Raw genomic sequence first — 55,766 nt, forward strand, 5'->3', positions numbered from 1 at the left:
CGACGAGGCCCAGTAGGTCGCGACGATGACGATCGTCTAGCCCTCACCGAACGGGCCGGGGGCGCCCGGCACCAGCGCGATGATGGCCGCGAGCCCGAGCAGCGGCGCGAGCGCGGGGCCGATCGCGACGTCGAGCAGCAGCAGCGTCCCGCCCGCGGCGAGCACGACGAGCGCGAGCGCCGCAGCCGCGATCGCCGCGAGCCGGGTGGCAGCGCTCGCCGCCGCGGCGCGCTCGAGCAGCGGCGCGGCGAGCAGTCCGAGCGCGGCGCCGGCGAGGGCTCCGGCGCTGCCGAGCGCGAGCGCGACCGCCGATCCCTCGGCGAGCGCGACGCCCGCGAGCGCCGCGAAGCCGGCGCCGAAGCCGATCCAGGCGAGCGCGTGCGCGATCGCGCTGCGCGTGCGCCCGGCGGGCATCAGGCTCGGCCGGGGCGGTCGTCCTCGCCGCGCTTGCGCTCGGCGGCGCCCGGCACCGCGGGGTCGGCGAGGCCCGGGTCGGCGCCGCCCAGCCGCTCGAAGCGCGCCTCGAGCGCGTCGTCCTCGGCCGTCGGCAGCGCATCCGGCCGCCGCACCTCGACGCGCTCGGCGACCGTCGCGGTCGTGCGCTTCGCCAGGGCGCGGTCGACGATGATGGCGACGAGCGCGCCGAGCCCGCCGCCGAGCACGAACCCGGCGACGATCATGAGCCCGATCACGGGCGTCGTGTCGACCGGCACGCCGTTCTCGTTGACCGCTTGCGGCATCGACGCGGCGATGAGCCCCGCGGCGACGGCCCCGACGAGCGCGCCGGCCGCCGCGAAGGCGCCGTACTTCGGGGAGCGCCGCACCGTCACGTCGAGCTGCTCGGTCGTGCCTTCCGGGTCGCCGGCGGCGTCGCCCTGCGGCGTCCGATCGTGCGTCGCGTCCATGGCAACCAGCATCCCACGCGCCGCGCACCGCACGAGTACGGTGCGAGAGGGGCCCGCGGGCCGGGAGCACGGCCGCGCGCCCCGCGACGACAGGAGCCGACGAGTGACCGACGCGCAGCCGACCGCGAGCACGCCCGCCGGAGCGAGCGCCGAGCAGCACGACTGGAGCCTCCTCGACGCCGCCGCCGCGGCCCGCGAGCTCGAGGTCGACGCCGACGCCGGGCTCACGGCCGGGCAGGCCGCCGAGCGGCGCGCGCGCTTCGGCCCGAACGAGCTCGACGCGGTCCCGCCCGAGCCGGCGTGGCGGCGACTGCTGCGCCAGTTCGCCGACCCGCTCATCTACCTGCTGCTCGGCGCGATCGTCATCTCGGTCGTCGCGTGGGTGTTCGAGGGAGCGCACGGGCTGCCGATCGACGCGATCGTCATCGCGCTCATCGTCGTCGCGAACGCGATCCTCGGCTTCGTGCAGGAGGCGAGGGCGGCGGATGCCGTGGCGGCCCTGCAGGACATGACGGCCGTCACGGCCACGGTCGTGCGCGACGGGCGGACGGAGCGCGTGCCCGCAGCGGACCTCGTGCCGGGCGACGTGCTCGCGCTCGCGGAGGGCGACTCGGTCGGCGCCGACGCACGGCTGCTGAGCGCGTCGTCGCTGCAGGTCGCCGAGGCGTCGCTCACCGGCGAATCGGTGCCGGTGACGAAGTCGCCCGCGGCGCTCCCCGAGCCCGTGCCGCTCGGCGACCGCCGCAACATGGTGTTCAAGGGCACCGCCGTCACGCAAGGCGTCGGCCGCGCCGTCGTGACGGCGACCGGCATGGCGACCGAGATGGGCCGCATCGCGACGATGCTCGCCGAGACGGAGCAGGAGCCGACGCCGCTGCAGCGCGAGATCGCGGCCGTCGGGCGCACGCTCGGGATCGCCGTGGTCGTCATCGCGGTCGTGGTGATGGCGGCCATCGGCCTGACGAGCGGCATCGGCTCGCTGCAGGAGGCCGTCGACGTGCTGCTCGTGGGCGTCTCGCTCGCCGTCGCGGCCGTGCCGGAGGGGCTGCCCGCGATCCTCTCGCTCGTGCTCTCGATCGGCGTGCAGGCGATGAGCAGGCAGGGGGCGATCGTGAAGAGCCTCTCGTCGGTCGAGACGCTCGGCTCCGCATCCGTCATCTGCTCCGACAAGACCGGCACGCTCACGCGCAACGAGATGACGATGCTCACGGTGCACACCGGCTCGGGCGTCGCCGACATCACGGGCGTCGGCTACGCGCCCGAGGGCGAGGTGCTCGTCGACGGCAGCCCGCTGCTCGACGCCGATCCCGCGCTCGGCATCCGCGCGGAGGACATCGTCGTGCTCTCGGGCGGCACGCTCGCCTCGGATGCCGAGGTGCGGCAGGACGAGGACGGCGGCTGGGTCGTCGTGGGCGACCCGACCGAGGCGGCGTTCGTCGTCGCCGAGCGCAAGGCGGGCCTGTCGGGGCGCCGCGAGCAGCGCTTCTCGCGCATCGGCGAGGTGCCGTTCACCTCCGAGCGCAAGATGATGTCGGTCGTCGTCGCCGACGCCGAGCACCCGGTCGAGGGCGGTGAGGGCCAGCCGGTGCTCATCGCGAAGGGCGCGCCCGACGTGCTGCTCGAGCACAGCTCGCGCGTGCGGGTCGGCATGGCCGTGCGGCCGCTCACCGACGACGACCGCGCGCGGGTGCGGGAGGCGGTCGAGTCGATGTCGGCGCAAGCGCTCCGCACCCTCGCCGTCGCGTACCGTCCGCTCAGGGCCGAGGAGCACGCATCCGTCACCGCCGCCGGCGGCTTCGACTCCGACGCCGGCCTCGCGCTCGAGGAGGACCTCATCTTCGTCGGCACGGTCGGCATCATCGACCCGCCCCGCTCGGAGGCCGCCGCGGCGGTCGGGGCGGCGCGCGGGGCGGGCATCCGGGTCGTCATGATCACGGGCGATCACCCCGCGACGGCGCTCCGCATCGCGCACGAGCTCGGCATCGCGGGTCGCGGTGATCGCGCGATCGCGGGCGCCGAGCTCGACGGATTGGACGAGGATGCGCTGCGCGCGGCCGTGCGGGACGTCTCGGTCTTCGCGCGCGTCGCGCCCGAGCACAAGCTGCGCATCATCGGGGCGCTCCAGGCCGACGGGCACATCGTCTCGATGACCGGCGACGGCGTGAACGACGCGCCGGCGCTCAAGCGGGCCGACATCGGCGTCGCGATGGGCATCACGGGCACGGAGGTCTCGAAGGAGGCCGCCGCGATGATCCTCACCGACGACAACTTCGCGACCATCGTCGCCGCGGTGCGGCAAGGGCGGGTGATCTTCGGGAACATCCGGAAGTTCCTGCGCTACCTGCTCTCGTCGAACATGGGCGAGGTGCTCACGATGCTGCTGGGCGTGCTGCTCGCGGGCTTCCTCGGGCTCACCGGCCACGGCGAGGCGATGGTCGTGCCGCTGCTCGCGACCCAGATCCTCTGGATCAACCTCATCACCGACTCGGGGCCCGCGCTCGCGATGGGCGTCGACGCCGAGACCGAGGACGTCATGGCGCGGCGGCCGCGGCGGCTCGACGAGCGCGTGATCGACGCGCGGATGTGGGGCGGCATCCTCTCGATCGGCGCCGTCATGGCGGTCGTCACGCTGCTCGCGATCGACATGCACCTGCCGGGCGGTCTCATCGAGGGCTCGGAGGACGTCGCGACCGCGCGCACCGCCGCCTTCACGACGCTCGTGCTCGCGCAGCTGTGCAACGCGCTCAACTCGCGCTCGGAGCACGCCTCGGCGTTCCACCGGCTCTTCACGAACCGGTGGCTGTGGGCCGCGATCGCGTTCGGGGTCGTGACGCAGGTGCTCGTCGTGCACGTGCCGCTCCTGCAGGCAGGGTTCGGCACCGCGCCGCTCTCGCTCGAGCAGTGGCTCACGTGCCTCGCGCTCGCGTCGTGCGTGCTGTGGTTCGACGAGCTGCGGAAGCTCCTCATCCGCTCGCGCGGGCGTCGCAGAGGGGCTCCGACTCCTCGGTAGTGTCTGGCGTGGGGCGCATCGCCCCTTACGTCGACCCATGCACAACGAGGTGAACCATGTCCAACGCGACCGCTGAGCAGCGATCGGGGGCGCCGCTCGCGCGCGCCATGCGGCCCATCAACAACGTCGTCGAGCGGTGGATCCCGTCGGCGCTCGTCTTCGCGATCGTGCTGACGCTCGTCGTCGCGCTGCTCGCGCTGACGGTGACGCAGACGAATCCCGTCGACCTCGTCAAGAGCTGGGGCGACGGCCTCTCGGGGCTGCTCGCCTTCATGACGCAGATGGCGCTCATCCTGCTGCTCGGCCACATGCTCGCCAACACCCGGCCCGTGCGGAAGCTGCTGTCGAAGCTCGCCTCGCTGCCGCAGACGCCAGTGCAGGCCTACCTGTTCGTCTTCGTGATCGCCTCGGTCGCATCCCTCATCACCTGGGGCCTCGGCCTCGTGGTCGGCGGACTGCTCGCGCGCGAGGTCGCGGCCTCCGGCAGGGAGCGCGGTCTGCGGCTGCACTTCCCGATGCTCGTCGCGGCCGGCTTCTCGGGCTTCGTCGTGTGGCACATGGGCTACTCGGGCTCGGGCCCCCTCACGGCGGCGACGCCCGACTCCTTCATCGCTGAGCACCTCGGCGGCGAGGTCGTGCCCATCACCGAGACGACCTTCGCGCTGCCGAACCTGATCGGCGCGGTCGCGACGATCGTCGTCGTGGCCGTCGCGCTCGCGCTCATCGCGCCGCGCGGCAAGGACCGCATCGTCGAGCTCGAGATAGACCTGCGCGAGCAGCTCGTCGAGACCGAGGAGGAGGTCGTCACGCCCGCCGACCGGATCGACGCGAGCCGCATCGTCACGCTGCTCGTCGGCGCCGCGCTCGTCTTCTACCTCGTCGTGCACTTCGTGCAGGGCGGCACGCTCACGCTCGACATCGTGAACTGGTCGTTCCTCGCGCTCATCTTCCTGCTCGTGAAGAACCCGTTCGAGATCATCCGGCTGACGAAGGAGGCCGCCTCGAACGTCGGCGAGATCCTGCTGCAGTTCCCGCTCTATGCGGGCATCCTCGGCATGATGACCGGCTCCGGCCTCATCCAGGTGTTCTCCGACTGGTTCGTCGCCATCTCGACGCCGACGACCTTCGGCGTGCTCGCCCTGCTCTCGGCCGGCCTCGTGAACTTCTTCGTGCCCTCGGGCGGCGGGCAGTTCGCGGTGCAGGCGCCGATCCTGCTCGACGCCGCCGAGCGCATCGGCGTCGACCCGGCGATCCCGATCATGGCCGTCGCGTACGGCGACCAGTGGACGAACATGATCCAGCCGTTCTGGGCGCTGCCCCTGCTCGCGATCGCGGGGCTCAAGATGCGCGACATCCTCGGCTACACGACCGTGACGCTCATCGCCTCCGGGCTCGTCTTCGCGGCGATCCTGCTCATCTGGTCGCTGTGACCGAGCGCCGCTGGCGCTCGCCCACCGCGGGCGTCAGCGGCGCTGCCGCAGGAGCGAGTTGAGCGTCAGCGACGTCTTCGACAGCGCGGACGTCGAGAGCGACGAGCTCGTGAGCGACGAGCCGCGGCGCCGGACGCGCTCGGCGTCGGCGAGGTCGAGCCGGCCCACGAGCGCCTGCACCTCCGGATCGACGCTCGACTCGACGCCGCGCTGGGCGCGGGCGGCGGCCATCTCGGCGGCGCGCTTGACCTGCGCGGCGGCCTGCTTCGCCGCTTGCGGGCTCTGCGACGCCTGCCGCTCGAGCCGCTCCCCCACGCGGCCGCGCAGCTCCTCGATGCGCGCGAGCCGATCGGCGCCGGGCGCCTGCTGCCGCTGGGGCTGCGCGGCGGGGCGCTGCTGCCCCGCCTGCTGCCCCGGCGCCTGCTGTGGCCGCTGCTGCGCGGGCGCCTGCTGCGCCGGGCGCTGCTGCTGGGGCGACTGCCACTGCGAGTTCGCGTAGACGTTGGGCTGCTGCCCCGACCGGCGGGCGCGCTCCGCCTCGACCTCGCGCGCGGCGGCGTCGATGCGCTCGCGCCACGACTGCGGCACGCGATCCTGCAGGTGCTGCGCCTGGGCGCTGACCTGCGTGCGGCGCTGGTCGACCTCGCGGCGCACCTGCTGGGCGCCGGTGCGCACCTGCTCCTGCGCGCGCTTGCTCGCGCTGCGCGCGAGCCCCATGAGCGCGTTCCACCCGCCGCGCAGCAGCAGGAAGCCGATGAAGGTCGCGCCGGCCGCGAGCAGCAGCGGCCCACCGGCCTGCTCGAGCGCGCCGTCGACGCCCGTGATGAGCGACACCTGCGCGACCCAGCCGATCCACTGGATGAGCGCCGGCACGCCGTTGAAGAGCAGCACGATGCCGACGATGAGCAGGACGATCGGGCCGATGAACCCCTGCGGACGGACGACCTGTGCCATGGGGCAAGTATGGCGCTGGCGCTAGCTGCCGGGTAGGCGCAGCACCGGCAGCCAGGCCGAGACGTCGGCGCGCACGCCCGAGGCGTGCACGGCGCCGCGAGCCACTGCATCCGCCCACGACTCCGCGCCGGTCGCGAGGGCGAGCCAGGTCGCGGGGTCGGTCTCGACGACGTTGGGCGGCGTGCCGCGCGTGTGGCCCGGCCCCTCGACGGCTTGCACCGCGCCGAAGGGCGGCACCCGCACCTCGACGCTCTTGCCCGGCGCGCGCTCGGCGAGGCACTGCAGCGAGTAGCGCACCGCGAGCGCGCGGTCCTGGCGGCTCGCCTCGGGCGCGAGGGCGGCGCGCACGGCGTCCATGCCGTCGAGGTCGGGGATGCGCTTGGGCATGCCGCCAGGCTACGCGGCGGCGCCGACGCGGGCCGGTCAGGCCGCCGCGGGCACCGCGGCCCGGCGCGGCCGGGTCGCGCGCAGCCACGCGAGCCCGAGCAGCACGAGCAGCGTCACGTCGACGACGTCGCCGCCGTAGTACATGAGCTGCGACGCGACGTGCGCGTCGGCCGCCTCGACGCCCGCGGGCGGCGCTCCGTAGACGCGCTTCGCGATGATCGAGTGCACGGCCATGAAGGCGAGCAGCACGGCCGCTCGCACGCCGATCGCCGCGCGGTGCGGGTCGGGGTCGACGCCCACGAGCGCGGCGGTGAGCAGGTAGCCCGCGAGCAGCAGGTGGAGGTGCACGATGCCGTGCACGAGGGCGGATGCGTGCATGAGGCCGTAGAGGTCGCTCGCGTAGAGCGCCCAGAGGCCGCCCGCGTTGAGCACCGCCGCCGACACCGGGTGGGTGAGGACGCGCAGCGGCGCGCTGCGCAGCACGCGCGTCAGGCGGCGCGCCGCGGTGACGGGCAGCGCGCGCAGCAGGAGCGTGACGGGCGCGCCGAGCACGAGCAGGAGCGGCGCGAGCATGCCGAGGAGGAGGTGCGCGAGCATGTGGCCCGTGAGGCTCGAGTGGGCGGCGACCGCGATCGGGCCGAGCGTCGCCGCGACCGCGCAGAGCGCCCCGAGCATCCAGCTCGTCGTGCGCAGCGCGGGCCACGGACCACGGCGCCGAGCCGAGCGGAGCGCCCGCAGGTAGCCGCCGACGGCGACGAGCAGCGCCGCGACGATGAGCGCGTCGAGCAGCGCCCACGACGCATCCGCCGCGAGCGGCACCGCACCGCTGTGACCGCCGTGGCCCGGCACGCTCAGCGCTCCGCGCGCCCTCGCGAGCGCCACAGCACGATGAGCCCGATCGCGAGCACGACGACCGCCGAGCCGATCCAGGCGATGTCGTAGGGCAGCAGGTCGACGTCGTAGCGCACCTGGTGGATGCCGAGCAGCTTGTGGTTGACGACCGCGTCGAGCAGCTGGAACCCGCCGAGGCCGGCGAGCACCGCGCCCGTCCAGCGCGACCAGCGCACCGGCGCTCGCCGCCGCGCGTCGACGAGCAGGAAGAGCCCCGCGACCGTCATCCCCCACGCGGCCGCGTGGAAGAAGCCGTCGGCGGCGATCGCCATCTCGGTCGTGCCGAGGTCGTAGAAGTGGTGCCACTGCAGCACGAGGTGGAACAGGAACAGGTCGACGACCGAGGCGGCGATGCCGGCGCCGAACAGCACGCCCGAGAGCACGAGCCGCCGGATCGGCGCTGCTCCGGCGTCGCTCGCGCCGACGTCGCTCGCGCCGGCGCCGCCGAGGCTGCTCGTGCTCGTCATCGCGCTCCCCCTCCGGGCACGGCGAGCGCCGCGGCCCTGCGTGGGGCCATTGTCGAGGCGGCGGCTGGGAGCGGCATCCGCGAGCGCGGATTCAGGGCGGATGCGTCACGGCACGCGGGCGGACCGCGCGCCCCGCTCCTAGAATGGGCGCGTGCGGATCCTCGTCCTTGGCAGCGGCGCGCGCGAGCACGCCATCATCACGGCGCTCCTCGCGGAGGGCGGCCACGAGATCACGGCCGCGCCCGGCAACGCCGGCATCGCCGCGGAGGTCGAGACCGTGCGGCTCGACATCAAGAGCCCGGAGCTCGTCGCGGAGCTCGCGGTCGACGGCGGCTTCGAGCTCGTCGTGATCGGCCCCGAGGCGCCGCTCGTCGCGGGCGTCGCCGACGAGCTCGAGCGCGTGGGCGTGCCCGTCTTCGGCCCCACGAAGGCCGCCGCCCGCATCGAGGGCTCGAAGTCCTTCGCCAAGGAGGTCATGGCGCGCGCCGGGGTGCCGACGGGCACCGACACCACCGCCTCGACGCTCGACGACGTGCGCGCCGCGCTCGACGCATCCGCACCCCCGTGGGTGCTGAAGGCCGACGGCCTCGCCGCGGGCAAGGGCGTCATCGTCACCGACGACCGCGCCGCCGCCGAGGCGCACGCCGAGGCGTTCCTGCCCGACGGGCCGCTGCTCATCGAGGAATACCTCGCCGGCCCGGAGGTGAGCCTGTTCGTGCTCACCGACGGCACCGACGTCGTGCCGCTCGCGCCCGCGCAGGACTTCAAGCGGCTCGGCGACGGCGACTCGGGCCCCAACACCGGCGGCATGGGCGCCTACTCGCCGCTGCCGTGGCTCGCCGAGCGATTCGGCAGCGAGCAGGCGTTCGTCGACGAGGTCGTCGAGACCGTCGCGCTGCCGACGATCCGGACGATGGCCGAGGCGGGCACGCCCTTCCGCGGGCTGCTCTACTGCGGCCTCATCGTCACCGACGCGGGCGTCAAGGTGATCGAGTTCAACGCGCGCTTCGGCGACCCCGAGACGCAAGTCGTGCTGCCGCGCATCGAGTCGGGGTTCGCGGATGCGCTCCTCGCGGCCGCGAACGGGAGCCTGGCCTCCGCCGCGCCGCTCGAGTGGCGCGACTCGGCCGCCGTCGCCGTCGTGCTCGCGAGCGAGGGCTACCCGGGCGACCCCATCACGGGCCGGCCGATCCACGGGGTCGACGAGGCGGAGCGGCTCGAGGGCGTGCGGGTGCTGCACGCCGCGACCGGCGCCGGTGAGCAGGGCCTCACCGCGACCGGCGGCCGTGTGCTCAACGTCGTCGGCACGGGCGCGACGCTCGCCGAGGCGCGAGAGCGCGCGTATGCGGGGCTCGCCGCGATCTCGCTCGAGGGCGGTCAGGCGCGCACCGACATCGGCGCGAAGGCATGACGCACGCCGTCGAGCTCCCCGGCTGGCACCTCGCCTACAGCGGCAAGGTGCGCGACCTCTACGTGCCCGAGGGCGCGACGCTCGCCGAGGCGCCCGAGATGCTCATGGTGGCCTCCGACCGCGTGTCGGCGTTCGACCGCGTGCTCGAGCCGGCGATCCCGGGCAAGGGCGCGCTGCTCACCGCGCTCACCCGCTGGTGGACCGACCGGCTCGGCCTGCCGACGCAGCTCGCCGACGGCGCCGACGACCGCACGCCCGAGGCGGTGCGGGGGCGGGCGATGCTCGTGCGCACGCTCGACATGCTCCCGGTCGAGTGCGTCGTGCGCGGTCGCGTGACCGGTTCGGGGCTCAAGGAGTACCAGCGGGTGGGGTCGATCTCGGGCGTGGCGCTGCCCGAGGCCCTCCGCGACGGCGACGCCCTGCCCGAGCCGATCTACACGCCCGCCTGGAAGGCGCCGCAGGGCGAGCACGACGAGAACGTCTCGTTCGAGCGCACGGTCGAGCTCGTCGGCGCGGCTGACGCGGACGCGATCCGCGACATGAGCCTGAGCGTCTACGCCATGGGCGCCGCGATCGCCGAGGAGGCGGGGCTCGTGCTCGCCGACACCAAGTTCGAGTTCGGCCGCGACCGGCTGACGGGCGAGCTCGTGCTCGCCGACGAGGTGCTCACGCCCGACTCGTCTCGCTACTGGGACGCCGAGGCGCTCGCCGAGGGCCGCGTCGAGTCGTTCGACAAGCAGATCGTGCGCGACTGGCTCGCGGCGAGCTGGGACGGGCAGGGCGAGCCGCCGCGACTGCCCGACGACGTCGTCGAGCGCACGTCGGCCCGCTACCGCGAGCTCTACGACCGCTTGACCGCCTCCGCCGGCTGAGCCGCTGCGCGCCGCCGTCCGCGCCGGCTCAGCGCGTCGCGGGGCTCACACCTCCGGCGCCCGCCACGTGTCGCAGCTGCCGACGCCCTCGTTGAAGCCCGTCGCGAGCCAGCGCTGGCGCTGCTCGCTCGAGCCGTGCGTCCAGGTCTCGGGGTTCACGCCGCCGCCGCTCATCGACTGCAGGCGGTCGTCGCCGATCGTCGACGCGGCGTTCATCGCGTCGTTCATCTCCTGCTGCGTCGGCGCGATGAGCACGGGGTCACCGCCGTCGTCGTCGCGCGTCTGCGAGGCGCCGTTGATCCACGCGCCGGCGTAGCAGTCGGCCTGCAGCTCCGACCGCACGCCGCTCGACTGCGGCCCCGAGTCGCCCTGCTCGACCCGCTGCAGGTCGCCGGTGAGGTGCTGGATGTGGTGGCCCCACTCGTGGCCGAGCACGTAGAGCTGCGCGAGCGAGCCGCCCGAGGCGCCGAACTGGTCGCGCATCTGCTGGAAGAACGTGGTGTCGATGTAGATGCGCTCATCCGCCGGGCAGTAGAACGGGCCGACCGCGCTCGTCGCGGCGCCGCAGCCGGTCTGCACCTGCCGGTCGAAGAGCTGCACGCTCGGGTCGCGGTACTCGAGGTTGTTCGCCGCGAAGGTCGTCTCCCAGAACTGCGACATCGAGTCGGCGCCGCCCTCCATGCGGCACGTGACGTTGGCGAGGTCGTTCGCGGCCTCGCCCGTGCACCCCGTGACCTCCTCGCCCTGCGACTGCGCGCCCGGCGAGATCGGCTGCTGCGGCGCGAGCCCGGTGAGGTCGATGCCGAAGAACATCGACACGAGCACGAGGATGACGGTCACGAGACCGCCGCCGCCGACCGCGATCGCGCCGCCGCGACCGCCACCGCCGCCGCCCCGGCTCACGGTCGAGGTGTCGAAGTTCGCGTTGCCCCTGAACGTCATGGCGGCACCATAGCCGCGCTGACCCGACGATCGGCCGGGAATCCGCCCGTCTGACCGGCGCACGCGCCGCATCCGTAGAATGGGGTGACCCCAACCCGCCGCGAGCTAGGGAGACCCATGGCCGTCATCGTCGTCGACGTCATGCCGAAGGCCGAGATCCTCGATCCGCAGGGCAAGGCGGTCAGCCGCGCGCTCGCGCGGCTCGGGCACGGCGAGATCGGCGACGTGCGCCTCGGCAAGCGCTTCGAGCTCACCGTCGAGGGCGAGGTGACGGATGCCCTGCTCGAGCAGGTGCGGAAGATCGCCGACGACGTGCTCGCGAACACCGTGATCGAGGATGTCGTGGGCGTGCGGGTGCAGGATGAGGCCGACCGATGAGGGTCGGCGTCATCACCTTCCCCGGCACGCTCGACGACCGGGACGCGCAGCGGGCCGTGCGGCTCGCGGGCCACGAGCCCGTCGCGCTGTGGCACGGCGAGCACGACCTGCACGGCGTCGACGCGCTCGTGCTGCCCGGCGGCTTCTCGTACGGCGATTACCTCCGCTGCGGCGCGATCGCCGCGCGCTCGCCGATCATGACCGAGGTCGTCGAGGCGGCCGAGCGCGGCATGCCCGTGCTCGGCATCTGCAACGGCTTCCAGATGCTCACCGAGGCGCGGCTGCTGCCCGGCGGCCTCGTGCGCAACGCCACCGGCCTGTTCGTGCGCCGCGACCAGCGGCTGCGCGTCGAGCGCACGACGACCGCGTGGACGAACCGCTTCGAGGTCGACCAGGAGATCGTCATCCCGCTCAAGAACGGCGAGGGCCGCTTCGTCGCGACGCCCGACGAGATCGAGCGCATCGAGGGCGAGGGGCTCGTCGTCTTCCGCTACCTCGGCGACGACCCGAACGGCTCGATCGACGCGATCGCGGGCATCGCGAACGCGGCGGGCAACGTCATGGGGCTCATGCCGCACCCGGAGCACGCGGTCGAGCTCGGCTTCGGCCCGACGACGACGCGCATGAAGGCGGGCATCGACGGGCTCGAGATCTTCAAGTCGGCGCTCGAGGCCGTCGCCGCCTAGCGACCGTCCTCAGACGACACCGCTCCAGAACGGGCGGTAGGCTGTCTACATGATGGATGCGTCGACCGGCACCGCGACCGGCCTCACCCCGAAGCGGCTCTACCGCTTCCTCGCGATCGCCGAGGCCGTCACCTGGACCGCGCTCATCGTCGCGATGGTCGCGAAGTACGGCTTCGAGAACGACGCGCTCCTGCCCATCGCGGGCGGCACGCACGGCTTCGTCTTCCTCTCCTACGCCGCGATGCAGCTCGTCGTCGGCCACAACCAGCGCTGGCGCCTCGGCACCGTCGCGCTCGGCGTGCTGACCGCCGTCATCCCCTACGCGACGATCCCGTGGGAGCGGCGCCTGGTGCGCCGGGGCGCGCTCGAGGGCGGCTGGCGCACCGAGCCGACCGGCGAGCCGGGCGACGACCGCTGGATCGACCGCGCCTTCCGCTGGGGCATCACCCACCCCGTGCTGCTCGGCGCCATCGCGCTCGCGCTCATCGCGATCGTCTTCGCCGCGCTGCTCACCGCGGGCCCGCCGACGCAGTGGTTCGACTGAGCGACTGACCGGCGCCCAGCGCGAACGGGCGCCGACGACGACGCGCGAGCCGACGCATCCGACCGCTCGGTAGGATCGAGGGACCGCCGAGCCACCTCCTAGGAGAGTCGTGACCGCTTCCACTCCGCGCGACACCGTCGAGCGCGCCGCCGCCACCCCGGAGCGCGAGCAGCCGTTCGCGGCCCTGGGCCTCAAGCCCGACGAGTACGAGCGCATCCGCGAGATCCTCGGCCGCCGGCCGACGAGCGCCGAGCTCGCGATGTACTCGGTGATGTGGAGCGAGCACTGCTCCTACAAGTCCTCGAAGAAGCACCTGCGCACGTTCGGGCAGAAGGTCACGCCCGAGATGCAGGAGCGCCTCATGGTCGGCATGGGCCAGAACGCGGGCGTCATCGACGTCGGCGAGGGCTGGGCCGTCACCTTCAAGATCGAGTCGCACAACCACCCCTCGTTCGTCGAGCCGTTCCAGGGCGCGGCGACGGGCGTCGGCGGCATCGTGCGCGACATCATCTCGATGGGCGCGCGGCCCGTCGCGGTCATGGATGCGCTGCGCTTCGGCGACATCGGCCACCCCGACACCGCGCGCGTCGTGCACGGCGTCGTGGGCGGCATCTCGTTCTACGGCAACTGCCTCGGGCTGCCGAACATCGGCGGCGAGACGGTCTTCGACGCGGTCTACCAGGGCAACCCGCTCGTGAACGCGCTCGCCGTCGGCGTGCTGCGGCACGAGGACCTGCACCTCGCGAACGCGACCGGCGCGGGCAACAAGGTCGTGCTCTTCGGCGCCCGCACGGGCGGCGACGGCATCGGCGGCGCGTCGATCCTCGCCTCGGAGTCGTTCGACGAGGAGGGCCCCGCCAAGCGGCCCGCCGTGCAGGTCGGCGACCCGTTCGCCGAGAAGGTGCTCATCGAGTGCTGCCTCGAGCTTTACGCCGCGGGCGTCGTCGAGGGCATCCAGGACCTCGGCGCGGCGGGCATCTCGTGCGCGACGAGCGAGCTCGCCGCGAACGGCGACTCGGGCATGCGCGTCGAGCTCGACCACGTGCTGCTCCGCGACCCGACGCTCACGGCCGAGGAGATCCTCATGTCGGAGTCGCAGGAGCGCATGATGGCGATCGTCGCGCCCGAGAAGCTCGACGAGTTCCTCGCCATCACCGGCAAGTGGGACGTCGAGACGAGCGTGCTGGGCGAGGTCACCGGCGACGGCCGGCTCGTCATCACGCACTCCGGCGACGTGATCGTCGACGTCGACCCCAAGACCGTCGCGATCGACTCCCCCGTCTACGACCGCCCGATGGCGCGCCCCGAGTGGCAGGACGCGCTGCAGGCCGACTCGGCCGCCTCGCTCCCCCGCGCCGCGGGCGAGGAGCTCGGCGAGCAGCTGCGCGCGCTCATCGGCTCGCCGAGCCTCGGCGACCCGTCCTGGATCACCGACCAGTACGACGACTACGTGCTCGGCAACACGGCGCTCTCGAAGCCCGACGACGCGGGCATGGTGCGCATCGACGAGGAGTCGGGGCTCGGCTTCGCCGTCGCGGTCGACGCGAACGGCCGCTACTGCCAGCTCGACCCGCGCGAGGGCGCGAAGGCCGCGCTCGCCGAGGCCTACCGCAACGTCGCCGTCACCGGCGCGACGCCCGTGGGCGTGAGCGATTGCCTCAACTTCGGCAACCCCGAGATCCCCGCGGTCATGTGGCAGTTCGCCGAGGCCGTCGACGGCCTGGCCGACGGATGCGTCGAGCTCGGCATCCCGGTCACGGGCGGCAACGTGTCGTTCTACAACCAGACAGGTGAGACGCAGATCCACCCGACCCCGGTCGTCGGCGTGCTCGGCGTGATCGACGACGTCGACCGCCGCCTGCCCTCCGGCTGGCAGGACGACGGCCAGGCGATCTTCCTGCTCGGCACGACGCGCGACGAGCTCGACGGCTCGGCGTGGGCGGGCACGATCCACGGCCACCTCGGCGGCCTCCCGCCGCGCGTCGACCTCGACGCCGAGCGCCAGCTCGCGGGCCTCATGCAGGGCGTCGCCTTCGACGGCCTCGCGACCGCCGCGCACGACCTCTCGGAGGGCGGCCTCGGCGCCGCCGTCGTCGAGGGCGCGCTGCGCTTCGGCATCGGCGCGCGCATCTGGCTCTCGGGCCTCATGGAGCGCGACGGGATCGACGAGACGGCGGCGCTCTTCTCCGAGACCGGCGCTCGCGCGATCGTCGCCGTCGCTCGCGAGGACGAGGTGAAGTTCACGGGCATGTGCGAGGCGCGCGGGGTGCCGGTGCTGCGCATCGGCGTGACCGACGTCGAGAGCCGCGCGATCGAGATCCAGGACATCGCGACGATCCCGCTCGACGAGCTGAGCGCCGCCAACCGGGCGCCGCTCGCCCGCTTCGCCTGAGTCGCGGGGCTCGCGCGGTGCGGCAGCGCCCGCGCGAGCCTATGCTCCAACCATGGAGCTCACCGTCCCCGCCATCAACATCTGGGCCGTGCTGCTCGCGACGGTCGCTGCGATGGTCGTCGGCTTCGTCTACTACCAGCCGAAGGTGCTCGGCAACGCGTGGATGAAGGCCGTCGGCCACACCTCCGAGAGCGTCGCGAGCGGGCCGAAGCCGTGGGTGTACCCGATGCTCATCGTCTGCGCCTTCGTCACCGCGTGGGTGCTCGCCGGCGCCGCCTGGATCTCGCAGGAGTTCTACGGCGGCAGCTTCCTGCTCAACGCGCTCGTCACCGGCTGGATCCTCTTCGTCGGCTTCACCGCTGCGCGCGTGCTCGTGCACGACGCGTTCGACCCGCGCGGCCTCAAGGTCGCTGGCTTCACCATCCTCAACGAGCTGCTCGTCATCACCGCGATGGCGCTCGTCATCGGCGTCTGGCCCCCGGCAGCATGAGCGGCCTCTCCCTGACCTTGGAGCGGTCGATCGACGCGTCGACGGATGCGGTGTGGCGCGTGCTCACCGACCTCGAGGGCACCGCGGCGGTGCTGTCGGGTGTGACGCGCGTGGAGCGGCTCGCCGGCGCCGGCTACTCGATCGGCACGCGGTGGCGCGAGACGCGCACGATGCTCGGCCGGGAGGCGACGGAGGAGATGGAGGTCGTCGGCATCGTGCCCGGCCGCTCGACGACGATCGCCGCCGAGTCGCACGGCATGCGGTACCGGACCGAGCTCACGCTCGAGCCGATCGATGCCGGCGCCCGCACGCTGCTGCGCATGCGCTTCTCGGGCGAGTCGGAGTCGCCGTCGTGGATCCAGCGCGCCGCCGCGAAGCTGACCGCGCGGCTCGGCATGGCCGCCACCCGCAAGGCGATGGAGCAGGACCTCGCTGACATCGGCGCGGCGGCCGAACGCGCCTGATCTAGGCTCTCGGGGTGAGCACGCCCGCATCCCCCGGTTGGCACGACGACCCCGCCGGTCGTCGGCGCTGGTGGGACGGGCAGCGCTGGGGCGCGTACGCGCCGTGGGACGAGGGCTCGGCCGGTGCTCCGCGTCCGCAGGCTGCCGGGTCGACGCCGCTCCGGCTCGATCGGCGACTGCTGCGCGATCCGACGCCGAGCTCCTCCGCGCGCACCGCTGCGCCGGTGCCGGTCCGGCGCGACGAGCCGGCGAAGTCGCTCGCGATCGCCACGCTGCTCGTGGTGCTCCTCGGCTACTTCGGCGCCCACCGCTTCTACCTCGGTCGCACCGCCTCGGCGTTCGCGATGCTGTCGCTCACCCTCGTGGGCTGCATGCTCCTCGTCGTCGGGGTGCCGCTCATCCTCGCCGCCGCGGCGTGGTGGCTCGTCGACATCGCGCTCACGCACCGGATGGTGCGCCAGCAGGACGCGCGCGCAGCGCAGGCGCCCAGGCGCGGCGTCTACCGCGGCTGGCCGTCGGCCTGAACCCCGCTACTCGGCGCTCGCGATCCGCTCGTGGTGGTGGATGACCTCGGCGATCACGAAGTTCAGGAACTTCTCCGCGAACTCGGGATCGAGGTCCGCCTCCTCGGCGAGCCGGCGGAGCCTGGCGATCTGCGTCGCCTCGCGCGCCGGGTCGGACGGGGGCATCGCGTTCGCCGCCTTGAGCTCGCCGACGGCCTGCGTGAGCTTGAACCGCTCCGCGAGCGTGTGGATGAGCACGGCGTCGACGTTGTCGATCGAGCGCCGCAGGCGCAGCAGCTGCTCCTCGGGACCCGTCATGCCCCCAGCCTAATCGCGCGGCACGGCGGTACCCGCCGCCATCCGAGAGTGGAGCAGCCTGCGCGCCGCGCCGCTCACTCGGCGCGCGCCGGCTGCGGCTCGAGCGCGTCGCGCCAGCCGAAGGCGAGCCCGGCGGCCGCGATGCCGACGAAGGGCAGCGCCATGTCGGGCCGCTCGACCGCCACTGCCGCGATGCCCGTCGCACCCGCGGCCACCGCGACCTCCATGCCGCGCCGCTGCACGACGGCCAGCACGCCCGCGCCCGCGCCCGACTTCGGCGTCACGTGGAAGCGGGCCCGCCCGGACACGAGCACCATCACGATGGCGCGTGCGGCGACGAGCGAGACGGATGCGTAGAGCATGGCCGCGCGCACGGTGAACCATGCGCTCGCGAGCAGCCCGCGCGTGCGCGCTCGATGCACGGCCTCGGGCACGAGCGGCGCGAGGCCGAGCCCGCCGAGCACGATGCCGACCTGCCACGGGAAGGCCGGCGCGGAGGTCGCCGCCGCCACGAGCGAGTAGCCGAAGAGCACGAGCGGCACGAGCGCGGCGAGCACGGGCACGAGCAGGTCGAGCACGAGGTCGGCGCGGCGCAGCGCCGCGAGCCGGCCGTCGACGAGGCTGCCGCGCGAGCGCGCGAGCAGCTGCACCGCGCCCTCGACGAACTTGCCGAACTGCACCGCGAACGCGGCGTGGTCGACCGGCGCGTCCTCGAGCGAGCGCAGCTCGGGCGCCGCGACGAGCCGGTGCCCGCGGCGGGCGAGCTCGACCGACAGCGCGGTGTCCTCCATCACGAGCTCGGGGAAGCCACCCGCATCGCGCACGGTGGCGACGTCGAGCATCGCGCCGCGCCCGCAGAACACGCTCACGCCGAGCGCGTCGCGGCCGGCGAGCTGCATGGCGGCGTGCCGCGCGAAGAGCCCGCCGAAGTCGCGCACGAACGACGTGCCCTCGCGACGCATGCCGATGCTCCCCTGCACGACCGCGGCATCCGGGTGCATGGCGAAGCGCGCGAGCCCGCGCTCGACGAAGTCGCCCGGGATCTCCTGGTCGGCGTCGAGCACGACGATGCGGTCGACCTCGTCGCCGTGCCGCTCGAGCCAGGCGTTGAGGTTGCCCGCCTTCGCGCCGCCGCGTCGTGATCGCCGGTGCACCTCGACGACGCCCTCGGCGACGAGCGCGTCGATGCGCTCGCGCGTCTCGGGCCGCGAGGAGTCGTCGAGCACGACCGTGCGCGTGCCGGGATGCGATTGCCGCGCGCTCCGCCGCACGACGTCGGCGCGGAAGTCGTCGACGACCGGGAAGAGGATCGCCACGCGCTCGCCGGTCGCGGCGGTCGCGGCGGGAGGCGCTGCGGTCGACGCTCGCCTCGCCGCGATGAGGAGCGCGACGTGGCGCGAGCCGGTCAGGAGCGCGAGCCCGACGATCGGCGCCGCGACCGCGAGCGCGACCCAGCCCGCCACGGACGTCGGCGTCGAGATCGTCGCCATCGCGAGCGCGACGAGCGCGGTGAGCGCCGTCCACACCGCGACGAGCAGCACCGGTGCACCGACCGCGAGCGGCACCTGGGCAGGCGGGAGTCCGGGCCGGCGGTCGATGCGGGTCACTGCGCTCCTTCCCGCACCACGGTCGCGGCGCGATGGACGGAGGCTAACGAGCGCGGCTCCGCGTTCCTGGGGAGAGAGCCGCGAGCGCGCTGGCTCAGCGCGCGTCGAGCCGCGCCTCGAGCCCCCGGCGCACGGCCGGCCACTCCGACGCGACGATCGAGTAGACGACCGTGTCGCGCAGCGTCCCCTTGTAGACCTGGTGGCTCCGCAGCACGCCGTCGAGCTTCGCCCCGAGCCGCTCGATCGCATCGCGCGACTGCCGGTTGTGCCAGTGGGTGCGGAGCTCGACCGCGACGCAGCCGAGCTCGTCGAACGCGCGCTCGAGCATCATGAGCTTGATCGCGGGGTTGACGCCCGAGCCCTGCGCCGAGACCGCCATCCAGGTCGAGCCGATCTCGAGCCGCGGCGTCTCCGCCTCGATGTGCATGTAGGTCGTCATGCCGACCGCGCGCCCGCCGACGACGATCGCCCACGGCACCATCGATCCCTCGCGGTGCAGCGCGAGCCGTCGGTCGATCTCCTCGCCGACCGCGCCGGGCTCCGGCACGCTCGTGTACCACGCGCGGCGCCAGAGGTCGCCCTCGGCGGCCGCGTCGGCGAGCGAGGGGGCGTGCTCGTGGCCGAGGGGCTCGAGGGTGACGAGCGGATGCGTCATGACGACCGGGTCGAGGATGCTCACCCGGCCATTCTGGCGGCCGCGATTGCCAGCACCGCAGCGGCGTGCGAGCATGCGCGCATGGCCGTGCGCTTCGATGATGCCGTCAGCGACCTCGCGGACCTCGTCCGGCGGGTGCCGCGCGAGCGGCTCGACAGGCCCGGGCTCGGCGAGTGGACCCTCCGCGAGCTCATCGGGCACACCTCGCGCGCCATCACGACCGTCACCGCCTACCTCGCGCAGCCGGAGCCGGCGGAGGTCACGATCCACTCGGCGAGCGAGTACCTCGAGGTCGTGCTGCGCCAGCGCGGCGACGACGAGGCGATCATGCTGCGCGGCCGCGCCGCCGGCGCGGCGCTCGGCGACGACCTCGCCGCCGAGATCGAGGCGATGCACGTCGAGGCGGCGACCGCGATCGCGGCCGCCGGGCTCGACCGGCGCATCGCGATCGGCGGCGACCCGACGGTCTCGATGCGGCTCGGCGAGTACCTCCGCACCCGAGCCTTCGAGCTGACCGTGCACGGCATCGACATCGCCGACGCCGCGGGTCTCGAGTGGGCGCCGACGCCCGCGCACGTGCTCGACGCCCTGCAGCTCGCCGCCGTCAACGCATCCGCCCGGGGCGCGGGCGTCGAGGCGCTGCGACTGCTCACGGGGCGCCGCCCCGCGGCCGGGCTCGACGGCGTGCTCCGCGCCGGAGCGTAGCCGCCGACGACCGCCCCGGGCTGCCCGAAGGCCCCTGCTGTACGATCGAGCGGTTGTCTGACACGTGACGGAGGCCTCGTTTGTCGCAGCTCCACCCCCACCTCGAGCCGGTCTACGCCGACGTCCTGCACCGCAATCCCGGCGAGGCCGAGTTCCACCAGGCCGTCTTCGAGGTGCTCGAGAGCCTCGGCCCCGTGGTCGCGAAGCGCCCCGACTACGTCGACGCGCAGATCCTCAACCGGATCGTCGAGCCGGAGCGGCAGATCATCTTCCGCGTGCCGTGGATCGACGACGCGGGCGTCGTGCAGATCAACCGCGGCTTCCGCGTGCAGTTCAACTCGGCGCTCGGCCCGTACAAGGGCGGGCTCCGCTTCCACCCGAGCGTCTACCTCGGCATCATCAAGTTCCTCGGCTTCGAGCAGATCTTCAAGAACTCGCTCACGGGCCTGCCGATCGGCGGCGGCAAGGGCGGCAGCGACTTCGACCCCAAGGGCAAGTCCGACTCCGAGATCATGCGCTTCTGCCAGTCGTTCATGACCGAGCTGCGCACCCACATCGGCCAGTACACCGACGTGCCCGCGGGCGACATGGGCGTCGGCGGCCGCGAGCTCGGCTACATGTTCGGCCAGTACAAGCGGCTGACGAACGAGTACGAGTCCGGCGTCCTCACCGGCAAGGGCATCACGTGGGGCGGCTCGCAGGTGAGGAAGGAGGCGACCGGCTACGGCACCGTCTACTTCCTCGAGGAGGTGCTGCGCTCGCGCGGCGAGAGCTTCGAGGGCAAGCGCGTCGTCGTCTCCGGCTCGGGCAACGTCGCGATCTACGCGATCGAGAAGGTGCAGCAGCTCGGCGGCACCGTCATCGCGTGCAGCGACTCCTCCGGCTTCGTCGTCGACGAGCGGGGCATCGACCTCGAGCTCGTGAAGGAGATCAAGGAGGTGCGCCGCGGCCGCATGGCCGAGTACGTGGAGCACCGCCCGCACGCCTCCTTCACCGCCGACGCATCCATCTGGACCGTGCCGTGCGACATCGCCGTGCCGTGCGCGACGCAGAACGAGCTCGACGAGGACGACGCCGCGACGCTCGTGCGCAACGGCTGCACCGTCGTGGGCGAGGGCGCCAACATGCCCGCGACCCAGGGCGCGGCACGAGTGTTCGCCGCGTCGGGCATCGCCTTCGCCCCCGGCAAGGCCGTCAACGCCGGCGGCGTCGCCACGAGCGCCCTCGAGATGCAGCAGAACGCCTCGCGCGACTCGTGGACCTTCGACCACACGGATGCGCGCCTGCGCGAGATCATGCAGGGCATCCACGACCGCTGCGCGGAGACGGCGGATGAGTACGGCCGGCCGGGCGACTACGTCGCGGGCGCGAACATCGCCGGCTTCAACCGCGTCGCCGACGCGATGCTGGCGCTCGGCGTCATCTGACTGGCAGGCTCTCAGGAACGCGCCATACGCTGACGCGGCACACGGGACGAGGAGATCGCTTGGTTGGGGAGACGGACGATCGCGCGGCAGTCGCTCTGCGGGTCATCCGTCGCGCCCAGGCCGCCGACTTCGCCGACCGCATGCTGACGCGCCGCTGGCTCGTCCGCGCGTTCCTGCTGCTGCACGGGGCGTCGCTCCTCGCCCTGCTGCCGGCGATCATCGCGGGCGGCACGGTCGGCGACCTGCCGCTCTACCGCGAGTGGGCGATGGCCGCGTTCGAGGGCGACGACATCGTCGGGCTCGACGCCGACTGGGTCTACCCGCTGCTCGCGTGGCTGCCGATCGGCGCCGCGAACCTGCTCGGCGCGCCGCTCTACCAGCTGCTGTGGTTCCTCATGACGGCCGCGCTCAACTGGTGGGCCGTCTGGGTGCTGAGCGACGGCGGCCGCAGCCGCCGCGGCATGCTCGCCGCGCACGCGTTCATGCTCGGCTTCCTGCTGCTGAGCCCCGTCGCGCTGCTGCGGCTCGAGGGCATCACCGGCCCGCTCGTGATCGTCGGGCTCGTCTGGCTCTCGCGCCGACCGCTCGTGGCGGGCGCGCTGCTCGCTGTCGCGACCTGGATCAAGGTGTGGCCCGCGATGGTGATCGCCGCGGTCGTCGCCGTGCACCGCGAGCGCTGGCTCGTCGTGCTCGCCGGCTTCGGGGTCACGGCCGCGACCGCCGCGATCTCGGCGACCTTCGGCGGCATCCCCCATCTCCTCAGCTTCCTCACGATGCAGACCGACCGCGCGCTGCAGCTCGAGGCGCCCATCGCGACGCCGTGGGTGTGGGCGGCGGCGCTCGACGTGTTCGGCTCCCGCGTCTACCAGAACCGGGCGCTCGCAACCCGCGAGGTCGTCGGCCCGCTCGACGGCGGTGCGATCCTGCTCTCGACCCCGCTGCTCGTCGCGGCGGTCGCCGGCATCGCGGTGCTGCTGCTGTGGGCGCGGCGGCGCGGCGCCGACTCGCGCGAGCTGCTGCTCGTCGGCGCCTTCGCGCTCGTCGCCGCGTCGATCGTGTTCAACAAGGTCGGCTCGCCGCAGTACCTGCTGTGGCTGCTGCCGATCGCCGCGGTCGCGATGGCGCGCCCCACCGTCTGGTGGCGGCGGATGACGGCGCTGCTGCTCGTGACGTCGCTGCTGACGACGCTCATCTTCCCGATCTTCTACATGCCGCTCGTGCGCCTGGAGTGGTTCGCGGTGCTGCTGCTCTCGGCGCGCAACCTGCTGCTCGTCGCGCTGCTGCTCGCCGCGATCGCGAAGCTCGTGCAGCTCGGCCGCGCCGGCGGCCTCGGCCCGCGCGCGACGGTCTCGACGAACACGCAGCCGCTCGCGATCGTCTGACGCGAGGACCGCGCGCGACGCTCAATCGATGAGGTCGTGCACCTGCACGATCGCCTCGCGGTCGGCGCCGACGCCGATCGCCGAGATGCGGCTGCCCGAGCGCTCCTCGAGGAAGCGCACGTACGCCTGCGCGTTCGCAGGCAGGTCGGAGAGCTCACGCGCCCCGGTGATGTCCTCGCTCCAGCCGGGCAGCGACTCGTAGATCGGCTTCGCGTGGTGGAAGTCGCTCTGCGAGACGGGCAGCTCGTCGAAGCGCTCGCCGTCGACGTCGTACGCGACGCACACCGGGATCGACTCGATGCCGGTGAGCACGTCGAGCTTCGTCAGCACGATGTCGGTGAGGCCGTTGATGCGCGAGGCGTAGCGGGTCAGCACGGTGTCGTTCCAGCCGCAGCGGCGCGGGCGCCCGGTCGTCGTGCCGAACTCGAAGCCCTGCTTGCGCAGCAGCTCGCCCCACTCGTCGAAGAGCTCGGTCGGGAAGGGGCCGGCGCCGACGCGCGTCGTGTAGGCCTTGACGATGCCGATCACGCGTTCGAGGCGCGAGGGCGCGACGCCCGAGCCGGACGCGGCGCCCGCGGCGGTCGCGGTCGACGAGGTGACGAACGGGTACGTGCCGTGGTCGATGTCGAGCATCGTCGCCTGGCCGGCCTCGAACACGACGGTGCGGCCGTCGTCGAGCGCCCGGGAGAGCTCGAGGCCCGTGTCGGCGACCATCGGCCGCAGCCGCTCGACGTAGGAGGTGAGGTCGTCGAAGATCTCGTCGCACGTGACGGCGCGGCGGTTGTAGACCTTCGTGAGCAGGTGGTTCTTCGAGTCGAGCGCGCCCTCGATCTTCTGCCGCAGGATCGACTCGTCGAAGAGGTCCTGCACGCGGATGCCGACGCGGTTGATCTTGTCGGCGTAGGCCGGCCCGATGCCGCGCCCGGTCGTGCCGATCGAGCGCTTGCCGAGGAAGCGCTCGGTGACCTTGTCGAGCGTGCGGTGGTAGTCGGTGATGATGTGCGCGTTCGCCGAGATGCGCAGCCGCGACACGTCGACGCCTCGCGCCGAGAGCGCCTCGAGCTCGTGGAAGAGCACCTCGAGGTCGATGACGACGCCGTTGCCGATCACGGGCGTGACACCCGGGGTCAGGATGCCCGAGGGCAGCAGGTGCAGCGCGTACTTCTCGTCGCCCACGACGACGGTGTGCCCGGCGTTGTTGCCGCCGTTGAACTTCACGACGAAGTCGGTGCGGCTGCCGAGCAGGTCGGTCGCCTTGCCCTTGCCCTCGTCGCCCCACTGGGCGCCGACGATGACGATTCCTGGCATGGGTCTCCCCCTCGGACGGGTGCGGCGTACGCCCCAGCCTATCGGGCGGCTGTGCCGGGCGCTCCCGAGACGACCGCCGCGACGCACTCGTCGATGGTCCGATCGGGCGAGAACGCGAGCCGCTCGAACCCCACCATGATGAGCGCGCCGAACCGAGCGGCGGCGTCGAGGCCGGATGCGGGGCGGCCGTCGCCCGCGAGGGCGGCGCCGAGCTCGTCGAGCAGCACGGCGCGGTGGCCCGCGAGCGTCGCGCGCCAGGGCCGGTCGGTGCGGAAGAGCTCTCCCACGACGACCTTTGCGACGTGCGGGTTGGCCTCGAGGCCCTCGAGCATCGCGCGCGCGACGGCATCGAGCGCGGCGCCTGGCTCGGCATCCTCTCGGGCGTCGCGGATGCGCCCCGAGACGCGCGCGATGGCCTCGTCGATGAGCGACTCGAAGATCGCCTCCTTCGAGGGGAAGGAGTAGTAGACGCTGCCCTTCGCGACGCCTGCGCGCGCGGCGATCTCGTCGACCGTCGTCGCGCTCACGCCGCGCTCGGCGGCGAGCTCGGCGGCCGCGACCAGCACCTTGTCGCGGCTGCGGTTGGGGCGTGCCATGGCTCCTCCTCGTCCGGAAGCATCCTGTCGCATCCATTCTTGTACTGACCAGTCAGTATAGATTACGATCGCGACGGAGAGAGGAGCAGCGGATGCGCATCGAGCTGATCGGCGCGGCGAAGGGCCGCGGCGAGGCACTGCCGCCGACGTCGCTCGCGTTCGAGAGCGGCGAGGCGGTGCGCGTGGTGGTCGAGACGGAGCAGCGGCCGACCGTGGTGGGCCTGCTCGCGTCCGGACGGATGCGGCCCGACGCGGGCGCGCTGCTGCTCGACGGTGAGCGCGGCCGCCGCCGCGAGGTGCGTCACCGCACGGCTCTCGTCGACGCGCCGCGGGTGAGCGACCCCGAGCCCGACGTGTCGCTCGGCGGCGCGATCGCCGAGGAGCTGCTCTACGCCGGCGTGCCCGGCGACCCCCGCAGCGTGCGCCGCTGGGCCGCGCAGCTCGGCGTCGACCACCTGCGCGCGGTGCCGATCGCCGACGTCGAGCCGGCTGTGCGCATCCGCGTGCTCGCCGAGCTCGCGGTGCTCCGCGACCGCGTCGAGGCGATCGTGCTCGTGAGCCCCGACCGCCACGGCGGCGACCCCCGCGCGTGGTGGGCGGAGGCGCGACGGCTGGCCGATCGAGGCTTCGCCGTGCTCGTCGTGTGCGGCGAGGCCGCGGACGCCGTGCTGCGCGCCGACGAGACGCCCGAGGCCGCCGAGGGCGCCGAGCACGCGCAGCCAGAGGAGGCCGCCGCATGACCGTCCCGCAGCTCATCGCGGCCGAGCTCCGCCGCCTCGTCGCCACCCGCATGGGTCGCCTCGCGCTCCTCGCGCTCGCGCTCGTGCCGCTGCTCTACGGCGGCGTCTACCTGTGGGCCAACCAGGACCCGTACGCGCAGCTCGACGAGCTGCCCGTGGCGCTCGTCGTCGACGACGCTGGCGACGACGGGCGCGTCGTCGGCGACGAGGTGGCCGACCGGCTCGTCGCCGACGGCGCCTTCGACTGGCATCGGGTGAGCGCCGAGGAGGCGTCGGCCGGGGTCGCCGACGCGACGTACGACTTCTCGGTGACGCTGCCGGCCTCCTTCTCCGCAGACCTCGCGAGCGCAGCGGGCGACGACCCGCACCGGGCGGTCGTGGCGCTGTCGACGAACGACGCGAACAGCTACCTCGCGACGACGATCGGCACGCAGGCTGCCGAGCGCATCCGCTCTGCGGTCGCGCGATCGGTGGGCGAGGAGGCGGCCTCGCGCATGCTGCTCGCGATCAGCGACATCCGCGACGGCCTCGTCGACGCGCACGACGGCGCGGCCACCCTCACCGAAGGCGCCGACGACGCCGCCTCGGGTGCCTCACGGCTCGCGAGCGGCGCCGATGCGCTCGCCGACGGCACCGGGCAGCTCTCGACCGGTGCCGCCGCGCTCGCCGACGGCACCGGCAGGCTCGCCGACGGCGCGGGCCGCCTCGACGACGGGCTCGGGCAGCTCGAGCAGGCGACCGCGTCGCTGCCGGCGCAGACCCGCCAGCTGGCCGACGGCGCACAGCAGGTCGCCGAAGGCGATGCGCGCATCGCCGCGATCGGCGGCGAGGTGGCCGACGCGGTCGCGCCGGTCGCCGCACGGGTGCCGGAGGCGCGCGCAGCGATCGTCGAGCGGCTGCAGCAGGCGGGCCTCGACGACGCGCAGATCGCTGCCGCGCTCGGCCCGCTCGACCGCCTGGGCGACGACGTCGCGGCGGCGGACGCCCGCGTGCAGGACGCGAGCGCGCAGCTCGACCGGCTCGCGGCCGGGGCGCAGCAGGTCGCCGACGGCGCCGAGCGGCTCGCGAGCGCCTCGCCGCAGCTCGCCGCAGGCATCGCGAGCGCCGCGGACGGCGCAGGCGACCTCGCGGACGGCGCTGCGGAGGCGCACGGCGGCGCTGTCCGGCTCGCCGACGGGGCCGCGTCCGCCGCGAGCGGCGCGGGCGAGCTCGCCACCGGCGCTCACGCGCTCGACGACGGGCTCGGGCGGCTCGACGAAGGCACCGCGCAGCTGCGCGACGGCCTCGGCGACGCGGTCGCGCAGATCCCCGCCACGACCGAGCAGGAGCGCGCCGCGCAGTCGTCGATGATCTCCGATCCGGTGCGGACCGACGCCGACGCGGTCGCCTCCGCCGGCTCCTACGGCGCTGGCCTCGCGCCCTTCTTCCTGTCGCTCGCCGCGTGGATCGGCATGTACGCGCTCATGCTCATCCTCAAGCCCCTCTCGCGGCGCGCGATCACGGCGCTGCGCTCACCCGTGCGCGTCTCGCTCGCGGCCTGGCTCATCCCCACGCTCATCGGCGCGGCGCAGATGGCGGCGCTGCTCGCGATCGTCGGCCTCGCGCTCGGCTTCCCCATCGCGCATCCAGCCCTCATGCTCGCGATGATGGTGCTCGCCGTCGCGACGTTCGCGGCGATCATCGTGGCGCTGAACACGTGGCTCGGCTCCGTCGGGCAGTTCCTCGGGCTCGTGCTCATGGTCGTGCAGCTCGTCACCGCGGGCGGCACGTTCCCGTGGCAGACGCTGCCGGCGCCGCTCGCGGCCCTGCACCACGCGCTGCCGATGAGCTACGCCGTCGACGGCCTGCGGCAGCTCATGTACGGCGGCTCGATGGCGGCCGCGGGCGCGGATGCGCTCGTGCTCGTCGCGTTCGGGGCCGGGGCGCTCGCGCTCATCGTGCTGGGCGTCGCGAGGATGGTCGACCACCGCACGCTCCGCGACCTGCAGCCGAGCCTCATCGGCTGAGGCGTCGCCCGCCGCTCTGCTGGCCGAGGCGGCCCGTCAGCGCGCGACCGGGTCGCCGCCGCCGAGCAGCCGCGCGATCGCCGCGCCGTCGGGCACCGCACCCGGCGGCGGTGCGTAGCCGCTCGGCGAGCGGCGCGTCCGGGAGCAGCTCTGCGAGGTGACCCGGCGTCAGGTTCCGCTCGATCTCGCGGACAGCGCGATCTCGCGGCGCGACATCTCGCCGATCGCCGAGCCGCTCGTCGACGAGCCCGTGCGCGAGGTCGACTGCACAGCCGCGTGGTCGCCGGAGCAGGTCGACCGGCTCATCGACCAGGTCGTGCTGCCCGCGCGCACCGAGGGCACGATCACGGATCCCGCGCGCCTGCCCGGGGAGCTCGCTCGCGTGCGCGAGCGCGGCTACTCGCTCGACCTCGGAGCATCGAGGGTTCGCGCCGCAGGCGATCGCCGCGGCCGACGCGATCTCGCGCGCGCTCGGCTCCACAGTCGCGCGCTGAACCCCGATCGGGCGGGCCGGTTCGCCGGCCCGCCCGATCGAGCGCTCAGTAGCCGTAGCCGTCCGACTCCTCGGCGTTCTCGCGCTGCGCCTCCGCGGGGCTCTCGTCCTGCTCCGCCTCGTCGCGCGCGTGCGCGTTCGTCTCCTCGGCGGCCTCGTCCTTGCCAGGGTCCTGCGCGTTCGGGTCGATGCCGGTCATCTCGTCTCCTCTCGTCGCCGCCGCTCTGGCGGGCAGTGGTGGGCCTAGCGGCCCGCTTCGCGCATGCGGCCCAGCTGGTGCCGCAGCGAGTCCTCGAGCCGGGGCCGCCGGAAGCGGTGCCCGAGCTCGGTCAGCCGCGCCGGCACGACCCGCTGGTCGGCGAGCGCGAGCTCCTCGGCGCCGCGCCGCCCGAGCAGCACCCGCGGACCGAGCGCGGGCGTCGGGACGAGCGCGGGGCGGCGCAGCACGCGAGCGAGCGTCTCGGCGTACTCGCGCTGCTGCACGGGGTGCGGCGCGACGGCGTTCACGGGCCCCGAGAGCCGCTCGTCGGCCAGCGCCCGCAAGTAGACGTCGAGCAGGTCGTCGAGATCGATCCACGACTGCCAGTGCTCGCCGCCGGCGAGCGGACCGCCGAGGCCTGCCGCGTAGAGCGGCGCCAGCACCTGCAGCACGCCGCCGCGCGGCGACTGCACGAGCCCGGTGCGCACCTGCACGGCGCGCATGCGTCCCTCGGCGGCGACCGCCGCATCCGCCTCCCAGTCGACGACGACGCGAGCGACGAAGTCGTCGCCGGCGCCGGCCGCCTCGGTGAGCTGCTCGCTGCCGCGGTCGACGCCGTAGCGGCCGATGCCCGAGGCGCTCACGAACGCACGCACGCCACTCGCGGCCGCGACCTCGGCGAGCTTGCGGGTGGGCCCGATGCGGCTGTCGCGCACCGCGCGCCGGTGCTGCTCGCCGAGCCGGCCGAAGATCGAGGCGCCGGCGAGGTGCACGACCGCGTCGACGCCCTCGAGCAGGCCGGCGGCGGGCGCGTCGGGATCCCAGCGGCGCTCGCCGCTCGAAGAGGGCTCGTGCCGCACGAGCCGCACGACGTCGTGGCCGCCCGTCGTCAGGAGCGCGGTGAGCGCCGTGCCGATGAGGCCGGATGCGCCGGTGACGGCGACCGTCATGGGCGCGGTCGCGGCCTCCCGGTGCGCGGCGAGGTCGTCGGCGAGCTGGCGGTGCCGGTAGACGAACATGGGCCGGAGGGCTCGCGACCCGACGATCGTCTCGACGCGGTCGTGCACGAGCGTGCGCTCCTCGCCGCGCGGCTCGAAGCGGTGCTCGTGCCGCCAGCGGAGCGGCGCGAGCGGCATCGAGCCGAGCCCCGCGTCCACGCGCTCGTCGACGAACGCGCGGCCGGGCTCGAACCCGCTCGGGTCGTGCTGGGCCGCCCACACGATGCCGCCCGGCAGCGCGAGCTCGGCGCGGCCGTCGGCGAGCGAGCCCGCTTCACGACGGACGCGCCCGGGGAGCCACGGCGGCGAGAGCCGCTGCAGCGCCCCCGGGCGCGCGTGCCAGGCGAAGACGTCCGCGAGACGTGCGTCGACGATGCTCGAGTGCTCGATGCCCATGGTGCGGACGCTACGCGAGCGCACCCAGCCGTCGGCTGTGGATCGGCCGAGCCTGCGGTGCGGCTGTGCTACTGGCCGAGCCGGTCGGCCGGGCGCTCGACGTCGCCGTCCCAGCCCTGGTCGACCGCCTGCTGCGCGGGCGCGGCCTCGGCGAGCTCCTTGAAGCGCTTGAGGTCCTGCTTGATCTGCAGGTCGTCGACCTGCAGCAGCGCGCCGGCGGCCTCGACGACGCCCTGCGGCTTCCAGTCGATCTGCACGTTGACGCGCGTCTGGTCGTCGTCGATGCGGTGGAAGGTCACGACACCGGCGTGCGTCTCGCCGTCCGTGCTGCGCCAGGCGACGCGCTCGTCGAGGTGCTGCTCGGTGATCTCGGCGTCGAACTCGCGCTCGACCCCCTTGATCGAGACGACCCAGTGGAGCATCGTGTCGGTCTGCTGCGTGATGGACTCGACGCCGCCCATGAACTTCGGGAAGTCCTCGAACTGCGTCCAGAGCGCGTAGACGGCGCTGATCGGGGCCTTGACGTCGATGCTGTCGGTGACCTGAGGCATGGCGATGCTCCTTACCTGTCGTGGATCGGAACTGCGACGCTATGCGGCTTGGCTGAGCGTGCCCTCCGCGAGCGCTCGGAACCTCAGCAGATCGCACCGGATCGTGAGCTCGTCGAGCTCCCGATCGCCCGCGCGGCGCGGCACGTCGCCCCGGGGCGAGACGATCACCCGCACGGTCACGCGCGTGCGGTGGGGCGTCACCTCGGCGAGGTCGACCCACCAGCCGAGCGTCGACTGGTCGACGCTCACGAACGCGAGCCGCTCGTCGGGCACCTGCTCGGTGACGATCGCGTAGAAGCTCGACGGCAGCCCGCCGATCGACACCCGCCAGCGCAGCCGCTCGCTCGTCTCGGCGTAGACCGAGTCGACGCCGGTGAGGAACTCCGGATAGCTCTCGAACGAGGTCCACATGCGGAACACCTCGGCGCGCGGGGCGTCGACCTCGAACTGCTCATCGACCTGCATCATCGCCTCCGGTCTCATCCCCCGCACCGGTGGGTCGCGGGACGCTGGCGGGGGACAGGTCGTGTCCCCCACACGAAGCGTCGCACGCCCCGCTGGGAGCGGCAATGGGCGCGCTCCCAGGTTGCACCCGTACGACCGGCGGACGGGACGCATCCCACCCGAACGTAGGATTGAGGCATGTCCAAGGTCCTCTCCTCCCTCCCCGTCGGCGAGCGCGTCGGCATCGCCTTCTCGGGCGGCCTCGACACCTCGTGCGCCGTCGCGTGGATGCGCCACAACGGCGCCGTGCCGTTCACCTACACCGCCGACATCGGGCAGTACGACGAGCCCGACATCGACGCGGTGCCCGGGCGCGCGACCGCCTACGGTGCGGAGGGCTCGCGTCTCGTCGACGCGAAGGACGCGCTCGTGGAGGAGGGCCTCGTCGCGCTCGCGACCGGCGCGTTCCACATCCGCTCGGCCGGCCGCACCTACTTCAACACGACGCCGCTCGGCCGCGCCGTCACCGGCATGCTGCTCGTGCGCGCCATGAAGGAGGACGGCGTCGAGATCTGGGGCGACGGCTCGACCTACAAGGGCAACGACATCGAGCGCTTCTACCGCTACGGCCTCATGGCGAACCCGGGCCTGCGCATCTACAAGCCGTGGCTCGACGAGCGCTTCGTCACCGAGCTCGGCGGCCGCAAGGAGATGTCGGAGTGGCTCGTCGCGCACGGCTACCCCTACCGCGACGCGACCGAGAAGGCCTACTCGACCGACGCGAACATCTGGGGCGCGACGCACGAGGCGAAGACGCTCGAGCACCTCGACACGTCGATGGAGGTCGTCGAGCCGATCATGGGCGTTCGGTTCTGGGACGAGTCGGTCGAGATCCCGACCGAGGACGTCACGATCCGCTTCGAGGCGGGGCGCCCCGTCGCGATCGACGGCGCGGAGTTCCCGGATGCGGTGGCCCTCGTCCACGAGGCCAACACGATCGGCGGCCGGCACGGCCTCGGCATGAGCGACCAGATCGAGAACCGCATCATCGAGGCGAAGAGCCGCGGCATCTACGAGGCGCCGGGCATGGCGCTGCTGCACATCGCCTACGAGCGGCTGCTCAACGCGATCCACAACGAGGACACCATCGCGACCTACCACGAGCAGGGCCGCCGGCTCGGGCGGCTCATGTACGAGGGCCGCTGGCTCGACCCGCAGTCGCTCATGCTGCGCGAGTCGATCCAGCGCTGGGTCGGCTCGTCGGTCACGGGCGAGGTCGTGCTGCGACTGCGCCGCGGCGAGGACTACTCGATCCTCGACACGCGCGGCGAGACCTTCTCGTACCATCCCGACAAGCTCTCGATGGAGCGCGTCGGCGACGCGGCCTTCGACCCCTCCGACCGCATCGGCCAGCTGACGATGCGCAACCTCGACATCGCTGACTCGCGCTCGCGGCTCGAGGGCTACGCCGCGGCCGGGCTCGTCGAGGGCGAGACGGCGAAGCTGCTCGGCGCGCTCGAGATCGGGCGCTCGGAGGAGATCGTCTCGTCGCCCGAGGCCGACCCGGAGGCGATCGAGCAGTGGAACGACCGCGCGGCGATGGATCTCGGCACGGACTAGCGCTCAGACCACCGGCCAGCCGAGCGAATCGGCCGCGTCTACAGCGAGCATCTGCACCGCGGCGTGCGCGAGCGGCCGGGAGAACTCGGGCGCCGCGGGGAACGCGTCTGCTGCTCTGCCGAAGAGCACGACCATCGGCCGCGAGGTCATGGTCGAGAGCACCTGGAGTCCATCGATGCGCTCGCCGAGCTGGTCGTGGATGGCCGCCGCCCACGTGCGGCACGTGCTCTTCGCTGCAGCGTGCAACGAGCCAGAGGCGCCTTGCCTGACCGGCCAGAGACCGGTCAGGTCGAGGAGCTGCAGCTCTCTCGATGGCAGCCAGCCGCTGAGCGTGCGTCCCGCGGTCAGGCGGATGGCTCTTCGCGACTGGAACACCTCCGCGAACGCAGTCGTCACGTCCGTTCCGGTGTAGGCGACGCCTCGACCCGCGTGCATTCCCTGCGGCAGCGGCTGCGGGTCCCATCGCATGACCGAGAGAGGACCGAACTCTCGCAGCTCATCCCAGCGCGAGGGGTGCGCCCCGGCGGTCGCATGGATGCGGAAGAGCGCATCCCGGTATCGCCGCACGTCTCCCGGCGCGAGCGCCAGCGGCCCAGGCGGGCGAGTCGGGTTCTTCGCGCTCACTCCCACGCGCGTTCGGCCGCGAGCTCGACGACTCGATCGACCGAGCCTCCGCCACTGAGCCACTCCGCCGGGGCGCGACCGCCTAGCTCGACAACCGGAGCCTGCATGAATGTCGCGATGTCGAGCGGGTGGTAGTCGACAGGCAACGCCCGCACGACCTCGCGGATGCCCGGCACGACACCGCCCTCGGTGAACTGCCATCGGGGCAAGAGGTGCGAACCTGACTTCGAGAGCCCGAAGGTGAGGAGCCGTCCGCCGGCGATGAGGCGGCGGATGTTGGAAGGAGCGATGCCGGTGAGTGCCGCGGCTTCCGCCGTCGTGATCGCAGCATCACCAGCTCGGGCCTGCGCCATGCTCGTGCTGACTCCCACGACCGCCGCGGCACGCCGCAAGGATCGGTCGGAGAGCTTCGCCTCCTCGACGCCCGCATGCTGCATCAGGAAGGAGCGCTCTCCAGCGGTCAGCGGCTCGGGGTCCGCGCTGGCCTCCAGGAGGATGTCGACAAACTCCCTCGGATCGAGCGCCACGTCTCGCCGCTGCAGCACTGCGCCCAGCCGCTCGCGGAAGCCCTCGGAGACCGCGCTCGGCGTCAGCCCGAGTGCCGGCGCCGCCGGGATCGTCTCGCTCGTCATGGCGGCATGATACGCGTCGATACAGGGACGATCAACGCATCAGCTGCTCGGCTGCAGGCGTCACCTCTGCGCGACCCCCTCCGCCTGATCCTTCTCGGCGGCGACGCGAATGCCGAAGTGGTAGGCGAGCTCCCCGCCGAGGAAGCCCGAGACGCCGACGAGCGCGATGCCGACGAGGCTGATCACCACCGCGGCGACGCTCACCTCGTCGTGCCCCGCGTTCGAGCGGACGAACCAGCCGATCGCGAAGACCACGAGCGCGACGCTGTTGAGCACCCCGTGGAGGAGACCCATCCGCTTCGCCTTCGAGCGCGCAGGGATCACCGAGTAGTCGAGCACTCCGACGACCGCCGCGAGCACCGCGCCGACGACGCCGATCGCGATGAGCACCTGCGCGCCGAGCAGGAAGCCCGACGGATCCTCCGCGAAGATCGCGAGCACGTCGAACACGAGGCTCGCCACCCACGCGCCGATCGGCACGGTGATGAGCACGGGGTGGAACGGGTGCCCGTACCACCCCTGGAGCACGGTGCGGGGGCGCTTGCCGCGGTCGAAGTCGAGCTGGTCCGGCACGGTTCCTCCTCGCTCGGTCGCGGCCCTCGCCGCGACGGGTCGGATCACAGTAGCCGTGTCGCCCGAGAGCGTCGAGGGCTCCCCGAGCGCCGGCCGAGCGGACGCTGAGCACCGCTGTGCTGTACTGACCGGATGGGCGGCGCCCTCGAGCTCTTCTCCCCCGCGACCCGGGCGTGGTTCACGGGGGCATTCGCCGAGCCCACGCCGGTGCAGGAGGAGGCCTGGACCGCGATCGCGCGCGGCGAGCACTCGCTCGTCGTCGCCCCGACCGGCTCGGGCAAGACGCTCGCGGCCTTCCTGTGGTCGATCGATCGCCTGCACCGCGAGGACGCCGCGCCGCACGCGGAGCGCGAGCCGGGCGTGCGCGTGCTCTACGTCTCGCCGCTCAAGGCGCTCGCCGTCGACGTCGACCGCAACCTGCGCGCGCCGCTCGCCGGCATCGCCGCGCAGGGCAGGAACGACGGGATCGAGCCGCCGCCCATCCGCATCGGCCTGCGCACGGGCGACACCCCGCAGGAGGAGCGCCGCGCGCAGGCGAAGCACCCGCCCGACATCCTCATCACGACGCCCGAGTCGCTCTTCCTGCTGCTCACGAGCCGCGCGCGAGAGACGCTCCGCACCGTCGAGACGGTGATCGTCGACGAGGTGCACGCCGTGGTGCCGACGAAGCGCGGCTCGCACCTCGCGCTGAGCCTCGAGCGGCTCGACGCGCAGCTCGCGAAGCCGGCCCAGCGCATCGGCCTCTCGGCGACCGTGAGCCCCGTCGAGGAGGTCGCCGCGTTCCTCGGCGGGCCCGCGCCCGTGACGATCGTCGCGCCGCCGAGCGAGAAGACGATCGAGCTCACGATCACCGTGCCCGTCGACGACATGACCGATCTGCGGGCGCCGCAGCGGCGCGACCAGCCGGGGTCGGCGCCGACGGACAGCGCGTTCGGCTCGATCGAGGAGCAGCCCGAGCAGGCGTCGATCTGGCCGCACATCGAGCGCGAGGTGCTCGAGCTCGTCGACCGGCACCGCTCGACGATCGTGTTCGTCAACGCCCGTCGCGCGGCCGAGCGGCTCACCGCCAGGCTCAACGAGCTCGACGCCGAGCGGCTCGACGCGGCGGAGGCGGAGGGCCTCGGCGAAGGCTCGGCAGCGGATGCGTCGACGGGCGCGCGGGACGGCGTCGTCCTGCGCGACGTGCGCGAGCACATCCGCCTGCGCCTCGCCGAGCGCGCCGCCGCACGCGAGGCCGGCGGCGACGCCGACGCGCCGCCGCTCGCGCGCGCCCACCACGGCTCGGTCTCGAAAGAGCAGCGGGCCGAGATCGAGGACCAGCTGAAGTCGGGCCGGCTGCGCTGCGTCGTCGCGACCTCGAGCCTCGAGCTCGGCATCGACATGGGCGAGGTCGACCTCGTCGTGCAGGTCGAGTCGCCGCCGTCGACCGCGAGCGGGCTGCAGCGCGTCGGCCGCGCCGGCCACTCGGTCGGCGACGCCTCGCGCGGCGTGCTCATCCCGAAGCACCGCGCCGACCTGCTGCACGCGACGGTCGTCGCCGACCGGATGGCGCGCGGCGAGCTCGAGCCCATCCGCATGCCGCGGCACCCGCTCGACGTGCTCGCGCAGCAGACGGTCGCGGCCGCCGCGATGGACGAGCTCGACGTCGACGAGTGGTTCCAGACCGTGCGCCGCTCGGCGCCCTTCGCCCAGCTGCCGCGGAGCGCCTTCGACGCGACGCTCGACCTCGTCTCGGGCGTCTACCCGAGCGACGAGTTCGCCGAGCTGCGGCCGCGCGTCGTGTGGGATCGCGACGCCGGCACGCTCACCGGCCGACCGAGCGCGCAGCGCATCGCCGTCTCGAGCGGCGGCACGATCCCCGATCGCGGTCTCTTCGGCGTCTTCCTCGCCGGGCAGGAGGGCCGGCCCGGCGCGCGCGTCGGCGAGCTCGACGAGGAGATGGTCTACGAGTCGCGCGCGGGCGACGTCTTCGCGCTCGGCGCGACGAGCTGGCGCGTCGTCGACATCACGCACGACCGGGTGCTCGTCGTGCCCGCGTTCGGCGAGGTCGGCAAGCTGCCGTTCTGGCACGGCGACGCCGAGGGCCGCCCCGCCGACCTCGGCCGCTCGATCGGCCGCGCGACCGCGGCGCTCGCCGCCGGCACCGGCATCGACCTCCCGCACTCCGACGAGCGCGCGATCCGCAACCTCGATGCCTACGTGCGCGACCAGCTCGCCGCGACGGGCGCGGTGCCGACCGACGCGCAGCTCGTCGTCGAGCGCTCGCGCGACGAGCTCGGCGACTGGCGGCTCATCGTCCACTCGCCGTGGGGCCGCCGGGTGCACGCGCCGTGGGCGCTCGCGATCGACCGGCGGCTGCGCGAGGACCGCGACCTCGGCGCCGCGGCGATGGCCTCCGACGACGGCATCGTCATCCGCATCCCCGACTCCGACGCCGAGCCGCCCGGCGCCGAGCTCATCCGCTTCGAGCCCGACGAGCTCGAGCGCATCGTCGAGACCGAGGCGGGCGGCACGGCGCTGTTCGCGAGCCGCTTCCGCGAGTGCGCGTCGCGCGCGCTGCTGCTGCCCAAGCGCGACCCCTCCCGTCGCGCGCCGCTGTGGCAGCAGCGGCAGCGGGCGGCGCAGCTGCTCGACGTCGCCAAGCGCTACCCCGACTTCCCCATCGTGCTCGAGGCGCTCCGCGAGGTGCTGCAGGACGCCTACGACCTGCCGGCGCTGCGGACGATCGCCGAGCGGCTGCAGCACGGCGACATCCGGGTCGTCGAGGTCGAGACGCCGAGCCCCTCCCCCTTCGCCCACCACCTGCTGTTCGGCTACGTCGGCGCCTTCCTCTACGAGGGCGATGCGCCGCTCGCCGAGCGCCGTGCGGCCGCCCTCACGCTCGACCCGGCGCTGCTCGCCGAGGTGCTCGGCCAGTCGGCGCTGCGCGAGCTGCTCGACGAGGAGATCGTCGCCCGCACCGAGCTCGAGCTGCAGCGGCTCGCGCCCGATCGCCGCGCGCGCGGCGTCGAGGGCGCCGCCGACCTGCTGCGCCTGCTCGGCCCCCTCACGGTCGAGGAGCTCACCGTGCGGCTCGAGGGCGCGCCGGGCGCGACCGTCGAGTCGGTCGAAGCGGCACCGGATGCGTCGGCACCGGATGCGGTCGGCGCGGCCCCGGGGCACCTCACGATCGCCGCCGCGGCCGCGATCGCCGACGAGCTCGTCGCCGCTCGGCGCGTCGTGCGGGTGCGGATCGGCGCGGACGAGCGGCTCGCCGCGATCGAGGACGTCGCGCGGCTGCGCGACGCGCTCGGCGTGCCGCCCCCGCCGGGGGTGCCGTCGGCGCTGCTCGAGGCGGTCGCCGACCCGATCGGCGACGTCGTCGCCCGGCACGCGCGCACGCACGGCCCGTTCACGGTGGAGGAGGCATCCGCTCGCCTCACGCTCGCGCCCGCGGTCGTGCGCTCGGCGCTCCGCGCGCTCGAACGGCAGGGGCGCGTCGTGCCGGGCGCCTACCGCGCGCGCGGCACCGGCGAGGAGTGGATCGACGCGCAAGTGCTCTCGCGCCTCAAGCGCCGCAGCCTGCAGGCGCTCCGCAGCGACGTCGAGCCCGTCGACCACGCCGTCTTCGCCGACCACCTGCTCGCGCACCAGCGCGTGACGCGGCCGCTCTCGGGCGTCGACGGGCTGCTCGAGGCGATCGACCGCCTCGACGGCATGCCGCTGCCGCTCAGCGCGCTCGAGACCCTCATCCTCCCCTCGCGCGTCAAGGACTACCGGCCGTCGATGCTCGACGAGGTGACCGCGGCCGGGCTCGTGACATGGGTGGGTGCGGGCGAGCTCAGCGCGCGCGACGGCCGCATCGTGCTGCGCGCGGCAGACACCGTCGAGCAGCGCCGCGACACGGAGCACGTCGATCCCGACGCCGCCGCGGTGCTCGAGGCGCTCGGCGGCGGCGGCGCGCTCTTCGCGCGGCAGCTGAGCGAGATCACCGCGCTCGACCTCGTGCGGCTCGGCGAGGTGCTGTGGCCGCTCGTGTGGGCCGGGCGCATCACGAACGACACGATCGCGCCGCTGCGGGCCCACCTCCTGGGCGCCCGCGCGCGCACGCCGCCGGCGCCGAGCCGGCGGGCGGCGCCCGTGAGCCGGCGGCGGCTAGCGACCGCCCGGCCGATCCGCGCGGAGGCGCTCCCGACGCTCGCCGGCCGTTGGCTGCTCGCGTCGAAGCCGGCGGGCTCGGCGACCGAGCGCGCGGCCCAGGTGGCGGATGCGCTGCTCGCGCGCTACGGCGTCGTCACGCGCGGGAGCGTGGTCGCCGAGGACGTGCCGGGCGGCTTCCACGGCGTCTACCAGGTGCTGAAGGCCTTCGAGGAGGCCGGCCACACCCGCCGCGGCTACTTCGTCGACGGGCTCGGAGCGGCGCAGTTCGCCGACGGACCGGTCGTCGACGCGCTGCGGGCGCGGCAGTCGGGCGGCGCGAGCGACGCCGTCGCGACGGTGCCGGCCGTCGACCCCGCGAACCCCTTCGGCGCCGCGCTGCCGTGGCCCGAGGCGCGCGGCGACCACCGGCCGACCCGGCGCGTCGGGGCGCTCACGACGATCGCCTCGGGCCGCTGCGTGCTGCACCTCGAGCGCGGCGGCCGCTCGCTCCTGACCTTCACCGACGACGAGGAGGTGCTCGTCATGGCGCTGGCGAGCATGACGGATGCGGTGGTGCGGCTCGGCGGTCGGCGGCGCGTCGTCGAGTCGGTCGACGGCCGCTCGTCGCTCGAGCCCGAGGTCGCGCCGCTCCTCGATCGCGCGGGCCTCCGCCGCACCCCGCGCGGCTTCCGGATCGGCCACTGATGGGCGGTCACTGATGCCCGAGGGCGACACCATCTACCGCGCGGCCGTCCGCCTCGGTCGGGCGATGGCCGGCCGCGTGCTGACGCGCAGCGACTTCCGCGTGCCGCGGCTCGCGACCGCCGACCTCGTCGGCGAGCGCATCGAGGAGGTGCGCTCGGTCGGCAAGCACCTGCTCATGCGCGGCGAGCGGCACACCATCCACTCGCACGCCGGCATGGATGGCCTGTGGCACGTGCTCGAGCACGGTCGCCGCGCGCCCGTGGCGGCCCACACGATCCGGGTCGTGCTCGCGACCGACGAGCACGACATCGTCGGCTCCGCGCTGCCCGTGCTCGAGCTGCTGCCGCGCGAGCGTGACTGGGATGCCGTCGCGCACCTCGGTCCCGACCTGCTCTCGCCCGAGTGGGACGAGGCGGATGCGGCCGAGGCGGCCAGGCGGCTGCGCGCGACCGGGGTGCCGGTGGGCGTCGCGCTGCTCGACCAGACGGCGGTCGCGGGGCTCGGCAACGTCTTCCGCGGCGAGCTGTGCTTCCTGCGCGGCGTGCACCCGGCGACGCCGATCGGCGAGGTCGACGTCGAGCCGATCGTCGCGCTCGCGCGCCGGCTCATGATCGCGAACCGCGACCGGACGGAGCGCACCTTCACGGGCGATGCGCGGCGCGGCCGCCGCACGTGGGTCTACGGCCGCGGCGGGCAGCCGTGCTTGCGCTGCGGCACGCGCATTCAGGACGCGATGCTCGGCATGGAGGACGGCATGCTCCGGCAGGTGCAGTGGTGCCCGCGCTGCCAGCCCGCCCCTCCCGCGAACGTCGAACTTCCCTGAACTGGGGGTTTCGTCGCTCGAACTCCGGAGTTCAGGGAAGCTCGACGCGATCGGGAGTGGCCGCGTGCACCCGCACCCACTCGTGCATCACGATCGCCGCCGCCGCGGCCGCGTTGATCGAGCGCGTCGACCCGAACTGGCGGATCTGCACGTGCGCATCCGCGGCCGCCATCGCCGCCTCCGTGAGGCCGGGCCCCTCCTGCCCGAACAGCAGCACGCAGCGCTCGGGCAGCGGCGCCGCGTCGACCGGCACCGACCCCTCGGTGTTGTCGACGGCCACGATCGTGAGGCCGGCGTCGCTCGCCCACGCCGCGAACGCATCCGTCGTCTCGTGGTGCTCGATGCGTTGATAGCGGTCGGTCACCATCGCGCCGCGCCGGTTCCAGCGCCGCTTGCCGATGATGTGGACGGCGGACGCGGTGAACGCGTTGGCGGTGCGCACGATCGAGCCGATGTTGAGGTCGTGCTGCCAGTTCTCGATCGCGACGTGGAAGCCGTGACGGCGAGTGTCGAGGTCGGCGACGATCGCCTCGAGCCGCCAGTAGCGGTAGCGGTCGACGACGTTGCGGCGGTCGCCGTGCTCGAGCAGCTCGGGGTCGAGGCGCTCGTCGTCGGGCCACTCGCCGGCCCACGGTCCGACGCCGACCTCGAGCTGGGGTTCGTCGGCGGGCTGCACCGACCCAGGCTAGGCGCTCAGAGGATGAGGAACGGACCCGTCACGGGCGACGGCTCGCCCTTGCGCCTCGGCGAGCGTCCGGGTCGAGGCGCACCCGGCTTGGCGCTCAAGCTCCGCCCGCCGACCGCGATCGCCCAGCCGCTCGAGAGCGCGACGGCCCACCACGGCGGGCCGGGGATCTCGGGCATGGCGGCGGCTTCGGCTATGGCCTCGGGGGTCGGGATGCGCTCCCCCACGACGACGATGCGGTGGCTGTTGATGCCGAGCGGCGTGCAGGTGACGAGGCTCACGAGGTCGCGGCCCGACTCGGGCAGCAGCAGCTCGGTGTCGCCGGGCTCGACGACCTGCACGTCACGCACCTCGTAGGTCAGCACCTCGCCGTAGACGTCGAGCTCGAACGTCTCGCCGACCGCGACCCGGTCGAGGTCGCTGAAGAGCACCGACTCGGGCAGGCCGCGGTGGCCGGTCAGCACGCTGTGCGTGCCGGGCCCGCCGACCGGGAGCGCGGAGCCGAGCAGGTGGCCGACGCCCTTCCGCAGCGTCTCCTCGTCGGTGCCGTGGTAGATCGGCAGGTCGACGTCGATGGAGGGGATGCGGATGCGTGCCATCACCTCGGCGGGACCGAGGTCCAGCTGCTCCTCGTAGGCCGCGACGATCGCGCGCTGGTCGCTGAGCGGCGTGCGGCCGTAGGGGTCGATCAGCGCGCCGCCCGTGAGCGTCTGGTTGTAGGCGCGAGCCGCGGCGAGCTCCTGCTCGCGCCCCTCGGGGCCCAGCTGCTCCATGACCTCGGCGTAGGCGCCGACGCGATGGGACTGCTCGAGCTGCGAGAACCAGCTCGCGATCGTCGGGTAGAGCAGGATCGCGACGCCCGCCATCACCATGAGCGCCGCGACGAGCGACGTCGCGCTCGCCTTGCGCCGGCGGCGCCGCGGCGCGGCGGCGGCGGGGGCCGGCGCGGGCGCTGCTGCGATGGCGGTCATGCTGCTCCTCTTGGAAAGGGTCGAGCCCCCGCAGCGGCGGCTGGGGTCGCTGCTGCGGGGGCTCGGTCTGGATCAGGCCTGGTTCTGGGCCTGGGTCTTGCGACGGCGGAGCAGCACGAAGCCGAGTCCGCCGAGGATGAGGCCGGCGCCGCCGATCATGAAGGCAGCCTGGCCGCTGCCACCGGTGACCGGGAGGGCATAGGCGGCGATCTGGTCGTTCGAGAAGTAGACGAAGTTCTGCACACCGTCGACGGGCTGGCCGTAGCTGATCGGCACAGCTTGAGCCGATGCCGCGCGCTCGTAGCCGACCGGCGCCTCCGTCTCGACGAGGTAGTACGTCGTGCCCGCCTCGCCGGTGATGACCCCCTCGAACGTGATCTCACCGTTGGTGCCCGCGGTTCCGACCGCGACGACCGTCGCCGGGTCTGCCGCGACCGGGGCTCCGTCGTTGACGGATCGCAGCTCGAAGCGAGCGCCGTCGAGGCGTGCCGAGCGATCGGTGCCAGCGTGCTTGATGACGCGCAGCGTGCCCCAGTAGGTGCTGTCCGTCGACGAGGCGACCCGGTAGCCGTTGACGAACGCAGTCGCGGTGTTCGAGATCGCACCGTCACCGACGGCGACGACTCGGGTCGCGTAGGAGATGCGGAGCGTGTCGCCGTCGGCGTCGTTGGCCAGTGCGTCGGCGAGCGTGAGGGTGACGGCGCGGGTCGTCGTGTCGTAGTCGACCGTGTAGTCCGTGCCATACGTGAGCGGCATGGCGCTGTCGAGCTCGGCCAGCGCGCCGAGGCGCACCTCGGCCGCCGGAGTCGGCACGTACTCGAGGCGCGGGTCGAGCGTGTCAACGATGGTGTACGACGTGATCTGGCCGGCCACGGGCGTGTAGGGCACGAAGCTGTCGATCTGCCAGTTGATGACATCTCCGAGCACAGCTGCATCACCTTCGACGACCCGCTTCTGGATGTCACCGGTGGAGTTCTTCGGGTAGATGTGCACGTCGTACACCCACTTGTCCGCGACCGGAAGCGGCAGCGTGACGAGGAACGGCTGCGCGGGGATCGCGATGCCGTTGTCGCCGAGGTCGGTCTCGGTCACGAGGTAGAGCCCGTCGGGGAGGTTGCTGAACGTCACGACTCCGTTGACCGTGTCATCGGCCCGCGAGTCGACGGGGGAGGCGGAGGTGTCGATGGCCGTCTGCGCCTCGTCCACCGTCATGGCATCGGCAGCCTCCCATCCTGCGTTCGTCGTCAGCTCGACGCCGGGGACGCGGGTGACCGTGAACTCCACCCCGCTGAGCGGCCGCAGGTTGAGCGCATCGATGTCCGCCTGCTCGATCTCTCGACCGTCGTTCGGCAGAGGCGCCGCGTTCTCGGGCTGAGCGAACTTGTGGATGGTGAGCGAGCGCGGCTCGTCAGTGGGCGGCTGGATGTTGCCGGGGGCGGCGGACGCGGGGAACGCTCCGCCGAGGATGGTCACGGTCGCGATCGCGGCCGCTCCGAAGCCGGCGGCGATGCGCGCCGTCAGGCCCTTCTTGGTGGATGCCATGGCGGCAGTTCCTTTCTGGATACGTGCTAGGAGCAATTCGATGGACGGGGTCTTGATGGGACTCTCGAGGGGCCGGTGCGCTTGCTGCGCCGCACGGCGCGAGCGGAAGGCGACGAACGCGAGGGCCAGCAGCAGCAGTGCGCCACCGCCCATCACGTAGGTGTTGGCGCCGATGCCGCCGGTGAGCGGGAGCGCGAGTGCGGGCACCGGAGCGTTGACGAAGCGGTACACGTGGTGCTCGCCAGCGGGGATCTGGACGGTGGGGTTCGTCACGGTCGCCCAGGTGTCCGGACCCGTCTGCCGCTCGAGGCGCAGCCCGAGCGACGCGTAGTCGCTCCGCTCGGTGAGCGTGTAGCTGTGACCGGGGCGCACATCGAAGCGGTTCGCGTCCGCGCCGCTCGCGATCTCGGTCTCGCTGCCGCGCGTCGAGGTCGCGGCTAGCCCCGCGAGGCTCGCGGGCGTCGCGGTGAGGGTGAACATGTCAGCGCGCAGCGTGCCGCCGGCGGTCGGATCGATGTGCTTGAGCAGCGTGAGGCGAGCGGTCGAGTTCGTGACGGTGCAGGTGACCTGCGTGCCCTTGACGAGCGAGACGCCGGATGTGGTCACGGGCACGATCGCGCCGCTCTGATCGCGGCACGCCCAGCTGCCGACCTGCGCGTAGGAGGCGGGTCCGCCGCTGTGGCTGAGCGCATACGCGACGCTCGGAGTGACGCGGGCGGTGGCCGAGGCAGTGCCGGTCGCGCCAGCGGGGCCGGGAAGGGCGCTCTGGGGACCCGTGCCGCGCAGCTGCCACTGCGAGGCGAGCCCGGCATCGCCGAAGCCGATGGTGTTGGCGAGCGTCAGCGTGGTCGGCAGCTCGCGATTGACGTACGTGCACTCGACGGTCGAGCCGGCAGCGATGCCGGAAACTGTCGTCGGTCCGCCTCCCTGGAGCGGGAGCTCTTGCACTGAGCCTGCGATGCTCTCGATCCGGCACGCTCCCTCGATGAACTCGAAGCCTTGCTGCTGCGTCTCCGAGACCGCGACCGTGGCGACAGCTGAGGTCGAGCCGTACCGGAGGGACCAGCGCGCGACACCATCGGAATCGGTCAACTGGGTCTCGGCAGACGGTGTGGAGGTGACCGTGCCACCACTGGCAATCGTTCGCGCTGTCACGGCCCAGTTCGAGGCAGGTGCCCGCGAGCCGTCGACGGACGACTCCACGAGCTTCTGCACGGAGACCGCGGTCACAAGCGGCGAGTTCCGGAACGTGCAGACCACGTCCGCGCCGCTGCGTGCTGGCATGGTCACGACACCGGATCGCGAAGAACCGGACGCGATCGTGATCCCGCGGTCGTCGACGCACGCGTAGCTCGAGGCATAGCTGCCCGCATTGGCGCTGATGCTCTCCTGAATGGAGTAGGTCTGCCCAGCGAGCGCCGTGAGCGGACCGAGCTGAGTCGCCTGGAGGCCGATGGCGGAGCCCGATGTCGTCGCTGCACCGATGACCGATGAGCCACGGAGCATCGACAGCGTGAACTGGTCGCTGCTCGCGACCCGTCCCACGACATGCTTGCGCACCGTGAGGGTGGCGGGGGAAGCACAGCTCGCGAGGTCTGAGCTGCCGACGAGTGCGGTGGTGACCGAACCGGTCCGGAGACTCGAAGTCGACGGGTCGTAGAGACGCACGGTGGTGCCGTTGCCGATGAACACGGTCCCGTCATCAGCGAAGGCGATGCCATTGACCCCAGAGACTCCACTGAACGAGGGCGACGCGGTCGCGACCATCGCACCGCCCGCAGCGAGAGCCGAAGCGGAGACCGTGTAGATGCGGGTACCGGAGCTCGTGTTCTGAGCGATGAACAGGTCGCCATTGAGGTTGAACGCGATGTCGCCGTTGCTTGAGTCGCTTGAGGTGACCGCGACCCAACCGCGCTCCTGCGTCGTGCGAGTCGAGTGGTCGTACGAATGGAGCTCGAAGCGCGTCGTCCCGGAGACCGTGCGGAAGCCGCCGAAGTAGAAGCGTCCGTCCGCGAGGCTGACTGCGCCGGTAACAACGTTGACGTTGGCTGCGGTGAGCGCCACGGGGAAGCGCTCCCACCCACGAGCGACCGAGTAGCGGTGGAACGCCTGAGCCCCGTTCGCCGAACCGCTGGGCCGTTCTGCGGCGAACATCACGGTTCCCCCCAGCCCGATGCCCAAGCCGTTGACCTGCGCGTTGCTCGGGACCCCGACGAACTGACCGAACGTCGTCGGGGCAACGCCGTCGCGCGACACACGGAGCACGGCACCTGATGCCGTGGTGGCGTAGAAGGCGCCGCCGATGCACGCCGCTGGCTGGTTGACGCCGAGCTCGAACGTCCCCAAATTGTGGACATTGCCGCTGCGGTCAGCCTGCGTCGACGTGCGCCATGCCGTGTCTGTCCACTCGTAGCCGCTGGGAGCGTTTAGCGGTCGGATCCGGTACTGATACTGCGTGCTCGAAGTGTTGGTCTGGATGCGATGACCCGAGCCGACGTGTGTGATTTGGAACTCTCCGGCGTCCGGGTCCAGATCGCTCGTCGGCGTGCACGCGCCAGCGTTGCAGTCCGAGACGATCACCGTGTTGCCCCAGGCCGACCAGCTCAGCCAGCCGAAGAACCACCGGCTTCGTTGCTGCCACTCGATCTCGAACGTGGCTCCCGCCGCAGAGGGCGCCACGTCCCAAGACAGGTAGGGCACCTCGACACCAGGCTCGGGAGCGCCGATCGCCATCGGTGCCACCGCTCCCGTCGTGGTTGCCTCACTGCGACCCTGGGGCTGAGCAGGGATCGCGGCGGCAACCGGTCCGGGGCTCGGCACCGGTGCTGCACTCGTTGCCGTCGCGGGCGGCGCCGGCACCGCGCTCGGCGCCGCGGAAGACGTGGGCACCGGTACCGCGCCGGGAGCCGCGGGCGCCTCCGTTGCCGCAGGGGTGACGGCCGGCTCGGGCGTCGCCGTCGGCTCCGGCGACGGCACCGGCTGAGGAGCGGCGCTCGTCGCCGAAGCCGAGGCTGCGGACGGGGCGAGGGGCGTCAGCGGCAGCACCACCGCGGTCGCGAGCACGATGGCAGTGGCGACGGCTCGGAACGAGCGTCGGGCTGCGAAAGTGCGCGTGCGCATGCGGATTCTGCTCCTCGTGACGGAGTTGGAATGAAGGGGTGACCGGGAGCACGGCCAGCTCTCGCTGGGCGGCACGGTGCCCTCCGGTGGGATGCCTTCAACGTATTGAGTCGAACTCAAGTAACCGGTTCCAAAGGCGCAGGGGCGGCTGAGTTTCGCTTGACGAAACCTCAGCATCGTCCAAAGTCGTTTTAAATTCGAAGGATCAGACATCGCAACAGTTGTGCCCGTACGCTGTTTCCATGCGCACCAGGGCAGACATCGAGTGCTGGCTCACCGACATGGACGGTGTCCTGGTGAAGGAGGAGCACCCGCTCCCGGGCGCGCAAGAGCTGCTCGACCAGTGGCAGTCGCAAGGAGTCGAGTTCCTCGTGCTCACGAACAACTCGATCTTCACGCCCCGTGACCTCTCAGCGCGCCTGCGCGCATCCGGCCTCGTCGTGCCCGAGGAGCGCATCTGGACGAGCGCGCTCGCGACCGCCGATTTCTTGCACGACCAGATGCCAGGTGGATCGGCCTACGTGATCGGCGAGGCGGGCCTCATCACCGCGCTGCACGACGCGGGCTTCACGATGACCGACACCGACCCCGACTTCGTCGTCGTGGGCGAGACCCGCTCCTACTCGTTCGAGGCGATCACGAAGGCGATCCGGCTCATCGCCGACGGCGCCCGCTTCATCTCGACGAACCCCGACGCGACCGGCCCGAGCGAGGCCGGCATCCTGCCCGCGACCGGCGCGATCAACGCGCTCATCACGAAGGCGACCGGCCGCGTGCCCTACATCGTCGGCAAGCCCAACCCGATGATGTTCCGATCCGCGCTCAACAAGATCGGCGCGCACTCCGAGGTCACCGGCATGATCGGCGACCGCATGGACACCGACATCGTCGCCGGCATGGAGGCGGGCCTCCACACCGTGCTCGTCATGACCGGCATCTCGAACGCCGCGCTCGTCGAGACCTACCCGTTCCGGCCCGACGAGATGCTCGCGGGCGTGCACGAGCTCGTCGAGCGCACCCCGGTCGAGTCGGAGCTCGACGAGCCGCACGCCGACGTCTGAGACGACGGATGCCGTGAGGCCGTCGGGCGGTCAGGCCTCCGAGAGCAGGCGCACGACGTTGGCCGCGAAGAACCCTCCGCCGACCGCGACGGCGACGGCGGCCGGCGCGACGAGCTGGTCGAGCGGCCGGTGCGGCACCTCGCGCGCGTCGAGGCCGTCGAGCCGGATCCAGCCGAACAGCGCCGCCCTCCCCCGCCGCACGACCATGCCCGCGAGGGCGAGCGCCGCGACAGCGGCCGCCGCCGAGACGAGCAGCCACGCCCAGGCGATGCTCGCGCCCGGCACGGCCTGGAACGGCGCGAGCGCGAGCGCGCCGAGCATGACCGGCAGCACCCACCACGTGGCGGGCGGACCGAAGCCGCGCGCGACGCCGATCGAGAGCAGCGCCGCGACGCCGAGCACGACGAAACCCATGAGCAGCCCGCCCCAGCCCGCCACCTGACACACCGTCGCCGAGTGGATGCCGCACGCGCCGTCGTCGAAGGAGATGAGGAGGCCGCCGGCCTTCGCCGCGGCAGCCTCGCCGTAGCCGACGGCCGCCCACGACGTCAGCAGCCCGAGCCAGCCGGTGCCCGGCTCGCCGGCGACGATGCGCGGCGGCGGCTTGAGGAGGCGGTCGGCGAGGCTCACGCCTCCACGCTACGCCGCGCGCCCGGAGCCGCGAGCGCCCGGTCGTCGGCGCGCGAGAGCAGGCGGTCGAGCTCGCGCGCCGCCGCGCGGCCGGCACGGTTCGCGCCGACCGTCGACTGACTCGGGCCGAAGCCGATCAGGTGCACGCGCGGCTCGCCGACGACGCGGGTGCCGCGCACCGGCACGGCGCCGAGCTCGTTCCGCAGGCCCAGCGGCTCGAGGTGCGCGAGCTCGGCCTTGAAGCCGGTTGCCCAGAGGATGGCGTCGACCGTCGTGAGCGTGCCATCGGCCTCGCGCACGCCGTGCGGCTCGATGCGTGAGAACATCGGCCGCCGCTCGAGCGCGCCGCGCGCCTTGGCCGCTCGCGCGTACGGCGTCCAGATGAGCCCGGTGTAGGAGACGACGCTCCCGGTCGGCCTGCCCGCCTCGGCGTCGGCCGTCACCTGCTCGATGACCTTGCGGCCGGTGATCTCGGGCACGAAGCCGCCCTCGAGGAAGACCGGCTCGCGGCGCGTGTACCAGCGGGTGTCGGCGACCCGCGAGAGCTCGTCGAGCAGCTGCACGGCAGAGATGCCGCCTCCCACCACCGCGACCCGCTGCCCGGCGAACTCGTCAGCCGAGGCGTAGTCGCGCGTGTGCAGCTGCCGGCCGCGGAACGTCTCCGCCCCCGGGTAGTGCGGCAGCACCGGATTGTTCCAGGTGCCGGTCGCGTTGATGACGGCCCGGGCGCGCCAGCGGCCCGCGCTCGAGTCGAGCAGCAGCTCGCCATCGGGATCGTCATCGGCGCGCTCGACCCGTCGCGCCGTGACAGGCCGCAGGATCGGGAGCGCCATCTCGCGCTCGAAGGCGGCGAAGTAGCGCGGCACCGCGGAGCGACTCGGCTCGTCCGGGTCGATCGGCGGCTGCGGGAAGCCCGGCAGGTCGAAGATGCCGTTCACCGTCGCCATCCGCAGCGACTCCCACCGGTGCTGCCACGCGCCGCCGGGTGCCGCATCCGCGTCGAGCATGACGAAGGTGCGCCTGGCCCCCGGCTCGTCGAGCGCGCTCGCGAAGCCGCGCTGCTGCAGGTGGTAGCCGGCCGAGAGCCCGGCCTGGCCCGCGCCGATGACCACGACGGCCGCTCGCCGCTCCCCCTGCTCCCGCACCGCCACCCCCTCGCCCGCTCGTCCGAACCGCAACGACTGATGCAACGGCTGCGTCGGCTTGACGATTCCGCGAGCACACGCCCGGCGGCGCGCTCCCGGCTCGAGCCAGCGGTGCGGGCCGCACCGAGCTCCTGCGCTCAGCTCAGTCGCGGCGGGCTCCAGCCGTGCCGTCATCGTCGGGGTCGTCCGTCGGCTCGTGCCCGACGAATGCGTCGCCGCAGCGCAGCCTCGGCTCGAGCAGCGGCGGCGCACCGCCGCCGATCGCGACCCAGCGCTCCTCGATCGTGACCGTGCCGTCGGCGATGGGCTCTCCGAGCGCCGCCGCGAGATCCGGTCTTCCCATGCGGCTCGCGAAGCTCGCGAGCGCCGCCTCGTCGAAGTCGCGGTGCACGCCGCGCGCGATGACCCACAGCGGCGCGCGCGGGTTCCTCGGCACGAGGCGCTGCAGCGTGGCGTCGCTCGTCGTCATGAACAGCGCCTCGAGGAAGGCGGTGGAGACGAGCGACGAGACCGCACCGGCGTGGAGCACCTTCCGGTCGCCCTCGCGGAGGATGCGGATCTCGAACTCGGTCGTCACAGGCGCCTGGCGGCGTGCGCCTCGCAGCCTCGCACGGTCCGCGCGCGTCGAGATCGCGGCGGACAGGTGCGTCGTGAGGCTGTCGGTCTCCTTCGTGCGCTGCACGGCTGCTCCTCGCAAGCGTGGTCGGGTCGTGGATCGATGGGTGACGGTGTCGTCGTTAGCCGTCGGTTTACAACGTAAACCACAGTAGCGTTGGGCGCGAGCGCGGGCCACCGCACCGAGAGGGAAGACGGATGACGAAGCGATCGACCAGCAAGCCGGCGTCCGCCGCGCCCACCCGGCGGCTGAGCCAAGAGCTGGTCATCGACGCCGCCCTCGCGCACATCGACCGATCCGGGCCCCACGGCCTCACCATGCGATCGCTAGCGCAAGACCTCGGCGTGGAGGCCATGGCGCTGTATCGCTACGTGCACGGCAAGGAGGACCTGCTCGAGGGCGTCGTGAACCGGCTCATGGGCGACCTGACGGCAGAGCTCGACGAGGAGCTCGCCGAGCACTGGCAGGGCTTCCTCCAGATGTTCGCGCATCGGGTGCGGCGCATCGCGATCGAGCACCCGAAGGCCTTCCCGCTCGTCGCGACCCGGCACCCGGCGGCACCGTGGCTGCGCCCGCCGCTGCGCAGCGTCGAGGTCGTCGAGACCCTGCTCAGCACCCTCGTGCAGCAGGGCTTCAGCGATCAGCAGGCCGTCACGACCTACCGCCTCTTCAGCAGCTTCCTGCTCGGGCAGCTGCTGCTCGAGTCGTCGGTGCGGGGAGCCGACACCGGTCCGGTCGAGGAGCCGCTCGACGAGGGCGACGCGACCATCCCGCACGCTGACGGCGAGCTCATGCTCGACGACGCGCCGGAGGTCCTTCGTCTGCGGCCCCTGCTGAGCGAGGACCGCAGCGACGAGGAGTTCGAGATCTCGCTCGAAGCGCTGCTCGACCGCCTGGACAGCGAGCTCTCGCAGTAGCGGCCGCGACGCCCGTGAGCCCCGCCGCGCCCGCGACTCAGAACGAGAAGAGCACGACCTGCAGGGCCGACGCGATCAGCGACGCGAGCGCCGAGATCGCGATGCCGAGCGCGATGCCAGCGAGCACGCGCGCCGGCTCGCGGCGGAGGATCGAGACGATCGCGAGCGCCGCGGCGATGGCGCCGAGCACCGCGCTGAGCGCGCCGACGCCGCCGCTCAGCAGGCCGATGCCCGAGGGGTCGAGCCCCGCGCGGATGGCGCCGCTCAGCACGAGCACCATGAGCGGCCCGGTGAGCACCTCGAGGCCGGCGACGACGAGCGCCAGGATCGCGAACGTTCGGCCGCCGCCGCGGCGCGCGGGCGGCGCGTACTGCTGCGGCGGCCGCCCGGCCGTCGCGTGCGGTGGGTGCTGCGGTGCGGCATCGCTCATGCGCACACCGTAGGCCATCCCGCCCGACGTGCCCTCGCGCATCCGCCGTATCGTTGTCGGCATGATCCCGAGCGACTGGATGCCCCACCGACGGCCCGACGGCGAGACCGTCGGCTACCTGCGGATGGTCGGCGACGACTTCCAGCCGATGGATCTGCTCGGCCGTCCGCTCGCCGAGGCGAGCGACTGGCTCGCCGCCGAGGAGGCGCTCGACGACCACTCGATCGCGTGGCTGATGGATGCGTTCCTGCTGTCGCTCGACGACGGTGACGTGCGCGTGCGGGTGACGGAGGTGACGCCCGAGCGGGTGCGCGTCAAGCGCGACGACCTCGGCGCGGTCGGCGGCGACGCCCGCTTCTGGGAGCTGCCGGTGCCCGAGACCGGCCGGCTGCGGCCGGCACCGCCGCTCACCGAGTGGCCGGGGATGGGCGGGGCCTAGGCCGGCCCGAGGAGCCAGGCGATCAGCAGCATCACCGGCAGCGAGCCGAAGGTCGTCAGCAGCACGATGTCGCGGGTGATGAGCGTCGCGCGGTCGTAGCGCAGCGCGTACTGGTACATGTTCTGCGCGCTCGGCAGCGCCGCCATCACCGTGCACGCATAGACGAGCTGCTCGTCGAGGCCGAAGGCGAAGCGCGCGAGCGCGAACGCCACGACCGGCATGATGAGCGACTTGAGCAGCACCGCGAGCGCGACCTCCTTGCGGCCCGAGCCCGGCTGCAGCGGCCGCTCGCCGCGCAGCGAGATGCCGAACGCGAGCAGCATGAGCGGCACCGCCGCTCCGCCGAGGATCTCGAGCGGCGCGAGCACCGGATCGGGCAGCTCGATCTCGAGCGCCGACACGAGCGCCCCGAGCGCCGAGGCGATGAGCATGGGGTTGCGGAGCGGCTGCGTCAGGATCCGGCCGACGGATGCGCGCCCTGCGCTCAGGATGTCGAGCGTCGCGAGCAGGGCGGGGGCGAGCAGCAGCAGCTGGAGCAGCAGCATCGGGCCGACGAAGCTCGCGTCGCCGATGACGTAGATCGCCACGGGCAGGCCGATGTTGTTGATGTTCGAGTAGCCGGTCGCGGTCGCGGCGAGCGCGATGCGGCTCGGGTCGCGGGTGAACCAGATGCGCGCGACGACGGCGTAGATGAGTGCGACCGCGATGAACGCGACGAGGGCGACCGCGAGCACGCTCGAGAAGAGCAGGCCCACGTCGGCTTCGCTCAGCACCGTGAACAGCAGCGCGGGGCTCGCCGCGAAGAAGCTCGTGCGGTTGAGGACGAGCCGCCCCTCCTGGTCGACGATCCGGAAGCGCGCGAGCAGCCAGCCGACTAGGATGACGAAGCCGATGATGCCGAAGCCGATCAGCACTCCGCCCACGTGACCTTCTTCCCGCCGCTGTCAGACAAGCAAGTCTGGCACGAGCGGCGGTCGCTCCCCGCTCCAGCCCGCTACTGCGGCTCGAGCCCCAGGTCGCCGAGCGCGATCGCCGCGCGGTACTCGACGCCCGCCGCCTCGATCGCCGCTTGCGCGCCCGTCGCGCGGTCGACGATCACGGCGACGGCGACGACCTCTGCGCCGACCTTCCGCAGCGCCTCGATCGCCTTGAGCGGGCTGCCGCCGGTCGTCGACGTGTCCTCCACGACGACGACGCGCTTGCCGGCGAGATCCGGTCCCTCGATCTGGCGGCCGCGGCCGTGGTCCTTCGGCTCCTTGCGCACGACGAACGCATCCACCTCGAGCCCGCGCACGAGCCCCCGGTGCAGCACGGCGTTCGCGAGCGGGTCGGCGCCCATCGTGAGGCCGCCCACCGCCGCGACGTCGGGGATGTCGGCGATGAGGTCGAGCAGCACGTCGCCGATGAGCGGCGCGGCGCGGTGGTCGAGCGAGAGCTTGCGCAGGTCGATGTAGTAGCTCGCGCGCTTGCCGCTCGTGAGCACGAAGTCGCCGTGGAAGACGGCCTCGTCGCGGATGAGCTGGATGAGTCGGTCGCGCGCGGTCACGCCCACCAGGCTACTTCGCGGATGCGTCAGGACGCGTCGGTCGGCACGGGCACGCTGTCGGCGCGCGGCCGCATGCCCGTGCGCGGGTCGCGGCCCGCCCACGCGACGAGCTGCTCCGAGCGGGTCGCGCCCGCGGGCGGCTCGACCGGCGCGTCGAAGATGCCCGGCCGGCGCACGGCCGCCTCGTCGGCGCTGTCGCGGAACGCCTCCATCCACTCGAGCAGGTCGGCGGGGAACTCGAGGTTGCCCGCGAGACCGACGCGAGCGGATGCCCAGCGCACGTCCCACGCGTGGAGCGCCATGTCGAGCGTCGGCAGCGCGAGGTCTGCGAAGGTCTCCTCGACCGCGACGTGCGCGGCGGATCGCAGCTGCGCCGCGAGCTCCTCCCAGCGCTCGACGGCCTCGAAGTCGCCGCCCGGGCCCATGAGCTCGAGGTGCGCCCGCTCCCTCGCGTCGGCGGCGCGGCCCAGCAGCGCGGCGCCGCCGTGCTCGGCCTGCACGCCCGACACGTGGCGGATGACATCGGCGATCGACCAGTCGGTGCACGCCGACGGCAGGCCGAGCCGATCGGCCCCGGCTCGCGCCTCGGCGGAGAAGAGATCGAGCGCCTGGAGATAGCGTTCGCGCGCGTTTCCCATGCATCCAGTGTGCACCAGGGGTACACGCGCGCCCGCACCCCACGCATCCGCCGCCCATCTAGGCTCGGAGCATGCGCATCGCCACCTGGAACGTGAACTCCGTGCGCGCTCGCACGGCCCGCATCGTCGACTGGCTCGAGCGCAGCGACGTCGACGTGCTCGCGATGCAGGAGATCAAGTGCAAGACGGAGCAGTTCCCCTATGCGGCGTTCGAGGCCGCGGGGTATGAGGTGCAGGCGCACGGGCACAGCCAGTGGAACGGCGTCGCGATCGCGTCGCGGCTGCCGATGACCGAGGTCGAGCGCGACTTCCCGGGCCAGCCCGGCTACGCCAACACCGGCGACCCGGTGGTCGAGGCGCGCGCGATGGCCGCGACGGTCGAGGGCGTGCGGCTCTGGAGCCTCTACGTGCCCAACGGCCGCGAGCTCACCCACGCGCACTACGGCTACAAGCTCGAGTGGCTGCGGGTGCTCACGGGGCTGCTCGACGAGTGGCGCGGGCAGCCGCTCGCGCTCATGGGCGACTTCAACATCGCGCCGCTCGACACCGACGTGTGGGACATCGGCGCCTTCGACGGCTCGACGCACGTGTCGGTGCCCGAGCGGGAGGCGTTCGGCGCGCTGCTCGAGGCCGGGCTCGTCGACGTCGTGCGCGACCGCGCCCGCGGCTACACCTACTGGGACTACAAGGCGGGGCGCTGGAACAAGGACGAGGGGATGCGCATCGACTTCGTGCTCGGCAGCCCCGAGCTCGCCGACCTCGTCACGCGCGCGGCGATCCACCGCGACGAGCGCGCGGGCGACGCGCCGAGCGACCACGTGCCGGTCGTGGTCGACCTCGACCTCGAGACCGAGCTCGACGACGACCGCCCGATGATCTTCTGATGGCGGATGCGTCGGGTCGCGCCGCGCGCGAGGCGGTGCGGTCGTGAGCACGGAGTGGGACGACGAGGAGCTCGAGCCGCAGCGCGAGTGGACGCCGGCCGACCGCTGGCGGCTCGCGACGTGGGTGCTCGTGTTCGCGAACATCCTCGGCGTGCTGCTGCTCGCGCCGATCGGCGACGGCTCGCTCGTGCAGGCCGCGCAGGCGTCGGGCGCCGATGAGGGACCGGCGCGGCTCACCTTCTGGGTGGCGCTGCTCGCGTGCACGCTCGTCGGCAACGGCATCGGCGCCGCGGCCGCCGCGACGAAGCAGCGGTGGGCGATCCTCGCGCCGATCGCCGCGGCGGTCGGCAGCTGGACCGGCTTCCTCGTGGCGAGCTCGCTCGTCTGAGCTCGGGGCTCGGCGGCTCAGCGCCGCTCGCCCCGCCGCCGCGCGAGGTGCCCGGCGCCCGCGACGAGCGCGGCGCAGCCCGGCAGGAGCCAGCCCGCGATCGCCGCGGCGACGGAGCGCACGTCGACGCCCTCGCCGAGGAGCCCGTGCGCGAGCGCGATCGTGAACGTCGTGGCAGCCACGAGCATCGCCGTGCCGATGAACCAGAACGCCGAGTCGCCGCGCCGCAGGAGCACGGCGCGCGCGACGATGAGCAGCACCCAGAGCGCGAGCGGGCCCGCTGAGGCGACCGCCCAGCCGGCGATCGTCGCGCCGAGTCCGCCGCCGTGCGGGAGGGGCACGCCGAGCAGCCGGCCGAGCCGCGCGGCGCCGAAGCGCTCGATGACCACGGCTGCGCCGAAGTGCAGCGCCACCACCGCGGCGAGCTGCCCGCCGATGCGATGCGGGGCGTGCTGCTGCGTGGGAGCCCCGTCCATGGCGACCTCCCGCTCCTGCTCGACTGCCGACCTCAAGCCTGGCGGAGGCTCGCGCGCGACGAGCCGGATTGCCGGCCTCCTGAGGCGATGCTCAGCGCCTCGCGCAAGAGCGTTGCGCGAGACCGCAGGCTCCGCCGTGCGGCGCCGAACGGGCAGGAAACGGCGGCCGAAACGCAAGATGCGTGCGCTGAGCCGCCCATACGCTGGAAACACGCACCACTGGTGCGCCCGACGGCCCGATCCGGCCGTGCCGCTGCCCCGCTCCGACCGCCAGGGAGGCTCCCATGACGATGACCCAGGCCACCGCCGCCGACCTCCGCCAGCACCCCGCCTGGCTCCGCATCAAGGCCGCAGCGACCGCGCTGCAGCCGCTCCAGTCGAAGAGCGGCGCCATCGACGACGCCGCGCACCACGAGAGCGCGCGCGCCCACGTCGCCGACCTGACCCAGGGCATCCGCGACATCGCCCCCGAGTTCCCGCACGACGCCGCCTACCTCGAGCAGGCCGTGCGCGACTTCGAGCGCTGGGCCGCCTCGGGCTTCGGCGAGCCCGACTTCTTCGACGCGCTCGTGCAGTTCCAGCCGCAGGAGCACCGCGTCGACGGGCTGCAGCACCTCGTCGTCTTCCCGAT

Annotated in this window: 55 protein-coding genes and 1 pseudogene (1 of these 56 running past the window's edge); 26 read left to right on the top strand and 30 right to left on the bottom strand. The window is 73.2% G+C overall.

Translation table 11 applies throughout. From position 1 onward, the window contains the following. Positions 1-36: 36 nt before the first annotated feature. Positions 37-414, bottom strand: coding sequence for a hypothetical protein (locus JQT67_RS07005; protein ID WP_208064073.1), 378 nt, complete (start codon positions 412-414; stop codon positions 37-39). After that, the gene (locus tag JQT67_RS07010) at positions 414-905 is read right to left on the bottom strand and encodes a hypothetical protein (RefSeq protein ID WP_208064074.1); all 492 of its coding nucleotides are present in this window, start codon (positions 903-905) and stop codon (positions 414-416) included. The genes JQT67_RS07005 and JQT67_RS07010 overlap by 1 nt, the downstream gene beginning before the upstream one ends. A 103-nt stretch (positions 906-1,008) precedes the next feature. Between JQT67_RS07010 and JQT67_RS07015 the strand changes: the two genes are divergently transcribed. Next, positions 1,009-3,915 (top strand): cation-translocating P-type ATPase, encoded by a 2,907-nt coding sequence (locus tag JQT67_RS07015; RefSeq protein WP_307864253.1) that lies wholly within the window; start codon positions 1,009-1,011, stop codon positions 3,913-3,915. A gap of 56 nt (positions 3,916-3,971) precedes the next feature. Beyond that, positions 3,972-5,345, top strand: coding sequence for a short-chain fatty acid transporter (locus JQT67_RS07020; RefSeq protein WP_021010397.1), 1,374 nt, complete (start codon positions 3,972-3,974; stop codon positions 5,343-5,345). Between the two features lie 33 nt (positions 5,346-5,378). Here JQT67_RS07020 and JQT67_RS07025 read toward each other — a convergent pair whose 3' ends face one another. Genes JQT67_RS07025 through JQT67_RS07040 form a run of 4 tightly spaced genes read right to left on the bottom strand, consistent with a single transcriptional unit; the run spans position 5,379 to position 8,044 of the window. Then, positions 5,379-6,299: a hypothetical protein gene (locus tag JQT67_RS07025; protein WP_208064076.1), complete on the bottom strand. Its 921-nt coding sequence runs from the start codon at positions 6,297-6,299 to the stop codon at positions 5,379-5,381. Positions 6,300-6,320: 21 nt separating this feature from the next. Further along, positions 6,321-6,686: a sterol carrier family protein gene (locus tag JQT67_RS07030; protein ID WP_208064077.1), complete on the bottom strand. Its 366-nt coding sequence runs from the start codon at positions 6,684-6,686 to the stop codon at positions 6,321-6,323. A 36-nt stretch (positions 6,687-6,722) separates the two neighbouring features. Then, on the bottom strand, positions 6,723-7,568 hold the full coding sequence (locus tag JQT67_RS07035; protein WP_307864254.1) for a cytochrome c oxidase assembly protein: 846 nt from the start codon (positions 7,566-7,568) through the stop codon (positions 6,723-6,725). Then, on the bottom strand, positions 7,538-8,044 hold the full coding sequence (locus JQT67_RS07040; RefSeq protein WP_208064078.1) for a DUF2243 domain-containing protein: 507 nt from the start codon (positions 8,042-8,044) through the stop codon (positions 7,538-7,540). Before JQT67_RS07040 ends, JQT67_RS07035 begins: the two co-directional genes overlap by 31 nt. Before the next feature lie 151 nt (positions 8,045-8,195). On the opposite strand from JQT67_RS07040, the gene purD reads away from it, so the two are divergent. Further along, positions 8,196-9,455: a phosphoribosylamine--glycine ligase gene (purD, locus tag JQT67_RS07045; RefSeq protein WP_208064079.1), complete on the top strand. Its 1,260-nt coding sequence runs from the start codon at positions 8,196-8,198 to the stop codon at positions 9,453-9,455. After that, positions 9,452-10,327 carry a phosphoribosylaminoimidazolesuccinocarboxamide synthase gene (locus JQT67_RS07050; RefSeq protein WP_208064080.1) on the top strand — a complete coding sequence of 292 codons (876 nt, stop codon included), beginning with the start codon at positions 9,452-9,454 and terminating at the stop codon, positions 10,325-10,327. The genes purD and JQT67_RS07050 overlap by 4 nt, the downstream gene beginning before the upstream one ends. Positions 10,328-10,372: 45 nt before the next feature. On the opposite strand, the gene JQT67_RS07055 is transcribed toward JQT67_RS07050, so the two are convergent. Continuing rightward, complete coding sequence (locus JQT67_RS07055; RefSeq protein ID WP_208064081.1) at positions 10,373-11,269, bottom strand: neutral zinc metallopeptidase; 897 nt, start codon at positions 11,267-11,269, stop codon at positions 10,373-10,375. A gap of 117 nt (positions 11,270-11,386) precedes the next feature. Here JQT67_RS07055 and purS point away from each other — a divergent pair, with 117 nt between their 5' ends. From purS to JQT67_RS13460, 7 genes are all read left to right on the top strand, one after another. Further along, positions 11,387-11,647, top strand: a complete 261-nt coding sequence (purS, locus tag JQT67_RS07060; protein ID WP_026372734.1) for a phosphoribosylformylglycinamidine synthase subunit PurS — start codon at positions 11,387-11,389, stop codon at positions 11,645-11,647. Beyond that, a complete protein-coding gene (purQ, locus tag JQT67_RS07065; RefSeq protein ID WP_208064082.1) occupies positions 11,644-12,333 on the top strand; it encodes a phosphoribosylformylglycinamidine synthase subunit PurQ in 690 nt (229 codons plus the stop codon). The genes purS and purQ overlap by 4 nt, the downstream gene beginning before the upstream one ends. A 49-nt stretch (positions 12,334-12,382) precedes the next feature. Beyond that, a complete protein-coding gene (locus tag JQT67_RS07070; RefSeq protein ID WP_208064083.1) occupies positions 12,383-12,877 on the top strand; it encodes a DUF3817 domain-containing protein in 495 nt (164 codons plus the stop codon). Positions 12,878-12,986: 109 nt separating this feature from the next. Next, complete coding sequence (gene purL, locus JQT67_RS07075; RefSeq protein ID WP_208064084.1) at positions 12,987-15,269, top strand: phosphoribosylformylglycinamidine synthase subunit PurL; 2,283 nt, start codon at positions 12,987-12,989, stop codon at positions 15,267-15,269. Positions 15,270-15,321: 52 nt separating this feature from the next. Next, positions 15,322-15,759 (top strand): DUF1761 domain-containing protein, encoded by a 438-nt coding sequence (locus tag JQT67_RS07080; protein WP_208064085.1) that lies wholly within the window; start codon positions 15,322-15,324, stop codon positions 15,757-15,759. Beyond that, positions 15,756-16,223 carry an SRPBCC family protein gene (locus JQT67_RS07085; RefSeq protein ID WP_208064086.1) on the top strand — a complete coding sequence of 156 codons (468 nt, stop codon included), beginning with the start codon at positions 15,756-15,758 and terminating at the stop codon, positions 16,221-16,223. Before JQT67_RS07080 ends, JQT67_RS07085 begins: the two co-directional genes overlap by 4 nt. Positions 16,224-16,237: 14 nt before the next feature. After that, positions 16,238-16,747, top strand: a complete 510-nt coding sequence (locus JQT67_RS13460; RefSeq protein ID WP_208064087.1) for a TM2 domain-containing protein — start codon at positions 16,238-16,240, stop codon at positions 16,745-16,747. Between the two features lie 6 nt (positions 16,748-16,753). Here JQT67_RS13460 and JQT67_RS07095 read toward each other — a convergent pair whose 3' ends face one another. The 3 genes from JQT67_RS07095 to JQT67_RS07105 all read right to left on the bottom strand — a co-directional run bounded on the left by JQT67_RS07095 (position 16,754) and on the right by JQT67_RS07105 (position 19,330). Then, on the bottom strand, positions 16,754-17,044 hold the full coding sequence (locus JQT67_RS07095; RefSeq protein WP_021010382.1) for a chorismate mutase: 291 nt from the start codon (positions 17,042-17,044) through the stop codon (positions 16,754-16,756). 74 nt (positions 17,045-17,118) lie between these two features. Beyond that, complete coding sequence (locus tag JQT67_RS07100; RefSeq protein WP_208064088.1) at positions 17,119-18,651, bottom strand: glycosyltransferase family 2 protein; 1,533 nt, start codon at positions 18,649-18,651, stop codon at positions 17,119-17,121. A 94-nt stretch (positions 18,652-18,745) separates the two neighbouring features. Beyond that, positions 18,746-19,330, bottom strand: coding sequence for a GNAT family N-acetyltransferase (locus JQT67_RS07105; RefSeq protein ID WP_021010380.1), 585 nt, complete (start codon positions 19,328-19,330; stop codon positions 18,746-18,748). A 57-nt stretch (positions 19,331-19,387) separates the two neighbouring features. Between JQT67_RS07105 and JQT67_RS07110 the strand changes: the two genes are divergently transcribed. The 3 genes from JQT67_RS07110 (at position 19,388) to JQT67_RS07120 (ending at position 22,820) form a co-directional block, all read left to right on the top strand. Further along, entirely contained in the window at positions 19,388-20,011 is a 624-nt protein-coding gene (locus JQT67_RS07110) for a maleylpyruvate isomerase N-terminal domain-containing protein (protein ID WP_208064089.1), read from the top strand. 80 nt (positions 20,012-20,091) lie between these two features. Beyond that, positions 20,092-21,438: an NADP-specific glutamate dehydrogenase gene (gene gdhA, locus JQT67_RS07115; protein ID WP_208064090.1), complete on the top strand. Its 1,347-nt coding sequence runs from the start codon at positions 20,092-20,094 to the stop codon at positions 21,436-21,438. A 59-nt stretch (positions 21,439-21,497) separates the two neighbouring features. Further along, entirely contained in the window at positions 21,498-22,820 is a 1,323-nt protein-coding gene (locus JQT67_RS07120; RefSeq protein WP_208064091.1) for a glycosyltransferase 87 family protein, read from the top strand. A gap of 21 nt (positions 22,821-22,841) precedes the next feature. Here the strand turns inward: JQT67_RS07120 and JQT67_RS07125 are convergent, their stop codons facing one another. Continuing rightward, on the bottom strand, positions 22,842-24,128 hold the full coding sequence (locus tag JQT67_RS07125) for an adenylosuccinate synthase (protein ID WP_208064092.1): 1,287 nt from the start codon (positions 24,126-24,128) through the stop codon (positions 22,842-22,844). A gap of 38 nt (positions 24,129-24,166) precedes the next feature. Then, positions 24,167-24,724: a TetR/AcrR family transcriptional regulator gene (locus JQT67_RS07130; RefSeq protein WP_208064093.1), complete on the bottom strand. Its 558-nt coding sequence runs from the start codon at positions 24,722-24,724 to the stop codon at positions 24,167-24,169. Positions 24,725-24,816: 92 nt separating this feature from the next. Between JQT67_RS07130 and JQT67_RS07135 the strand changes: the two genes are divergently transcribed. The 3 genes and pseudogenes from JQT67_RS07135 to JQT67_RS13810 form a co-directional block, all read left to right on the top strand. Then, positions 24,817-25,464, top strand: coding sequence for a hypothetical protein (locus tag JQT67_RS07135; RefSeq protein ID WP_021010374.1), 648 nt, complete (start codon positions 24,817-24,819; stop codon positions 25,462-25,464). Then, positions 25,461-27,470, top strand: coding sequence for a YhgE/Pip domain-containing protein (locus JQT67_RS07140; RefSeq protein ID WP_208064094.1), 2,010 nt, complete (start codon positions 25,461-25,463; stop codon positions 27,468-27,470). Before JQT67_RS07135 ends, JQT67_RS07140 begins: the two co-directional genes overlap by 4 nt. Positions 27,471-27,720: 250 nt before the next feature. Further along, positions 27,721-27,870 (top strand): annotated as a pseudogene (locus JQT67_RS13810) (IclR family transcriptional regulator C-terminal domain-containing protein); the annotation flags it as partial. A gap of 139 nt (positions 27,871-28,009) precedes the next feature. Here the strand turns inward: JQT67_RS13810 and JQT67_RS07150 are convergent. From JQT67_RS07150 to JQT67_RS07165, 4 genes are all read right to left on the bottom strand, one after another. Beyond that, a complete protein-coding gene (locus tag JQT67_RS07150; RefSeq protein ID WP_021010371.1) occupies positions 28,010-28,162 on the bottom strand; it encodes a hypothetical protein in 153 nt (50 codons plus the stop codon). A 44-nt stretch (positions 28,163-28,206) separates the two neighbouring features. Continuing rightward, positions 28,207-29,556, bottom strand: coding sequence for a TIGR01777 family oxidoreductase (locus JQT67_RS07155; RefSeq protein ID WP_208064095.1), 1,350 nt, complete (start codon positions 29,554-29,556; stop codon positions 28,207-28,209). A gap of 68 nt (positions 29,557-29,624) precedes the next feature. Further along, positions 29,625-30,107, bottom strand: a complete 483-nt coding sequence (locus tag JQT67_RS07160; protein WP_021010369.1) for an SRPBCC family protein — start codon at positions 30,105-30,107, stop codon at positions 29,625-29,627. Positions 30,108-30,146: 39 nt separating this feature from the next. Further along, positions 30,147-30,575, bottom strand: coding sequence for an SRPBCC family protein (locus JQT67_RS07165; protein WP_021010368.1), 429 nt, complete (start codon positions 30,573-30,575; stop codon positions 30,147-30,149). A 174-nt stretch (positions 30,576-30,749) separates the two neighbouring features. On the opposite strand from JQT67_RS07165, the gene argG reads away from it, so the two are divergent. Continuing rightward, positions 30,750-32,171 (top strand): argininosuccinate synthase, encoded by a 1,422-nt coding sequence (gene argG, locus JQT67_RS07170; protein WP_021010367.1) that lies wholly within the window; start codon positions 30,750-30,752, stop codon positions 32,169-32,171. 3 nt (positions 32,172-32,174) lie between these two features. Here the strand turns inward: argG and JQT67_RS07175 are convergent, their stop codons facing one another. The 3 genes from JQT67_RS07175 to JQT67_RS07185 are packed head-to-tail and all read right to left on the bottom strand — an operon-like array spanning position 32,175 to position 34,000. Continuing rightward, positions 32,175-32,795, bottom strand: coding sequence for an RES family NAD+ phosphorylase (locus tag JQT67_RS07175; protein WP_208064096.1), 621 nt, complete (start codon positions 32,793-32,795; stop codon positions 32,175-32,177). Next, the gene (locus JQT67_RS07180) at positions 32,792-33,427 is read right to left on the bottom strand and encodes a hypothetical protein (protein WP_021010365.1); all 636 of its coding nucleotides are present in this window, start codon (positions 33,425-33,427) and stop codon (positions 32,792-32,794) included. Before JQT67_RS07180 ends, JQT67_RS07175 begins: the two co-directional genes overlap by 4 nt. Before the next feature lie 60 nt (positions 33,428-33,487). Then, positions 33,488-34,000: a DUF2231 domain-containing protein gene (locus JQT67_RS07185; protein ID WP_208064097.1), complete on the bottom strand. Its 513-nt coding sequence runs from the start codon at positions 33,998-34,000 to the stop codon at positions 33,488-33,490. A 132-nt stretch (positions 34,001-34,132) separates the two neighbouring features. On the opposite strand from JQT67_RS07185, the gene JQT67_RS07190 reads away from it, so the two are divergent. Continuing rightward, a complete protein-coding gene (locus JQT67_RS07190) occupies positions 34,133-38,824 on the top strand; it encodes a DEAD/DEAH box helicase (RefSeq protein ID WP_208064098.1) in 4,692 nt (1,563 codons plus the stop codon). A gap of 13 nt (positions 38,825-38,837) precedes the next feature. Further along, a complete protein-coding gene (locus tag JQT67_RS07195; RefSeq protein WP_208064099.1) occupies positions 38,838-39,647 on the top strand; it encodes a DNA-formamidopyrimidine glycosylase family protein in 810 nt (269 codons plus the stop codon). A gap of 31 nt (positions 39,648-39,678) precedes the next feature. Here the strand turns inward: JQT67_RS07195 and JQT67_RS07200 are convergent, their stop codons facing one another. The 3 genes from JQT67_RS07200 to JQT67_RS07210 all read right to left on the bottom strand — a co-directional run bounded on the left by JQT67_RS07200 (position 39,679) and on the right by JQT67_RS07210 (position 45,965). Further along, positions 39,679-40,323 (bottom strand): TrmH family RNA methyltransferase, encoded by a 645-nt coding sequence (locus tag JQT67_RS07200; protein WP_208064100.1) that lies wholly within the window; start codon positions 40,321-40,323, stop codon positions 39,679-39,681. A gap of 17 nt (positions 40,324-40,340) precedes the next feature. Continuing rightward, a complete protein-coding gene (locus JQT67_RS07205) occupies positions 40,341-41,303 on the bottom strand; it encodes a class C sortase (RefSeq protein ID WP_243755790.1) in 963 nt (320 codons plus the stop codon). A gap of 72 nt (positions 41,304-41,375) precedes the next feature. Further along, positions 41,376-45,965 carry a SpaH/EbpB family LPXTG-anchored major pilin gene (locus JQT67_RS07210; protein ID WP_208064101.1) on the bottom strand — a complete coding sequence of 1,530 codons (4,590 nt, stop codon included), beginning with the start codon at positions 45,963-45,965 and terminating at the stop codon, positions 41,376-41,378. A 242-nt stretch (positions 45,966-46,207) separates the two neighbouring features. On the opposite strand from JQT67_RS07210, the gene JQT67_RS07215 reads away from it, so the two are divergent. After that, positions 46,208-47,026 carry an HAD-IIA family hydrolase gene (locus JQT67_RS07215; protein ID WP_208064102.1) on the top strand — a complete coding sequence of 273 codons (819 nt, stop codon included), beginning with the start codon at positions 46,208-46,210 and terminating at the stop codon, positions 47,024-47,026. A gap of 30 nt (positions 47,027-47,056) precedes the next feature. On the opposite strand, the gene JQT67_RS07220 is transcribed toward JQT67_RS07215, so the two are convergent. From JQT67_RS07220 to JQT67_RS07230, 3 genes are all read right to left on the bottom strand, one after another. Continuing rightward, positions 47,057-47,656 (bottom strand): hypothetical protein, encoded by a 600-nt coding sequence (locus tag JQT67_RS07220; RefSeq protein ID WP_208064103.1) that lies wholly within the window; start codon positions 47,654-47,656, stop codon positions 47,057-47,059. Then, complete coding sequence (locus JQT67_RS07225) at positions 47,653-48,834, bottom strand: NAD(P)-binding domain-containing protein (RefSeq protein WP_243755791.1); 1,182 nt, start codon at positions 48,832-48,834, stop codon at positions 47,653-47,655. Before JQT67_RS07225 ends, JQT67_RS07220 begins: the two co-directional genes overlap by 4 nt. Positions 48,835-48,943: 109 nt before the next feature. Continuing rightward, positions 48,944-49,483, bottom strand: coding sequence for a hypothetical protein (locus tag JQT67_RS07230; RefSeq protein WP_208064105.1), 540 nt, complete (start codon positions 49,481-49,483; stop codon positions 48,944-48,946). Between the two features lie 131 nt (positions 49,484-49,614). Here JQT67_RS07230 and JQT67_RS07235 point away from each other — a divergent pair, with 131 nt between their 5' ends. Then, positions 49,615-50,334 carry a TetR/AcrR family transcriptional regulator C-terminal domain-containing protein gene (locus JQT67_RS07235; protein WP_021010354.1) on the top strand — a complete coding sequence of 240 codons (720 nt, stop codon included), beginning with the start codon at positions 49,615-49,617 and terminating at the stop codon, positions 50,332-50,334. 37 nt (positions 50,335-50,371) lie between these two features. Here the strand turns inward: JQT67_RS07235 and JQT67_RS07240 are convergent, their stop codons facing one another. Then, positions 50,372-50,764 carry a hypothetical protein gene (locus JQT67_RS07240; protein ID WP_208064106.1) on the bottom strand — a complete coding sequence of 131 codons (393 nt, stop codon included), beginning with the start codon at positions 50,762-50,764 and terminating at the stop codon, positions 50,372-50,374. A gap of 61 nt (positions 50,765-50,825) precedes the next feature. Between JQT67_RS07240 and JQT67_RS07245 the strand changes: the two genes are divergently transcribed. Then, on the top strand, positions 50,826-51,203 hold the full coding sequence (locus JQT67_RS07245; RefSeq protein ID WP_021064980.1) for a hypothetical protein: 378 nt from the start codon (positions 50,826-50,828) through the stop codon (positions 51,201-51,203). Here the strand turns inward: JQT67_RS07245 and JQT67_RS07250 are convergent. The 3 genes from JQT67_RS07250 to JQT67_RS13470 all read right to left on the bottom strand — a co-directional run bounded on the left by JQT67_RS07250 (position 51,200) and on the right by JQT67_RS13470 (position 53,387). Next, on the bottom strand, positions 51,200-52,126 hold the full coding sequence (locus JQT67_RS07250) for an AEC family transporter (protein ID WP_208064107.1): 927 nt from the start codon (positions 52,124-52,126) through the stop codon (positions 51,200-51,202). The genes JQT67_RS07245 and JQT67_RS07250 overlap by 4 nt on opposite strands. A 71-nt stretch (positions 52,127-52,197) precedes the next feature. Then, a complete protein-coding gene (gene pyrE / locus JQT67_RS13465; protein ID WP_307864255.1) occupies positions 52,198-52,755 on the bottom strand; it encodes an orotate phosphoribosyltransferase in 558 nt (185 codons plus the stop codon). A 20-nt stretch (positions 52,756-52,775) separates the two neighbouring features. Further along, positions 52,776-53,387, bottom strand: a complete 612-nt coding sequence (locus JQT67_RS13470; RefSeq protein ID WP_243755792.1) for a hypothetical protein — start codon at positions 53,385-53,387, stop codon at positions 52,776-52,778. A gap of 71 nt (positions 53,388-53,458) precedes the next feature. Between JQT67_RS13470 and JQT67_RS07260 the strand changes: the two genes are divergently transcribed. Together JQT67_RS07260 and JQT67_RS07265 are read left to right on the top strand one after the other, a co-directional pair. Next, complete coding sequence (locus JQT67_RS07260) at positions 53,459-54,271, top strand: exodeoxyribonuclease III (protein ID WP_021010348.1); 813 nt, start codon at positions 53,459-53,461, stop codon at positions 54,269-54,271. Between the two features lie 43 nt (positions 54,272-54,314). Next, positions 54,315-54,659, top strand: a complete 345-nt coding sequence (locus tag JQT67_RS07265) for a hypothetical protein (RefSeq protein WP_208064108.1) — start codon at positions 54,315-54,317, stop codon at positions 54,657-54,659. Positions 54,660-54,676: 17 nt separating this feature from the next. On the opposite strand, the gene JQT67_RS07270 is transcribed toward JQT67_RS07265, so the two are convergent. Continuing rightward, positions 54,677-55,135, bottom strand: a complete 459-nt coding sequence (locus JQT67_RS07270; RefSeq protein WP_208064109.1) for a hypothetical protein — start codon at positions 55,133-55,135, stop codon at positions 54,677-54,679. 284 nt (positions 55,136-55,419) lie between these two features. Between JQT67_RS07270 and JQT67_RS07275 the strand changes: the two genes are divergently transcribed. After that, positions 55,420-55,766 carry the 5' end (the start) of a DUF6421 family protein gene (locus tag JQT67_RS07275; protein ID WP_208064110.1) on the top strand. The gene runs 1,027 nt beyond the window's last position, so only the first 347 of its 1,374 coding nucleotides appear in the window; it begins with the start codon at positions 55,420-55,422; its stop codon lies off the right edge, out of view.

Origin of the sequence: Agrococcus sp. TF02-05 (assembly GCF_017565345.1) — a bacterium.
Taxonomy (GTDB): domain Bacteria; phylum Actinomycetota; class Actinomycetes; order Actinomycetales; family Microbacteriaceae; genus Agrococcus; species Agrococcus pavilionensis.

Excerpts from the sequence above, each read along its gene's own strand:
- JQT67_RS07165 (WP_021010368.1), bottom strand. The coding sequence starts at position 30,575 with ATGATGCAGGTCGATGAGCAGTTCGAGGTCGACGCCCCGCGCGCCGAG.
- JQT67_RS07155 (WP_208064095.1), bottom strand. The coding sequence starts at position 29,556 with ATGGGCATCGAGCACTCGAGCATCGTCGACGCACGTCTCGCGGACGTC.
- JQT67_RS07160 (WP_021010369.1), bottom strand. The coding sequence starts at position 30,107 with ATGCCTCAGGTCACCGACAGCATCGACGTCAAGGCCCCGATCAGCGCC.
- purS (WP_026372734.1), top strand. The coding sequence starts at position 11,387 with ATGGCCGTCATCGTCGTCGACGTCATGCCGAAGGCCGAGATCCTCGAT.
- JQT67_RS07135 (WP_021010374.1), top strand. The coding sequence starts at position 24,817 with ATGCGCATCGAGCTGATCGGCGCGGCGAAGGGCCGCGGCGAGGCACTG.
- JQT67_RS07215 (WP_208064102.1), top strand. The coding sequence starts at position 46,208 with ATGCGCACCAGGGCAGACATCGAGTGCTGGCTCACCGACATGGACGGT.
- JQT67_RS07270 (WP_208064109.1), bottom strand. The coding sequence starts at position 55,135 with ATGGACGGGGCTCCCACGCAGCAGCACGCCCCGCATCGCATCGGCGGG.
- JQT67_RS13470 (WP_243755792.1), bottom strand. The coding sequence starts at position 53,387 with ATGGGAAACGCGCGCGAACGCTATCTCCAGGCGCTCGATCTCTTCTCC.
- JQT67_RS07180 (WP_021010365.1), bottom strand. The coding sequence starts at position 33,427 with ATGACGAGCGAGACGATCCCGGCGGCGCCGGCACTCGGGCTGACGCCG.
- JQT67_RS07040 (WP_208064078.1), bottom strand. The coding sequence starts at position 8,044 with ATGACGAGCACGAGCAGCCTCGGCGGCGCCGGCGCGAGCGACGTCGGC.
- JQT67_RS07235 (WP_021010354.1), top strand. The coding sequence starts at position 49,615 with ATGACGAAGCGATCGACCAGCAAGCCGGCGTCCGCCGCGCCCACCCGG.
- JQT67_RS07080 (WP_208064085.1), top strand. The coding sequence starts at position 15,322 with ATGGAGCTCACCGTCCCCGCCATCAACATCTGGGCCGTGCTGCTCGCG.
- JQT67_RS07150 (WP_021010371.1), bottom strand. The coding sequence starts at position 28,162 with ATGACCGGCATCGACCCGAACGCGCAGGACCCTGGCAAGGACGAGGCC.
- JQT67_RS07010 (WP_208064074.1), bottom strand. The coding sequence starts at position 905 with ATGGACGCGACGCACGATCGGACGCCGCAGGGCGACGCCGCCGGCGAC.
- JQT67_RS07085 (WP_208064086.1), top strand. The coding sequence starts at position 15,756 with ATGAGCGGCCTCTCCCTGACCTTGGAGCGGTCGATCGACGCGTCGACG.
- JQT67_RS07025 (WP_208064076.1), bottom strand. The coding sequence starts at position 6,299 with ATGGCACAGGTCGTCCGTCCGCAGGGGTTCATCGGCCCGATCGTCCTG.
- JQT67_RS07130 (WP_208064093.1), bottom strand. The coding sequence starts at position 24,724 with ATGGCACGCCCCAACCGCAGCCGCGACAAGGTGCTGGTCGCGGCCGCC.
- JQT67_RS07110 (WP_208064089.1), top strand. The coding sequence starts at position 19,388 with ATGGCCGTGCGCTTCGATGATGCCGTCAGCGACCTCGCGGACCTCGTC.
- JQT67_RS07070 (WP_208064083.1), top strand. The coding sequence starts at position 12,383 with ATGATGGATGCGTCGACCGGCACCGCGACCGGCCTCACCCCGAAGCGG.
- JQT67_RS07125 (WP_208064092.1), bottom strand. The coding sequence starts at position 24,128 with ATGCCAGGAATCGTCATCGTCGGCGCCCAGTGGGGCGACGAGGGCAAG.
- JQT67_RS07050 (WP_208064080.1), top strand. The coding sequence starts at position 9,452 with ATGACGCACGCCGTCGAGCTCCCCGGCTGGCACCTCGCCTACAGCGGC.
- JQT67_RS07240 (WP_208064106.1), bottom strand. The coding sequence starts at position 50,764 with ATGAGCGATGCCGCACCGCAGCACCCACCGCACGCGACGGCCGGGCGG.
- JQT67_RS07245 (WP_021064980.1), top strand. The coding sequence starts at position 50,826 with ATGATCCCGAGCGACTGGATGCCCCACCGACGGCCCGACGGCGAGACC.
- JQT67_RS07055 (WP_208064081.1), bottom strand. The coding sequence starts at position 11,269 with ATGACGTTCAGGGGCAACGCGAACTTCGACACCTCGACCGTGAGCCGG.
- JQT67_RS07210 (WP_208064101.1), bottom strand. The coding sequence starts at position 45,965 with ATGCGCACGCGCACTTTCGCAGCCCGACGCTCGTTCCGAGCCGTCGCC.
- JQT67_RS07030 (WP_208064077.1), bottom strand. The coding sequence starts at position 6,686 with ATGCCCAAGCGCATCCCCGACCTCGACGGCATGGACGCCGTGCGCGCC.
- JQT67_RS07195 (WP_208064099.1), top strand. The coding sequence starts at position 38,838 with ATGCCCGAGGGCGACACCATCTACCGCGCGGCCGTCCGCCTCGGTCGG.
- JQT67_RS07095 (WP_021010382.1), bottom strand. The coding sequence starts at position 17,044 with ATGACGGGTCCCGAGGAGCAGCTGCTGCGCCTGCGGCGCTCGATCGAC.
- argG (WP_021010367.1), top strand. The coding sequence starts at position 30,750 with ATGTCCAAGGTCCTCTCCTCCCTCCCCGTCGGCGAGCGCGTCGGCATC.
- JQT67_RS07205 (WP_243755790.1), bottom strand. The coding sequence starts at position 41,303 with ATGACCGCCATCGCAGCAGCGCCCGCGCCGGCCCCCGCCGCCGCCGCG.
- JQT67_RS07190 (WP_208064098.1), top strand. The coding sequence starts at position 34,133 with ATGGGCGGCGCCCTCGAGCTCTTCTCCCCCGCGACCCGGGCGTGGTTC.
- purQ (WP_208064082.1), top strand. The coding sequence starts at position 11,644 with ATGAGGGTCGGCGTCATCACCTTCCCCGGCACGCTCGACGACCGGGAC.
- JQT67_RS07005 (WP_208064073.1), bottom strand. The coding sequence starts at position 414 with ATGCCCGCCGGGCGCACGCGCAGCGCGATCGCGCACGCGCTCGCCTGG.
- JQT67_RS07020 (WP_021010397.1), top strand. The coding sequence starts at position 3,972 with ATGTCCAACGCGACCGCTGAGCAGCGATCGGGGGCGCCGCTCGCGCGC.
- JQT67_RS07140 (WP_208064094.1), top strand. The coding sequence starts at position 25,461 with ATGACCGTCCCGCAGCTCATCGCGGCCGAGCTCCGCCGCCTCGTCGCC.
- JQT67_RS07260 (WP_021010348.1), top strand. The coding sequence starts at position 53,459 with ATGCGCATCGCCACCTGGAACGTGAACTCCGTGCGCGCTCGCACGGCC.